Annotated in this window: 38 protein-coding genes and 6 pseudogenes; 20 read left to right on the forward strand and 24 right to left on the reverse strand. The window is 45.1% G+C overall.

All coding sequences use genetic code 11. From position 1 onward, the window contains the following. Nucleotides 1-270, forward strand: a pseudogene (locus QTN95_RS12695) (hypothetical protein); the annotation flags it as partial. Between the two features lie 217 nt (nucleotides 271-487). On the opposite strand, the gene QTN95_RS12700 reads toward QTN95_RS12695, so the two are convergent. The 9 genes and pseudogenes from QTN95_RS12700 to QTN95_RS12740 all read right to left on the reverse strand — a co-directional run bounded on the left by QTN95_RS12700 (nucleotide 488) and on the right by QTN95_RS12740 (nucleotide 9,328). Further along, nucleotides 488-2,122 (reverse strand): FGGY-family carbohydrate kinase, encoded by a 1,635-nt coding sequence (locus QTN95_RS12700; RefSeq protein ID WP_331417716.1) that lies wholly within the window; start codon nucleotides 2,120-2,122, stop codon nucleotides 488-490. 11 nt (nucleotides 2,123-2,133) lie between these two features. Then, the gene (locus QTN95_RS12705; protein ID WP_331417717.1) at nucleotides 2,134-3,093 is read right to left on the reverse strand and encodes an ABC transporter permease; all 960 of its coding nucleotides are present in this window, start codon (nucleotides 3,091-3,093) and stop codon (nucleotides 2,134-2,136) included. Between the two features lie 3 nt (nucleotides 3,094-3,096). Next, nucleotides 3,097-4,095, reverse strand: coding sequence for an ABC transporter permease (locus tag QTN95_RS12710; protein WP_331417718.1), 999 nt, complete (start codon nucleotides 4,093-4,095; stop codon nucleotides 3,097-3,099). Beyond that, entirely contained in the window at nucleotides 4,088-5,581 is a 1,494-nt protein-coding gene (locus tag QTN95_RS12715) for a sugar ABC transporter ATP-binding protein (protein ID WP_331417719.1), read from the reverse strand. Before QTN95_RS12715 ends, QTN95_RS12710 begins: the two co-directional genes overlap by 8 nt. Nucleotides 5,582-5,643: 62 nt before the next feature. Then, entirely contained in the window at nucleotides 5,644-6,618 is a 975-nt protein-coding gene (locus QTN95_RS12720) for a substrate-binding domain-containing protein (protein ID WP_331417720.1), read from the reverse strand. A gap of 603 nt (nucleotides 6,619-7,221) precedes the next feature. Further along, nucleotides 7,222-7,362 (reverse strand): annotated as a pseudogene (locus QTN95_RS12725) (cytosolic protein); the annotation flags it as partial. Between the two features lie 39 nt (nucleotides 7,363-7,401). Then, on the reverse strand, nucleotides 7,402-7,710 hold the full coding sequence (locus tag QTN95_RS12730) for a c-type cytochrome (RefSeq protein WP_331417721.1): 309 nt from the start codon (nucleotides 7,708-7,710) through the stop codon (nucleotides 7,402-7,404). A gap of 74 nt (nucleotides 7,711-7,784) precedes the next feature. After that, nucleotides 7,785-8,792, reverse strand: a complete 1,008-nt coding sequence (gene ltaE, locus QTN95_RS12735; protein ID WP_138972642.1) for a low-specificity L-threonine aldolase — start codon at nucleotides 8,790-8,792, stop codon at nucleotides 7,785-7,787. An 11-nt stretch (nucleotides 8,793-8,803) separates the two neighbouring features. Beyond that, on the reverse strand, nucleotides 8,804-9,328 hold the full coding sequence (locus tag QTN95_RS12740; RefSeq protein WP_331417722.1) for an NUDIX hydrolase: 525 nt from the start codon (nucleotides 9,326-9,328) through the stop codon (nucleotides 8,804-8,806). A 275-nt stretch (nucleotides 9,329-9,603) separates the two neighbouring features. On the opposite strand from QTN95_RS12740, the gene QTN95_RS12745 reads away from it, so the two are divergent. Continuing rightward, the gene (locus QTN95_RS12745; protein WP_331417723.1) at nucleotides 9,604-11,268 is read left to right on the forward strand and encodes an ATPase RavA domain-containing protein; all 1,665 of its coding nucleotides are present in this window, start codon (nucleotides 9,604-9,606) and stop codon (nucleotides 11,266-11,268) included. 9 nt (nucleotides 11,269-11,277) lie between these two features. Next, on the forward strand, nucleotides 11,278-12,723 hold the full coding sequence (viaA, locus tag QTN95_RS12750; RefSeq protein WP_331417724.1) for an ATPase RavA stimulator ViaA: 1,446 nt from the start codon (nucleotides 11,278-11,280) through the stop codon (nucleotides 12,721-12,723). A gap of 33 nt (nucleotides 12,724-12,756) precedes the next feature. On the opposite strand, the gene emrD is transcribed toward viaA, so the two are convergent. The 3 genes from emrD to QTN95_RS12765 all read right to left on the reverse strand — a co-directional run bounded on the left by emrD (nucleotide 12,757) and on the right by QTN95_RS12765 (nucleotide 15,504). Beyond that, the gene (gene emrD / locus QTN95_RS12755) at nucleotides 12,757-13,962 is read right to left on the reverse strand and encodes a multidrug efflux MFS transporter EmrD (RefSeq protein WP_138972638.1); all 1,206 of its coding nucleotides are present in this window, start codon (nucleotides 13,960-13,962) and stop codon (nucleotides 12,757-12,759) included. A gap of 210 nt (nucleotides 13,963-14,172) precedes the next feature. Continuing rightward, entirely contained in the window at nucleotides 14,173-14,481 is a 309-nt protein-coding gene (locus tag QTN95_RS12760) for a cysteine-rich CWC family protein (RefSeq protein WP_331417725.1), read from the reverse strand. Between the two features lie 90 nt (nucleotides 14,482-14,571). Next, nucleotides 14,572-15,504, reverse strand: coding sequence for a DMT family transporter (locus QTN95_RS12765; protein WP_331417741.1), 933 nt, complete (start codon nucleotides 15,502-15,504; stop codon nucleotides 14,572-14,574). A gap of 146 nt (nucleotides 15,505-15,650) precedes the next feature. Here QTN95_RS12765 and QTN95_RS12770 point away from each other — a divergent pair, with 146 nt between their 5' ends. Next, nucleotides 15,651-16,106 (forward strand): Lrp/AsnC family transcriptional regulator, encoded by a 456-nt coding sequence (locus tag QTN95_RS12770; RefSeq protein WP_331417742.1) that lies wholly within the window; start codon nucleotides 15,651-15,653, stop codon nucleotides 16,104-16,106. Here the strand turns inward: QTN95_RS12770 and QTN95_RS12775 are convergent. Then, complete coding sequence (locus QTN95_RS12775) at nucleotides 16,099-16,275, reverse strand: hypothetical protein (RefSeq protein ID WP_331417726.1); 177 nt, start codon at nucleotides 16,273-16,275, stop codon at nucleotides 16,099-16,101. The genes QTN95_RS12770 and QTN95_RS12775 overlap by 8 nt on opposite strands. 90 nt (nucleotides 16,276-16,365) lie before the next feature. Continuing rightward, a complete protein-coding gene (locus QTN95_RS12780) occupies nucleotides 16,366-16,842 on the reverse strand; it encodes a MarR family winged helix-turn-helix transcriptional regulator (protein WP_138972636.1) in 477 nt (158 codons plus the stop codon). Nucleotides 16,843-17,208: 366 nt separating this feature from the next. Here QTN95_RS12780 and QTN95_RS12785 point away from each other — a divergent pair, with 366 nt between their 5' ends. After that, nucleotides 17,209-18,780: a BCCT family transporter gene (locus tag QTN95_RS12785; protein WP_331417727.1), complete on the forward strand. Its 1,572-nt coding sequence runs from the start codon at nucleotides 17,209-17,211 to the stop codon at nucleotides 18,778-18,780. A 250-nt stretch (nucleotides 18,781-19,030) separates the two neighbouring features. After that, nucleotides 19,031-19,444 (forward strand): GFA family protein, encoded by a 414-nt coding sequence (locus QTN95_RS12790; RefSeq protein ID WP_331417728.1) that lies wholly within the window; start codon nucleotides 19,031-19,033, stop codon nucleotides 19,442-19,444. Between the two features lie 83 nt (nucleotides 19,445-19,527). Here QTN95_RS12790 and QTN95_RS12795 read toward each other — a convergent pair whose 3' ends face one another. Next, complete coding sequence (locus tag QTN95_RS12795) at nucleotides 19,528-19,956, reverse strand: DUF3010 family protein (RefSeq protein ID WP_138972633.1); 429 nt, start codon at nucleotides 19,954-19,956, stop codon at nucleotides 19,528-19,530. A 182-nt stretch (nucleotides 19,957-20,138) separates the two neighbouring features. Here QTN95_RS12795 and QTN95_RS12800 point away from each other — a divergent pair, with 182 nt between their 5' ends. From QTN95_RS12800 to QTN95_RS12815, 4 genes and pseudogenes are all read left to right on the forward strand, one after another. Then, nucleotides 20,139-20,969, forward strand: coding sequence for a DUF6279 family lipoprotein (locus QTN95_RS12800; RefSeq protein WP_331417729.1), 831 nt, complete (start codon nucleotides 20,139-20,141; stop codon nucleotides 20,967-20,969). Between the two features lie 87 nt (nucleotides 20,970-21,056). After that, nucleotides 21,057-21,821, forward strand: a complete 765-nt coding sequence (locus QTN95_RS12805) for a sulfite exporter TauE/SafE family protein (RefSeq protein ID WP_138972631.1) — start codon at nucleotides 21,057-21,059, stop codon at nucleotides 21,819-21,821. Between the two features lie 152 nt (nucleotides 21,822-21,973). Then, nucleotides 21,974-22,162, forward strand: a pseudogene (locus QTN95_RS12810) (hypothetical protein); the annotation flags it as partial. Between the two features lie 155 nt (nucleotides 22,163-22,317). Beyond that, nucleotides 22,318-22,560: a hypothetical protein gene (locus QTN95_RS12815; protein ID WP_138972629.1), complete on the forward strand. Its 243-nt coding sequence runs from the start codon at nucleotides 22,318-22,320 to the stop codon at nucleotides 22,558-22,560. A 425-nt stretch (nucleotides 22,561-22,985) separates the two neighbouring features. Here the strand turns inward: QTN95_RS12815 and gnd are convergent, their stop codons facing one another. The 4 genes from gnd to QTN95_RS12835 all read right to left on the reverse strand — a co-directional run bounded on the left by gnd (nucleotide 22,986) and on the right by QTN95_RS12835 (nucleotide 29,931). Continuing rightward, nucleotides 22,986-24,434, reverse strand: a complete 1,449-nt coding sequence (gnd, locus tag QTN95_RS12820) for a decarboxylating NADP(+)-dependent phosphogluconate dehydrogenase (RefSeq protein ID WP_138972627.1) — start codon at nucleotides 24,432-24,434, stop codon at nucleotides 22,986-22,988. Nucleotides 24,435-24,468: 34 nt separating this feature from the next. Further along, a complete protein-coding gene (gene pgl, locus QTN95_RS12825) occupies nucleotides 24,469-25,185 on the reverse strand; it encodes a 6-phosphogluconolactonase (RefSeq protein WP_331417730.1) in 717 nt (238 codons plus the stop codon). Beyond that, nucleotides 25,182-26,684, reverse strand: a complete 1,503-nt coding sequence (zwf, locus tag QTN95_RS12830; protein WP_331417743.1) for a glucose-6-phosphate dehydrogenase — start codon at nucleotides 26,682-26,684, stop codon at nucleotides 25,182-25,184. Before zwf ends, pgl begins: the two co-directional genes overlap by 4 nt. Before the next feature lie 370 nt (nucleotides 26,685-27,054). Beyond that, the gene (locus tag QTN95_RS12835; protein ID WP_331417731.1) at nucleotides 27,055-29,931 is read right to left on the reverse strand and encodes an HD domain-containing phosphohydrolase; all 2,877 of its coding nucleotides are present in this window, start codon (nucleotides 29,929-29,931) and stop codon (nucleotides 27,055-27,057) included. A 307-nt stretch (nucleotides 29,932-30,238) separates the two neighbouring features. On the opposite strand from QTN95_RS12835, the gene QTN95_RS12840 reads away from it, so the two are divergent. From QTN95_RS12840 to QTN95_RS12850, 3 genes and pseudogenes are all read left to right on the forward strand, one after another. After that, nucleotides 30,239-30,622 carry a cytochrome b562 gene (locus QTN95_RS12840; protein ID WP_138972624.1) on the forward strand — a complete coding sequence of 128 codons (384 nt, stop codon included), beginning with the start codon at nucleotides 30,239-30,241 and terminating at the stop codon, nucleotides 30,620-30,622. 120 nt (nucleotides 30,623-30,742) lie between these two features. After that, nucleotides 30,743-31,117: a hypothetical protein gene (locus QTN95_RS12845; RefSeq protein WP_331417732.1), complete on the forward strand. Its 375-nt coding sequence runs from the start codon at nucleotides 30,743-30,745 to the stop codon at nucleotides 31,115-31,117. A 144-nt stretch (nucleotides 31,118-31,261) separates the two neighbouring features. Further along, nucleotides 31,262-31,564 (forward strand): annotated as a pseudogene (locus QTN95_RS12850) (PepSY domain-containing protein); the annotation flags it as partial. 291 nt (nucleotides 31,565-31,855) lie between these two features. Here QTN95_RS12850 and QTN95_RS12855 read toward each other — a convergent pair. Then, nucleotides 31,856-32,770 (reverse strand): LysR family transcriptional regulator, encoded by a 915-nt coding sequence (locus QTN95_RS12855; protein ID WP_138972621.1) that lies wholly within the window; start codon nucleotides 32,768-32,770, stop codon nucleotides 31,856-31,858. 233 nt (nucleotides 32,771-33,003) lie between these two features. Between QTN95_RS12855 and QTN95_RS12860 the strand changes: the two genes are divergently transcribed. Beyond that, nucleotides 33,004-34,200, forward strand: a complete 1,197-nt coding sequence (locus QTN95_RS12860; RefSeq protein WP_331417733.1) for a glycine C-acetyltransferase — start codon at nucleotides 33,004-33,006, stop codon at nucleotides 34,198-34,200. Next, nucleotides 34,200-35,231 carry an L-threonine 3-dehydrogenase gene (gene tdh / locus QTN95_RS12865; RefSeq protein WP_331417734.1) on the forward strand — a complete coding sequence of 344 codons (1,032 nt, stop codon included), beginning with the start codon at nucleotides 34,200-34,202 and terminating at the stop codon, nucleotides 35,229-35,231. The genes QTN95_RS12860 and tdh overlap by 1 nt, the downstream gene beginning before the upstream one ends. A 142-nt stretch (nucleotides 35,232-35,373) precedes the next feature. Here tdh and pyk read toward each other — a convergent pair whose 3' ends face one another. Further along, on the reverse strand, nucleotides 35,374-36,828 hold the full coding sequence (gene pyk / locus QTN95_RS12870) for a pyruvate kinase (RefSeq protein ID WP_331417735.1): 1,455 nt from the start codon (nucleotides 36,826-36,828) through the stop codon (nucleotides 35,374-35,376). Between the two features lie 173 nt (nucleotides 36,829-37,001). Then, nucleotides 37,002-38,381: an MFS transporter gene (locus QTN95_RS12875; RefSeq protein ID WP_138972617.1), complete on the reverse strand. Its 1,380-nt coding sequence runs from the start codon at nucleotides 38,379-38,381 to the stop codon at nucleotides 37,002-37,004. 68 nt (nucleotides 38,382-38,449) lie between these two features. Between QTN95_RS12875 and QTN95_RS12880 the strand changes: the two genes are divergently transcribed. From QTN95_RS12880 to QTN95_RS12895, 4 genes are all read left to right on the forward strand, one after another. After that, nucleotides 38,450-38,638 (forward strand): hypothetical protein, encoded by a 189-nt coding sequence (locus tag QTN95_RS12880; RefSeq protein WP_331417736.1) that lies wholly within the window; start codon nucleotides 38,450-38,452, stop codon nucleotides 38,636-38,638. Between the two features lie 127 nt (nucleotides 38,639-38,765). Next, complete coding sequence (locus QTN95_RS12885; protein WP_443088870.1) at nucleotides 38,766-39,968, forward strand: ABC transporter substrate-binding protein; 1,203 nt, start codon at nucleotides 38,766-38,768, stop codon at nucleotides 39,966-39,968. After that, the gene (locus tag QTN95_RS12890; protein ID WP_331417738.1) at nucleotides 39,965-42,325 is read left to right on the forward strand and encodes an ATP-binding protein; all 2,361 of its coding nucleotides are present in this window, start codon (nucleotides 39,965-39,967) and stop codon (nucleotides 42,323-42,325) included. Before QTN95_RS12885 ends, QTN95_RS12890 begins: the two co-directional genes overlap by 4 nt. Next, nucleotides 42,312-43,574, forward strand: coding sequence for a sigma-54-dependent transcriptional regulator (locus QTN95_RS12895; protein ID WP_331417739.1), 1,263 nt, complete (start codon nucleotides 42,312-42,314; stop codon nucleotides 43,572-43,574). Before QTN95_RS12890 ends, QTN95_RS12895 begins: the two co-directional genes overlap by 14 nt. 122 nt (nucleotides 43,575-43,696) lie before the next feature. On the opposite strand, the gene QTN95_RS12900 is transcribed toward QTN95_RS12895, so the two are convergent. Together QTN95_RS12900 and QTN95_RS12905 are read right to left on the reverse strand one after the other, a co-directional pair. After that, nucleotides 43,697-44,026 (reverse strand): ATPase, encoded by a 330-nt coding sequence (locus tag QTN95_RS12900; protein WP_331417740.1) that lies wholly within the window; start codon nucleotides 44,024-44,026, stop codon nucleotides 43,697-43,699. A gap of 15 nt (nucleotides 44,027-44,041) precedes the next feature. Beyond that, nucleotides 44,042-44,707, reverse strand: a pseudogene (locus QTN95_RS12905) (proprotein convertase P-domain-containing protein); the annotation flags it as partial. On the opposite strand from QTN95_RS12905, the pseudogene QTN95_RS12910 reads away from it, so the two are divergent. Then, nucleotides 44,697-44,843 (forward strand): annotated as a pseudogene (locus tag QTN95_RS12910) (transposase domain-containing protein); the annotation flags it as partial. The pseudogenes QTN95_RS12905 and QTN95_RS12910 sit on opposite strands and share 11 nt — an antisense overlap.

Genomic DNA, 44,843 nt, shown 5'->3' on the forward strand with positions numbered 1-44,843 from the left:
CCAACCGTTGATAAGTCTTATGTGCTTATAGATGATCGCAGTGTCGTGTTTAATCTAACTCATGACTCAGTGCTGTCATTTGGAAGCCCTAATCGAGAAACATTAGACTATATAGGGACTGTTTTTATTTCGACGCTTGATCAAAAAACAGCGTTACTTTCTCATCTACAGTCGGCTTTCCCTGAAATTGAAATAGTCGAAATAAAAAAGCTGAATGATAAGTATAAGCACCCGATTTATCAGCAAGATGAAGAGAGTGCTACAGAGTAACTTTCTCGCTTTCTCACAGAGTGATTAAATTTGCGTGGCAGCACGGACGATACCATTACAGTGTTAGTTAGCATGCCGTTTAACTGGCGAGCATCAAAGCATCAAAGCATCAACAACTAAATCATTTATCTAAGGGGTGCGTGAGCCAATGTGATGGTATCGCTTATCTGTACCCAGAAGTAGAAAACCCAAGGTGGTGAGCCTTGGGTTTGGTGTTTTAAAACGCTTCCATTAGACGTTTGTATTGAACATCGTCCTCATACATTTTGTGGAAAATTTTGTACTTAGCATCATAAAAGTGTTTTATTTTCTCTGTCTGAGGCATCACGCTTTTGCTTATCCGACTCATCGCATTCATTGCATCTGGAATATCACTGTAGAACCCTGCGGCAACGGAGCCCAACATTGCAGAGCCAAGAAGTACGGCTTCACTCTCTTCTGGTAGTAGGATCATACAGCCAGTCGCGTTAGCATGTTCTTGTAGAAAGACACTGTTTTTCGTACCACCGCCACAGGCCATAATGGTATCGATGTCATAGCCTGAGTCGTTCATCACTTCGATAATATGGCGTGTGCCGAGGGCGATGCCTTGAATGGTTGCAAGGTACTGAAATGCCATATCATCTAGCGTTTTTGACATTTTTAGTCCGGTGATTGTGCCAGTTAAATGAGCATTCGCTCTCGGTGAGCGGTTGCCATGGAAGTAAGGTAGAACATGAATGTCTTTTGTCAAAAATGCGATGTCTTCTTTGTTACCAGCAAGTTCCAATAAGCGATCGTTTAATAGCTGATAAACGGTTTTGCCTTGTTTATCGGCTAGCTCCTTAGTGTTTTTGTACAGTGGGTGAGATGTGATGATATGGTCGATCAAAGCACCTGTGGCTGATTGCCCGCCTTCGTTGAGCCAGTAACCCGGGATCATTGCACTGTAGTACGCTCCCCAAATGCCATCAATGAATCGAGCCGCCTTTGATGCAGCCATATGGCAAGACGAGGTTCCGCCGATCAGAGCGAGACGTTTGTTAAAGTCGGCTTTCTCACCCGTCATTCCAGAGGCACCAAGAACACCAATACCACCCGCATGGGCGTCAATAATGGATGTGCCCACGGCGGTTCCAGGGGTTAAACCTAAGTCATCGGCGGCGTGTACAGTTAGACCGTCACCGACAGGTTGGCCCATAGGAAGAATTCTGTCACCAATGGTTTGTGCATTGTCTTCCAGTAGGTCTTCTAAACCAATTAGTTCGAAAAAGCCTCGATCCCATTTGTTTTCATGGCCAAGGTATGTCCATTTACATACGGTTGAGCAAAGGGATCGACTAGCATCGAATGTTGCTTTCCAAGTTAAAAAGTCGGGTAGGTCGAAGAAGTAACCTGCTTTTGCCCATGTATTTGGCATGTTTTGCTTGAGCCAAAGCAGCTTAGGTGTTTGCATCTCTGGTGAGATACGGTTGCCCACATAAGCCAATACAGGATGCTGAGTTTTGTTGATCCGATCGGCTTGAGCAATGGCGCGGTGATCCATCCACATTACGACGTTTTGTTCGCTTCGCCCAGTAGGACTCACCGTGAGCGGCTGGCCGCTTTTATCCAGCACGACTAATGAACAAGTCGCATCGAAACCGATGCCTTTGACTTGGATAGGGTCGATGTTGGCTTGGGATACCGCATCTTTAACCGCAAGACACACACATTGCCAGATGTCATCGGAAGATTGCTCAACGAAGTTAGCTTGAGGTTTGAACATCATGGTGTCGCGTTTGGCTTCACCCACTTTACGACCTTGTGCGTTAAAGACACCCGCACGCGCGCTGCCACTGCCTACATCAACGCCGATAAAATAAATACTCATATACTACTCCGTTAAGCCTTATTTTTTTGTAAGAAGATAAATAAGATCAAGATGCCGCCCCATAGCGCCATAGTGAGATAGCTGCTCACTCCCAGCAAATTAAAGCCACTTTCTAATGTTTGTAATACGATAAGTGCAAGACCAATTCCGATAATGCGTCCAAAGCCACCATCTGGGTTAATTCCCCCGAGTACTGAAGCGAGAATTGCCGTCAGAAGATAGGATTCTCCGTAGCCAGCCTTTGCAGAGTTGAATTTTGCCATCATTACAATGGCTGCGACCCAGCAAAGCACAGAAGAGATGACATAAACGTACAAGGTTGCTTTTTGTGTGTTGATACCGGAGAAACGGGTGGCTTTTTCATTGGACCCCATCAGGTAGATAGTTCGACCTAAACTGGTGTGCTCCAATAGTGCCCATAAGCCAATTGCAAAACCTACAAACAAGATCAGCGGCATAGGTACGCCAAAGATTGAGCCGTTGCCGAGTACCAAAAGGGTTTTAGGGAAACCTGAGATAACACTACCGCCAGAGATTAACACGTTCAGACCATTAATCAGGGTCATTGTCCCTAAGGTTGCGAGTATTGGTGAAACGCCAACGTACGCGATCAATGCACCGTTGAGCAAGCCGATGACTGTAGCGGTAATCAGGCCTGCGAGAAGCGCCAAGACAAGCATTGCTGAGCTATCAGGCGCTTGCGTAATGATGCTTGCCATTATTAATCCACACGCGTTGGTTGTTGCAATGATCGACAGGTTGATACCGCCCGTCAGCATGCACACAGCCATTGCCAGTGCGAGTAAACCGAGCAGTGGCATTTGCGATGACATCGATTGTAAGTTATCAATGGAGAAGAACGCTTGCCCACTTGAGAATGCCATAACGGCGAGGATGCCAGCTAAGATCACCAGTAAGTAACGAATGTTCTTGTCTGTCGGCAGCTTTAAACTATTTAGCACTTGTTCCATGGTTTATGCCTCTTGTAGTGCTTGTTTTTTCTCATTGATTGCCGTCATACTGATGCTGCAAACAATGATTAAGCCAGTTACGACCGTGTGCCAATATGAAGGTACACCAAGTAACGTCAGACCGTTCTTAGCAACGGCGAGCAATATCACCCCAAGTACAACGCCAAACAGCGTACCTTTGCCTCCTGTCATACTTGTGCCACCAAGTACAACCGCAGCTAGTACCGTAAGCTCAAACCCCATAAGAGAGTTTGGAGCGACTGATTGGGTTATTTGGGTTTGAACCACAGAAGCAATGCCTGCAAGTGCTCCCATGTAGCCATAAACGAACAGATTAATACCAAATAGGTTAATACCAATACGACTCGCCGCGTCTGCGTTACCGCCGACCGCGTAAATCTGACGCCCCAAGCGTGTCTTAGACATCAGGAATGAGGTGAGGGCAATCATTGCTACTAAGGTTAAGATTGGCAGTGATAAGCCGTAGTCATAGCCGTCGCTACCGGTAAATGTGAATAGCTCAATACCATCCATAAACCAGTCAGGAAAACCGTACAACCATTCGCCGTTACTAAAGTAAATCAGTAAGCCAAAGAACACGTTCAATGTTGAAATGGTAATGATGATCGCTGGCACCTTGAGTTTGTAGACCAGCGTAGCGTTGATCATACCAAGCAACACACCCACGACGGTTGCAATAGCAAACGCAATCATGAAGTTACCACCAATCGTCAAAATGTATGTCGCGGTGATGTACTGTGCAATCGCAGCACTGGCTGGGAATGAGATGTCGATGCCGCCAGCGATAAGTACGACAAACAAACCACAAGCCATGATGCCTAGCAATGCCGAGCTGACGGACATGTCAAAGATGTTTCCAAGAGTGAGGAAATCTTCTGAGGCAAAAGTCAGCACTGCGACAATCAACACAATCATCAATGAGAGGTAGAACTCATGGCGTTTGCTGAATGAAGATAAGCAACAACGAAACTGGTTAAGCATTGACTGCCTCCATGATTTGTTGCTCAGTAGAGTGAGCGGGTTGGAAATCATGAGTAAAACGTCCTTCTTTCATCACAATCACGCGATGACTGTTGTAGAACACTTCGGGGATTTCATCGCTGACCATGATGATTGCCATTCCTTTTGCGGCAAGATCTTTTGCGATGGTGTAGATTGCTTCTTTATTGGCAACGTCGACACCCACGGTCGGAGAGTCAAGGATGAGCACTTCTGGCTCTGCGGCTATCCATTTTGCGATAGAGATACGCTGCGCATTACCACCAGATAAACTGGTTACTGGGAGTTTTGGATCCGCGACTTTGATGGACAATGAAGAAATCAATCTATCGACGAGCTTGTTTGCCTTTAGATGGTCAAGAAAACCTGAGGGCTTCTCAAGTCTGTGCATTACTGAGGCGGTAATGTTGTCTTGAATCGCTTGTTCCATCACCAACCCAGTCGACATGCGGTCTTCAGAGACATAACCGATACCTTGAGAAATCGCGTCACGATTAGATTTGAATGTGGTTGGTTGGCCGTTTATGCGGATAACACCGCTGTCTGGTTGAGTCATGCCGAACAGTGCCATGCACAATTCGGTTCGTCCTGCGCCAAGTAAGCCGGTAATGGAGACGATCTCTCCTGCACGAACTTGAAATGAAATGTCGTCAAACTGGCCACGTTTCGACAGATTTTCTACTTCAAGTTTAACGGCACCTTGCTGGTGGTAATCGGCAAGAGGAGTGAATTCGAATCGTTGTCCGGTCATTAGAAAAGCCAATTCGTCACTGTCTACTTGGTCAGCTTGATAGGTTCCGATGGTGCGGCCATCACGAATGACAGTGATTCGGTCGGAGATCTCCATTACTTCGTCAAGCTTGTGGCTCACAAAAACCACTGTGACGCCTTTGGATTTAAGGTCTGCGACCACGTCGATGAGGTGATTCACTTCGGTGCGAGTGAGTGAGGCGGTTGGCTCATCCATGATCATTAATTTGGCATCAGATGCCATAGCTCGGCAAATGGCGACGAGCTGACATTCGGCAATTGAAAGCTGCTCAACGCGTTTATTCAGTGGTAATTTGACCCCTACTTTTGCCATTGCTTGAGTTGCAATGCTCTGAATACGCCTCTGTTGCACCAGTCCTTTTGTCCATTCTACATGATCCTGAATGGCAATATTCTCTGCGACAGTTAAGTTTGGGAATAGGGATAAGTCTTGGTAGATAACTTGAATGCCGTGTTCAATTGATTGTTGTGGGGTGAGTCGAGAATAGTGTTTGCCCGCTAATGTGATCTCAGCGCCTTTCTCTGGTGCGTGAACGCCAGATATCACTTTAAATAATGTGCTTTTCCCACAGCCATTTTTGCCGGCTAGGCAGTGCACCTCACCTTGATTGAATGTTAGGTTTATCCCATCCAATGCCTTGACGGAACCAAAGTGCTTGGATACTTGCTTGAGGGTAATAAAAGGAGTTCCAGACATGATCATTTCCAATAAGGTTGGGCGGCGTTGCACCGCCCAATTTAAAACAGAGTTTGTTTAGCTTAGAAACCAAGCTGACGTGCGTTGGTTTTATCCACTTCTAGAATCTTGTTAAACTTGATCACGCGGTTTTGCGCATCGATTTCTGCATCGCCTAGGCCTTGGACATTGACCCCTTGAGATACGTCTTTGCCTTCGAGCATTTGTTTAGCAACGGCAACCAAGGCGTAGCCCGCATCTGCAGGGTTCCACAAGAAGCCTTTATCAATCTCGCCACGAGCTAAGTACGGAGCAGCTTGGCTTGGCATCATAATACCGACGACGCTGATTTTGTCTTTTGCGCGTTTCTTCTTAATGGCTTCACCTGCACCGATGCCACCTAATGAACCGTAAGAAACGATGCCAGCCATATCTGGGTGTGCTTTCATCAGGTCATTCGTTGCGGCATAAGATTGATCGATGCTTTCAGCAACTGGCATACGGCTAGTGACTTCATACATTTCTGGGTAGGTTTTCTTTTGGTAATCGATAGCTAGATTTGCCCAGTTGTTATGCAGTGGCACCGTTAATGAGCCAACATAAACCGCGTAACCACCTTGCTTGTTCATATTTTTTGCAAGCTCATCCATGGTTGCTTTCGCGTAGGCTTGGTTATCAATCGTTTCGATATCCCAATCCGCACCATGTCCATCTGGTGACTCATGGGTTAACACGATAATCCCTTTCTCACGAGCTTTTTTAAATACTGGTTCCAATACAGTTACATCATTCGGAACCACAGTAATTGCATCAACGCCTTTGGCAATTAAGTCTTCAATAATTTTAACTTGTTGCGCTGGATCTGGAGTGGAAGGACCAAGCTGGCGAGCTGTCACGCCGAAATCCGTAGCTGCTTGCTCGATCCCTTTGTTCATTTGGTTAAACCAAGGAATGCCAGACACTTTAACTACATTTACGATTTCATAATCTTTAGCTTGAACGCCAGTAGCAGCAAGGGCTAGCGTTACAGCTGCCGCTTTCAGTAAGACCTTTTTCATCTTCATCAATCCTTTATTTGTTATGTGTAGGGTGAGTTGAACCGATGAGATGATCTTAAGGTGTATTTCAATAGAAGATTGAGCACCAGAGATTGAATTGTGATTTACACACGTTAATGAAAAATTTTCTAGCAAATTATGTTAAATAATTGTGATTATGGAAGTGTGACGTAATTTAGGGATCAGTTGTTATCATTGTGGTTATCAAAAATATAACAATTAGATCATTTTGTTTACGCACGTGTTGGATTTTGAAAATGAGGGCAGATGGTGATGAGCAGAAAAGGCTCTTAATGAGAGATTAATTGATAAATGGGGGGATTTAATCACAATAAATAGCAACTTGATAATTTGTTACATGGCTTGTGAGTGATATTTATCATCTGCGCTCATGAAAAGAATAAGAAAGAACGCAGGCGGTTTGTAATTATATAACGAATACTAGTGCGTAGTTTACAAGCGGCTACCGACGTAGACCGTTCGACATCACCATGGCAGTGAGCAGCACCGCAATGAAGATGGGCTAAAGTGGTACAAGATGGAAAAGAGCGTGTCTTTTTGCTCGGGATGTTAATTCTTCGATTTCAATCTACTGAAAATTTTTTATCTGATTCGAATAATGAAAGTTTGCTCGTCATCCACAAAAGCCACATAGCCGCCGTGATAAATCAACACTCGACCACGACCTTCAACTAAGCAGGCAAGCTGTGGATACAAATCTTCCTCGTTATTTGGGCTTTGAAATCCGTCGTGGAGCCAAAGGCTTTGTTCTATTTGCCGACGTTAGTTTTGACTGGAGAAGTAAGCGGCAATGTCTTTTAGATCTTGATCATTAAGGCGCGAAAGCTGACCTTTCATCATTTCTGCCAGTGGTCCAGTCCGATTACCTTGCTGATAATCTTTCATAGATTGGTATAGATACTGAGCGTTTTGACCATTGATGTTAGGGTAAGACGGCTTAACCGCTTTCCCTGTTTGACCATGACAAAAGACGCAGCTTGGCGCTTTGATTTTGCCCAGTTCTGGGTCGCCGAATAACTCAGCTTGAGAGAAGGGTGACAATAACAGTAGAAGTAAGAAGACTCTTGCCATCAGTTGAGCTCGGTAAACAATGATGGTGCTAGAATAAAGCTTCCCCTAAGGGGAAGCTCAAGAGTTTGAAGTCATTATTGGCTGTACTGTGCCAGTTTTGCTAGCAAAGTATCAATATCTTCGCCTGTGACATCTTTATGAGTGACGAAGCGGATTGGATTTCCTGGTGAGACTGTGATGCCATCGTCTGCCAGTTTTGCCGCGATCTGTTTGATATCAATGTTCTCATCGAGTTTGGCAAACACAATATTCGTTTCTACCAACTCTGGTTTAACATGATAACCATCGATCTTGCTTAGGCCTTCAGCAAGACGTTTAGCGTTGGCATGATCTAACTTGAGTTGTTCAACTTGCTCAGTTAATGCGAGTTTGCCGGCCGCTGCCAAAATACCGGCCTGACGCATACCGCCACCGACCATTTTACGTAAGCGACGAGCTCGGGCGATAAATTCGCTGCTGCCTAGCAGCAAAGAGCCAATCGGTGCTGCGAGTCCCTTTGACAAGCAGATAGTCATGGAATCAAAGTATTGGGCAATCTCTTTAACATCGATATCCAGTGCGACTGCTGCGTTGTAAACACGCGCACCGTCAAGATGAAGCATTAAACCGTGGTGATTAACAAACTCTCGCGCTTGTGCCAAATAGCTAAGCGGTAGCACTTTGCCATTAATGGTGTTTTCGAGGCTGAGTAATTTAGTTCGGGCAAAGTGTGAGTCATCCGGTTTGATCGCTGCTGCTAGCTTTGCAAAATCGAGCGTCCCGTCTGGGTTGTTTTCAATCGGCTGAGGTTGAATTGAGCCAAGTACTGCGGCACCTCCAGCTTCGTACTTATAGTTGTGCGCTTGCTGACCACATAAATATTCGTCACCGCGTTGACAGTGAGCCATTAAGCCAAGTAGATTCGCCTGAGTACCCGATGTGGTAAATAGTGCGGCTTCGAAACCGTGTCGCTGCGCAGCCCATTGCTCCAACTCATTAACGGTTGGGTCATCACCATAAACATCATCACCGACAAGCGCTTCACTCATCGCTTTGCGCATTGCTTCGGTTGGTTTGGTTACGGTATCAGAACGAAAATCCATAAATTAATCTCCTAAATATATCCACATAGCTTGGCTTTGCTTAAACACGCGATCGTTTTAGCATCGGTGATTTCGCCTTGAATGATTTTTTGTTCGAGTTGTTCTATCGATAGCGAGATAACGTCGATAACCTCATCTTCGTCGCACTGGTAACGTTGCGTATGGCTCAGATCTTTCGCGACGAATAGGTATTGAATTTCATCACAGAAACCCGCGAGAGGTGTTACCTGTCCTAGAGATATCATGCTTTTTGCGCTGTAACCAGTCTCTTCTTCAAGTTCTCTGTGGGCACAAGCCTCGACGGGTTCGCCACTCTCTAGCGTTCCAGCGGGTAACTCCAGAAGCCATTTTTTCAATGAAGGTCGGTACTGATTGATAACAATGATCTGTCCATCGTTATCGATCGGGAGAATCACAGTCGCTCCAGGATGAGAAATGGTGGTGTGGGTGATGTTTTTGCCATTGGGAAGCGTCAGATTTTCTTCAATCAAAGAAATGCTTTTCCACGAATGGATAGTTTTGGTTTGATTTTCCATTGAATCGCTTTATTCGTCCATAGCTCTAGACTGGCCTACATTACAGCTTCGGCTTGCAGAGATAAAGATCAATTCCATTCCTAGTTGCTGAGTAGGTTATGCAGAACAGTGATTAAACTATCAAAAGTGCAAACATTGATTTCTAGGCGTTACGTAAAAACCGCTTCTGCTATAAAGATCCGTCCAATCAAAAAAAATGCACTTGTAACAAAATGATAACAAATGTATAAAATTATACATACAAGGTTTCAAGGTGTCCCTAGGAGAGCACGAAAATGATTAGCCCAAATCGAGTGTCTCACTCACAAAAAGCATTGCTCTCTGAACGGATCAGTAAATTGGCTCAAGCGCTTTCTGATGGTGTGTATGAAAGAGAAGAAACCATCAAGCTCTGTTTGCTAGCAGCGCTAGCGGGTGAAAGTGTTTTCTTACTTGGCCCTCCGGGTATTGCCAAGAGTCTGATTGCGAAACGTCTTATTCAAGCCTTTGACAACTCTTCTTATTTTGAATACTTAATGACCAGATTTTCGACGCCTGAAGAGGTGTTTGGCCCACTTAGTATTCAGGAACTCAAAGACAACGGTCGTTATCTACGTCTAACTGAGGGCTATTTGCCGACAGCGCAAGTGGTGTTTCTTGACGAAATCTGGAAAGCAGGCCCAGCAATTCTTAACACGCTACTTACGGTGGTTAACGAAAAAACGTTTAAAAATGGCAGCGATATCCATCGAGTACCAATGCGTTTGTTGGTGTCAGCCTCCAATGAACTACCGGATGAAGATAGTGGGCTAGAAGCGCTATATGACCGAATGCTAGTACGAGTGTTCGTCAATCGCATTCAGAACAAGAATAACTTTAAGTCGATGTTAACGGTTGGTACACCACAAGAAGCCGCTATTCCGGAAGGTCTTGCGATTACCGATGAAGAGTATCATCAGTGGCAGTCCGAACTGGATAAACTTGAATTGTCAGATGAGGTGTTCGAAAAACTTTTCGAACTGAAAACGATGCTAGAGAATGCGGCGACCTCTACAATGGGAGGCGATGTTGCCGATACCGATATGTATGTCTCAGACCGACGCTGGAAGAAGGCGGTAAAACTCCTTAAAGCGAGTGCTTATTTCAACGGTCGTGATTCAATTAATCCTCTTGATTTACTCCTGCTGCAAGATTGTTTGTGGAACAGTCCTGAATCACGTGATGTTGTGCGTAATGTCATTAAGCAGTTTGCTCTTAATCACGCGTTTGACCAACAGGAAGTCGAGCAACAAATCACCCTGTGTCGCGAAGAGCTTGGCGATATTCAAGAAGCGCTGGAGTCACAATTTGGCATAACACTGAGTACAGAAACAACAACGGGTCTGATTAAGAAGCAGATTCACAGCTACGATATTTCAAATGTCAAGAGCTACAAAGTTGGCAGCGCATTTGATTTGGTCAAGTTGGTTTTACTCCAAAGCAATATGTCGGTTTCCGAATCGGAGAAGGGCGACAGCCGTTGGGTGTACGTGCCTAAGAATGAGTTAGAGCGAGTGATTAAAGATGGTCAGGGTGATGTCTATGGCTATGTTAATCAGAACACCAATATGTGTCGTCTGCGCTTCGACCTCGATGCGGCGAATAATCTTGTTATCAAAGATATTGCTAATCGCGCTGTGTTGGTCTCTGTCGTAACCAACAAGGGGCTAGATGAGTCACTTTATCAAGAGTGGTTAACTAAGTCAGAGCAGGCGATGTCACAGCTAGAAAATGCTGAACATCACCTACGCAAAGTTCGCTCTAACTTCCATGGTGCGTTACCACACGGCTTTATTGATCAAGAACTACCACGAGTAATGGAGGCGAGCTTGCAGAACCTTCAACAAGTATTGGAGTCGACCAAGTCTGAATGTGAACGTACGGTTTTCCGTTTTAAAAACTTAAACCAGTTTTTCTCATAAGGAGCCGATATGTTAGGTGCCGACGGATTAAACTTAGCTCTGGCCATCGCCGACTCGGGAATTATCGATTCTGCGGTGAACGATCTCATTGCTCGTTCACAAGTGATGGTGATGGCAGAGAATCGCGGTGTGAAAAGCTCGGTTAAAAATCACCTGCTTAAATGGCGTGGCAGCGTGAAGAAACGCATCACTAAAGTGTGTGAAACAGAACGTTTTCAGCAAGAACTGGCGTTGTATCAGGAAGTGATTCATTGGGATGAAACACAGTTCTTTGAAGAGATTCCTCAAGTGATCACAAAGCTAGAATGGCATTCCGCGTTCTATCTAAAAGCCCGCCGTTTAATGGAAAAAAATAAGGGTCTCAACAACCCTATGTTTCCCCATTACTTTTGTGATCAATGGTACCAAAGCCTTTCCGATGCTTTGCGCCAGGCTCAGTTAAATGAGCTTGAAGTCAGCAAAGAGAAAGTCCTCAAAGACCTCTATCAGCGCATGGAAACCATGAAAAACATGGATAAAGTGACGGAAGAGGGGGACGAAGGCAGTGTGGGTCGATTGTGGGATATGGCGTCCGCGAAGCTAAGTAAATCTGACTTGACAGTGATGAAGCGTCATGCGGAATTTCTGAAAAAGAACAAAGGCTTGCAAGAAATTGCTGAGCAGCTTGGTCGAATGGCTGGGCAAGTTGATGATCCAGAGCTACAGCGCGCACCAGCAGAAGAGTTGCAAATGGTCGAAGAGAAATCCGACGAAGCAACAGATGATATTGTCGGCATTCACCAGAGTGACGATCTCAACAAACTACTGCCTAATGAAACCATGTTTCTTGCCTATCCAGAGTTGGAAGTGGTGTTCTACAAACATTTAGTCGATAAGCGATTGATGAACTACCGCATGCAGGGCAAATCAAGAGCCCTGCGCAAGATCCGAGCACAACAACCAGACCACAAGCAAGTTGATGTTGAAAAAGGGCCATTCATCGTTTGTGTTGATGCGTCTGGTTCAATGAGTGGCTTTCCAGAGCAGTGTGCAAAGGCGATGGCCTATGCCTTGATGCAAATTGCCTTGGCTGAAGACCGCGAATGTTACGTGATTCTGTTTTCTACTGAGCAGATAACCTATGAGTTGACGAAGCAAGATGGTCTGCGCGAAGCGAGTGATTTTCTTACTTACAGCTTTCACGGTGGTACGGACTTGGAACCTGTGCTGATGAAGTCGATCGATTTGATGTGCGGCGACAAATATCGCAATGCTGACATGGTGGTTATTTCTGACTTTATCGCACCTAAGCAGTCAGATGAGATGGTGCAACAAGTCGAGAAGCTTAAAGCGCGTAAAAATCGATTCCACGCGATCAGCTTATCAAAGTATGGCAACCCTCAGTTGATGTCGATGTTTGACCACACGTGGGCTTATCATCCGAATCTCGTCGGTCGCTTGATGAAAAAATGGTAGATAAAAAAGGAGCGCGATGCGCTCCTTATTACTTTAGATCGCCAGTGGCATTTCGTTAGAGGGATCGTGCTTACGGTAAACACGAATCAGACCGAGCAAAGCGACAATTGACATGACCAACATCAGTGCGCCGAGCGGCATCTGGTCCGGTGCAGGAATCATAGATGCACCAAGGGTTGCCAATCCCGCGCCCAAGTTTTGCATTCCACCGAGTACCGCACCACCTGTTCCAGCATGATAAGGCAAAGGTGATAGCGCACCTGTCGTTGCTGCTGGGAATAATATGCCAGCGCCTAAAAAGTAGATGGTCGCACCGCCAATGAGCGTTAAGGCACTTGTTTGACCTAGTAATCCAGGTAACAGAACCACGAGTGAGCCAGCCATAATAGCGACCAGTCCGACACTCAAAGCGTGTTTTTCATTTTTTCTCGTCGCGATAAAGCTTGATAACGCAGCACCAACCAAGTAACCCGGAATCGGTAAGACAAACAGTAGGCTGACAGTCGTTGCTGGCAATTTCAATACGCCACCCAGCAAGACACCCGCGGCAGCTTCAAAGATAGCAATACCTGAAAATGTTGCGACTAAGCAGAGCAGATAACCTTGAAAACGGCGATCTGACAATACATAACGATAGCTACTGGTGACTTTCTCATAACGACGTTTTTCACGAGGCAGGGTCTCGATAAAGCTTGTCAGCATTGTAATCACAACAGCAATACCAAATAGCGCTAAGAACATGTAGCTTGAACGCCACCCGAATGATTCGGTGAGATAGCCACCCAAAACCGGAGCAATAAGAGGTGAAAAGATCACGCACATGCTAATCAAGCTATTCACCTTGTGCAGCTCGCTGCCATCAAACAGATCGCGAGTTAGCGTGCGAGACATAGCACCACCACAACCGATGCCTAGGCCTTGGATAAAGCTACCGGCTAGGAACCAATCGTAGTCGTGGGCAAAGAGCGCCACAAGTGTGCCTGCGATATAGATCAGCAGTCCTGCAACGATGATTGGTTTGCGCCCCAGACGGTCTGATAGCGGTCCATATACGAACTGCGAGAAACCGTAAGGGATCAGATAGCAGGCCATTACTGCTTGAAGTGCAGATGGACTAACTAAAAACTCATTTGCCATATGGCCAATAGATGGCACGTACATGGTTTGAGTCATTTGACCTACAGCAGTCAGAATAGCAATTAGAAAGGTTAACTTAATTACTTGAGCAGAGGCGGACATTTCTACAACACCTAAAATCAACGCGAAAAACATTAGCCTTGCAGTAGCAAAGCTAATAACTAAAACAAACAAAGGGGATTATCAGGCGCGAGATATTAAGGGGGCTTTCAGTTTCTATCAATTAAAAAGTGTGAACTGACGCAAGATAAAAATTTAATATTTGGATTAGAAAATCTAATTCAAAATTATTATATGCTGGTGGATGAGTAATTATGCGATGGGCAGACTAGATAGGCATTTGCGACATAGGCAGAGGTCATTATTATCCAGTTTAGAGGTATCGCGTTTTTCGATAGCAAAGCACCAGCAAGTCGCTTTACCCTGACTGATATCGCATTGGGCTGCTTGGTTGCATGAAGGACAAGTATGGCTGGAGTTTTCACCACTGAGATTCGCCAGGGTCTCATCCCTGTCTTGATCACTCAAATGTCGCCAGTTCACTACTTCATCTATCGTACGGTAGCAGCCGCTACATATACCTTCGTTATTCTTACACGCAGCGATACACGGAGTTTTCACGTTATTTCCATCTTGTTGGTGACAAATCTAAGTTGGGACTATACCGAGTTCTGCCGCTAACATCAAAGCTGTGCTACATCGTGTATCTCGTTACGCCTTACTTTTAAAAGAGGGAGGCTGATACTGCATTGACGTATCTTTCTTCATCAGAATGTTGCTCGCAATCAGGCTGCCAACACAAATCAGAGACAAGGCTATCCAACCCAACGGAGTAGGTTGCTCCGCAAAAATAGGTATGGCGAGCAAGGTCGCAACAGCGGGGGTCGCAGCGCCAAATGCTGCGGTTCTCTCGGCTCCAAGGACAGAGATCGCGTGGAGATAAGTAAACGCGGCGATGATGCCCGCACCGACACCTTGAAGCATAAAGTGGCCGCTGAGTTGTTCCCACGGCCACTCGCTAAAGGCGTGGCTGTAGAGGTAGCTATCGATAGCACCACTCGCCATTAGGAGAAATAACGAGAGGTTAGACATCAGTGCAATGAGCCCTGAAGCCGCCAACGGATTGAGATTGGAGACGCGCGCACAAATGGTGAACATCGCCCACATGACACTACCAATCAAAAACAGCATATGCCCCTGAAGCAAATTAGGATCTGCTTGGCTAAGACTCTGGGTTAGAAAAGTTCCAATACCAATTACCACCAAGGTCAAACCAACAATTCGATGACGACTTAATGGCTGCTTAAACAGGATGACGGCAATAGCGGATACAAACAATGGTAAGGTACCGGGAACTAGGGCGCTGCCATCCGATACTGGAGCCAATGTCATTCCGGTACCCGCTACAAGTAAATAGGGGAGACCACTGCCAATAAACATGCCGATCAGATAGCGTTTGGGCACCGCCATGATCTGTTGTCTCGCTTTGTAAACAATAGGAAGTAGGATCACACAAGGGATCAAAAAACGGGTCAGTGCAATATCCGCTGTCAGTAGCTCAGAATGAGCCCCACTGCGTAATGAAAGAAAAAATCCTGACCAGAGTAAAAGTGTGGCAACCATTGCCAGATATCCAGAAACCATATCCATATGTGACCTTGAAAGTAGTTGTTAACATTATGGAATGTATATCGAGGTGAAATCTGGCAATATTGACTGATGATTTAAAGAATTTTGACTGATTCAGTTAAAATTGTGCCAATATTTAATGGAAATATGCGTGAATGACGATGGACAGAATTGATAAACACATTTTGCGACTTTTACAGCAAGACGCTCGTCAGGCGACAGCGGAAATTGCAGATAAGGTGGGGCTGTCTGCTTCACCATGTGCTCGCCGAATCAAAAGATTGGAGGAGCAGGGTATCATTGCCAATTATCGCGCCACACTCAACAAGGATTTGATTGGCGTCGGTATGACCGTATTTGTTGAAGTGAGCCTTAACAACCACCAAGCCGCTAGCATCGACGACTTTGAACATGCAATTCAAGAAATGGATGAGGTCATCAGTTGCCATGTCGTGTCGGGAGCGTATGACTATCTGTTAGAAGTTGTCAGTCATGATTTAGCGGGCTATGAGTCCTTTACTCGTAAACTTCAACGCTTGGAGAACGTTAAAGATATTCATACCCACTTAGCCATCAGGCAGGTCAAAGGCGGGAGCGAACTGCCTATTTTTAAGTGACAGCGTTAACTCGCATTGCCTCGTTGACGTTTTCCGTCGGCACACTGTTTTTGATAACTAGTGGTACAAAAGTTACAAGCGTGATGACGGCGATAATCTTCAGTACTTGCTTTTGCTTAGTGAGATCGAGAATCGCCTCGTCGTTCAAATTTGGTAATGTCTTGCCCATAACCATTACACCTTTATGACCGCTTTAGATGTTTATTGTTTAACTTTAAACGTAATCATAAAGATAAATGAAAGCAAATATCTTGGTTGGTTAATCTGGTTTGGTGATGCTACCGAGTTCTAGAACGGGAGCTACATCAATATCTTCTGCGTTCATCATTGATGAAATTCGCTGTACAGAGGAAAGCAACAGTGATTGCTCCCACTCTTCTAGTTTCTGAAATTTAGTGATGAAACTTTGCTGCAGCGGAGTCGGTGCATTGTCCAGCACGTTCTTGCCTTGGTCAGTCAGATGGGCATGGACTTTCCGTTTATCTTTACTATTACGCACACGCTGCACCAGTCCATTGCGCTCCAGCCGGTCAAGAATGGTGGTGGCCGTTGCTTGGCTCATGTTGGTATGGTCAGACAACTGACGAATAGTGACATCGCCTAACTCTTGAATCGAACGCATAAGTATTAATTGCGGTCCGGTTAAACCTGACTCTTTGCTCAGTTTTTTAGAGTGTAAATCTATCGCTCGAATGATCTGGCGAATGGAAATTAGGACTTCTTCGTGCTTCTCCAATGCGCTTCCTCACTGGTTCGATAAAAGAAGGGAAAATACATCAAATGTCACTCTAGATAAAGCCTCCAGTCTCACAAATCAGCATGACCACCATTCCATCATCAGTAAACTATTTCATTTAAATTGTTTAGTGCACAAAGTGTTTTTCCTTGCCGATATTTTATCTTTGTGAGTAAATAACGACCACTCAAATGTCATTTTGATAAAAATTGCTCATTTATTAGCATATTGCTGGATTGAAACGATGAAAAATGTACAATAATGAGAATTGTATCCAGTTGCAGAATGATGAAATTGTTTTTAACTCTAACTATTTTGTTAATTGGGCAACGGTTACTCATTAAAGAATAGATGCAGAGAGGAAGAATGACTAAAGGCATAGATAAGTACAGTATTGACAGTACCGACTATACAATCGGTCAGGATAACGTGCAGAAATGGGGATTTGACGTTCACAATTCAGTCTTTGGATGGAGTGCGAGTCTAATTGCCCTGTTTTTGATTGCCGTGTTGGTCATGGATGCGGAATCAGCCAAGGCGACACTGGATGGCATCAAGTGGCAGATCATTGGCAACTTTGATTGGCTGTTTATCTGGTCCGGGAACATCTTCGTGATTTTTTGTTTAGCTTTGATCGTATCGCCGCTAGGTAAAATTCGCTTAGGTGGCAACGAGGCTACAGCAGACTACTCATACCTGTCTTGGCTATCGATGTTATTTGCCGCCGGTATGGGTATCGGTCTCATGTTTTGGAGCGTTGCGGAACCAGTCGCTTATTTTACAGGTTGGTATGAAACGCCATTGGGTGTTGAAGCGAATTCGCCTGAAGCCGCTAAGCTTGCCTTGGGCGCAACTATGTTCCACTGGGGGCTTCACCCATGGGCAATCTACGGTGTTGTTGCATTATCGCTGGCTTTTTTCGCTTATAACAAAGGGCTACCACTTTCCATTCGTTCGATTTTCTATCCGTTACTTGGCGATAGAGCGTGGGGTTGGGCAGGTCATGTTGTCGATATCTTAGCGGTACTCGCAACCTTGTTTGGTCTAGCGACATCTTTGGGGCTGGGAGCACAGCAAGCAGCAAGTGGTATTCACCACGTGTTTGGCATTGAGTCAGGTTTAGGCTTGCAGGTAGTTGTGATCACGGTTGTGACCTTGTTGGCTGTCGTCTCTGTTGTACGTGGTATCGACGGTGGAGTGAAGGTCATCAGTAATATCAACATGCTTGTTGCCTTCCTATTACTCATTTTAGTGGCCCTTATCGGCTATGCGATTGTTGCAGGGAATATTGGCACGACATTTATGTCGTACGTGGAGAATATCATTCCATTAAGTAATCCACATGGACGAGAAGACGAAGCTTGGTTTCAGGGGTGGACAGTATTCTACTGGGCTTGGTGGATCTCATGGTCGCCATTTGTAGGTATGTTTATTGCGCGTGTTTCTAAAGGACGTACAGTTCGTGAGTTCATCACAGCAGTCTTGCTTGTCCCGACAGCGGTGACGCTACTGTGGATGTCGACCTTTGGCGGTATGGCAATAGATCAGGTCATCAACAATGTGGGTGATCTTGGTAGCGAGGGTCTGACGGACGTGTCTCTGGCCATGTTCCAAATGTTTGATGTGTTGCCGTACGGTTCAATTCTATCTGTGATTGCCATCATTCTGGTTTTGGTGTTCTTTATTACCTCTTCAGATTCTGGCTCGTTAGTGATTGATAGCATCACGGCTGGTGGTAAGGTTGATGCGCCTGTCATTCAGCGCGTCTTTTGGGCCTTTATGGAAGGAGCGATTGCTGTCGCACTATTATGGATTGGTGGCTCTGAAGCGGTTCAGGCATTACAGGCAGGGGCGATCTCTACGGCGCTACCGTTTACGATAGTTCTTCTGTTGATGTGTGTAAGCTTACTCATGGGTATGCGTACTGAACGTCAATAAGTGATAAAACGGCATAAAAACAGAAAAGGGACGCTTGCGTCCCTTTTCTGTTTTATACGCAATTTAGGCAATCTCATCTTTGCCACTGTTCTCTTGGTAGAGCTCAGATTTACACTGTTAATTATTCTCTGGTCTACGCGTCACACATACTGGTATTTGAGCGATAACCCCGTTACTGTGGCTGATAATTGTACAATCAAAGGCAAAGTGCCTTGTTTGTAAACGCCGTGAAGTCAGGGAGGAATAAGGAATGAGTTATCTAGTGGAAGGTACGTGTCAGTGCGGTCAGGTGAGTTACCAATTGCACCAGCCACCTAAGATGGTATTAGCATGTCATTGTCGAGAATGCCAAAAACTTGCGACGGCTCCTTTTAGTGTGACTGCCATTGTTGCGACCCAAGATATTGAATTTAAAGGCGAGCTAAAGGAGTGGCAGCGAATGGCAGAGAGCGGCAACAAAAATTATGCGAAGTTTTGTGCTCAATGTGGGAATCGGGTCTATCACTTCAACCCAGATGATCCATCGACAATAAAGCTTAAATTGAAATCAAGCAGCGATTCGGATCATCATGTGTTTGAACCGACAGCGCACGTCTGGGTCAGTGAAAAACAGGATTGGTATGAGATTCCGCAAGGCGTTAAGTGTTTCGACAAACAGCCATAGCGCGGTGTGATTGGTTGAATGCCGGTTTAGCAAAAATGAAAACGCCCAAGCAGAATGCTTGGGCTTAATTATATCTGATTCACTTAACCACGCATCATTGCGCAAGCGTATGCCGTCATGAATGCCGGTTCTTGGTATTGTTTAAGACCCGTATCCTTAAACTGGATACCGAGTGGGTTTCGCTTCAGGCTCTCTTTGATGTCAGTTGGAGAAACAACTTTCACTTCCACATCATCAATAAGCTGGATTGCTGCTTCTAATTTGAAACCAACGGCACCACCAGCAAATTTGCCTTTTGTTTGACGTTGGCGAATGACAACTTTTTCAATTTTGTAGTCTTGAATTAGCTTAGCAAATGAGAACTGGAATTTCTTCACTTCTTGCGTGTCGTTAGCATTGCCTATGCTTAGCTTTGCTACGCGGCAGTCTGGCAAGTGGACTACGCTGTCGGCATGTGAAAGAAGGCAGATTACTGCGTCGTTACCTTGAAGTTCTACACCACAAATTTTCATGTTATTACCTGATCGTTTCTGAGCTGGCTATTATATCCGGCATCGGTAACATATCGACTATTTTATTTAGCAATAATTGAGATAGGGTTGCCCACTCAGTGATAAATTGTCGCAGACACAAAGGAAGATTGTGTCTATGGTAATAATAATGGTTCTAGCAGTGCGTTGCGTAGGAAGAAGCAATGAAAAAACTCGCATTACTATTGGTAATTTGTTTGTCCCTAATTGGTTGTAGCTCTAAGTTTGTCTACAACAACATGGATTGGTTGTTGCTGGAGTATTTAGATGACTATGTTGAGTTAAACGATGAACAGGAAGAGCTAGTGAGTCAGAAGGTGGCAGTTCTTAGTGAATGGCACCGACGTGAAGAAATCCCCAATTATATCGAGCATCTTGATGAGCTCATCGAGATAGAACCGAGCACATTTACACAGCAACAACTCGAACAGCAAGAGATAAAGTTTCACAACCATTCTCAGCGTCTTGTGACGAGAGTTGCACCCGAACTGTATTCTGTTGCGCGTGAGTTGTCTGACAGTCAAGTCGGACAGCTTATGGACAGTATTCGTGTTCGTCATACCAAATACAAAAAAAAATACCAGCCACTGAGTGAACCAGAAGTAAAACAACGTTACCGAGAGCGAATAGAAGAGAATCTCGAAACATGGATAGGTGATCTCACCGACCAACAGCAAAGCTTGCTCGATGAATGGGTGGCAGCGCTTTACGTCACATCACATGACTGGATTGATTATCAGACCAAGATGCGCATAGAGATGAACGCATTACTGACCAATCGACTTGATATCAACAAGTTTCAACCAGAGTTTCACAAGCTAATGTTCAATCCTGATAGCTTCTATGCGCCAGAGTTGGAACAGAAAATCGACCACAATAAACAGATCGCGAATCAGTACTTGGTCAAAGTCATCAACACCATGACCACAAAGCAGACTCAATACTACCGAGATGAGTTACGGGACTGGAAAGCAATCGCGTTAGATATTCAGTAGCTTGAGCACAAAATTTACTCATCTCTATTTGTTCAATGGAAAGAGCAGGTTAGAGTAGTTAACCCCTAATAAAAACTCATAACCAAAATGGAATGGATTCTACTATTTGGCGCTGGTGTTCTGGGCGGTATACTTAACAGCATTGCGGGCGGTGGAAGCTTTATCACGTTTCCTGCACTCATGTTTGTTGGTGTACCTCCTGTGATTGCTAATGCGACCAATACCTTCGCGGCATGCGCAGGTTATATCAGCGGTACCTACGGATTTCGTCAGGACATCGCTCAGTCGGCTAGTGCATTGAAATCAATGATCTTCTTCAGTCTCCTTGGCGGTGCCATTGGAGCTTACTTGCTTCTGAGTGTGTCTGAGCAGCAGTTTTTGGTCGCCATACCATGGCTGCTATTGTTTGCTACCTTGCTATTTGTTTTTGGCAATAAAATCAGTCATTGGGTCAGTCAAGCGGCGAGAACGGCGTCGCTGAGTCCGATATGGGCGGTGATCTCCATTACGTTGTTATTGATTCTGGTTTCCGCATATGGGGGATTCTTCAATGCTGGGTTGGGCGTTATCGTCCTCAGCTACTTAGTCTTGGCCGGACATAACGATATCAACCAGATGAACGGCCTGAAGTTGCTTATCTCTTCATGTGTTTCAATCATTGCCATTGTCGTGTTCGTTCTTGATGGCGCAATTGATTGGCCTAGAGGCTTTGCTGTGATGTTAGGAACGCTTTCGGGGGGCTATGTTGCCGCTCGTGTATCGCGAAAAGTGGAGCAGGTTTACGTGAAAGGGTTTGTCGCCTTGTCGAGCATAGTGATGACCGTCTATTTCTTTGTTGATGTCTATTGGTAACGCGTCGACTAACTCATTGCGCAGTGTCACATACCGAGTTATTTTGAGTTTGATTTAGGCTTATTTAGCTTACATTACGGCATAATGAATTGGTCAAAACATGGCCGATTAATGTTGTAGCCATGTCCCTTTGTTGATACTTAGGAGGCGTTATGAACAGAAAATTAGGCAGAGTAATGTCAAGCAGTCGCATGATTACCTTCATCGCATTTCTTGCCGCGACGTTTGCATGGATCCTGAGCATGCCAGCTCTTTTTACCGTGTCGGTGATCGCACTGATTGCCAGTTTTGCTCTCTATGTCACCGATAAGTTCAAAGGAAACGATAAACAGAAGAGCGCCATTAGGCGCTCTTCTGTTTCCATTTTGGAAAGGATGTCTTTCCCAAGTTCATTAACCATTTGTAATACAATACTTGTAGGAGATAAATAAAAGGAGGTTACTCACTTTGCCTTACACAAAGCCAGCACTGTACTGGCCTAGAGGATAAAACATATATGCTCACACACTACTCACCCATCGCCTTTGAAAAAACACCGCTAATTGATGAAAGAGATCTGTTTATTGCGTCTAATGTTCAGTCGTTGGAAGATTTCTTAAAAACGGAGTTGTCCGGAGGTCGGCATATCTATTGCTCTTTCTCTCAATCACACCTCGATTGGAGTGTAATAAGGAACATCAAACATCGCGAGATAAAAAGCATCGGCTTTGTCGATGGTCAAACTTTAGTTCGTCGATAAACGGTTTGATACGACTTATATCTACACTACCTCTCAACGCTGAGAGGTATGGCTCTTTTTACCTTATCCGATTTTCCACGTATTCTCTTCTTCTCAATCCTTAGCTATTGCGCCAATCTTTGCAATTTGCCGTGTACGGTTATCAAATTAGAGACGCTTGACAGGATATATTTTAAATCGATAGTTTATCGATAAATATCGTTAATTAGTTTGCAATAGTTAATTAATAAAAACCAATAATATGCCTAATAAAGCAATATTCTATTTTCTTTCATTTTTATTTGCGCATATGGCATTTTGATAAGTGATTGTTTTGCTTTAATTATAGTAGTGAATTATTGAGTAATGATGAATTCGCTGGATGAACCGATAATAAAAAAGCCGATTTGATTACCAAATCGGCTTTGCGGCAAATTTAACTTAGATTACACATCGTAAGTTGTAGAGGCTGTATCGCCGCCTGTACCAGTCCAGTTAGTGTGGAAGAACTCACCACGTGGACGGTCAATGCGTTCGTAGGTGTGAGCACCGAAGTAGTCACGCTGCGCTTGCAGAAGGTTAGCTGGCAGGCGAGCTGTCGTATAACCGTCTAGGAAAGAGAGTGCTGAGATGGTACAAGGCATTGGGATACCTGCTTCCAATGATTTTGCTGCAACTTTACGCCAAGCGCTTAGGCTATTTTGTAGAATGCCTTTGAAGTAATCGTCTGAACCTAGGAACGCGATGTCAGGGTTCGCTTCATACGCATCACGGATGTTACCTAGGAAAGCTGAACGGATGATACAACCGCCACGCCACATTAGCGCTACGTTACCGTAATTTAACTCCCAGCCGTTCTCGTTTGACGCTTCACGCATTAGCATAAAGCCTTGAGCGTAAGAGATGATCTTAGACGCAAGTAGAGCTTGGCGAAGTGCATCAACCCACTCTTGCTTATCCCCTTCTACTGGTGTGATAGTTTTGCCGAATAAAGATTCTGCTTCAACACGCTGATCTTTTAGCGCAGATAGGCAGCGAGAGAAAACGGATTCAGAGATTAGCGTCAGTGGAATGCCTAGGTCTAGTGCGTTGATACCCGTCCATTTACCGGTACCTTTTTGACCAGCAGTGTCTAGGATCTTCTCTACTAGAGGCTCACCGTCTTCGTCTTTGTAGCCTAGGATATCAGCCGTGATTTCTACTAGGTAGCTATCCAATTCGGTTTTGTTCCACTCAGCGAATACCGCTTGCATCTCGTCAGCAGACATACCTAAGCCATCTTTCATGAACTGGTACGCTTCAGTGATAAGCTGCATGTCGCCGTATTCGATACCGTTGTGAACCATTTTAACGAAGTGGCCAGCACCGTCGTTACCAACCCAGTCACAACAAGGCTCGCCCGCGTCAGTTTTAGCAGAGATGCTTTGGAAGATAGGTTTTACCGCTTCCCATGCTTCAGGAGAACCACCCGGCATGATCGAAGGTCCAAAACGAGCACCTTCTTCACCACCAGAAACACCTGTACCGATAAAGTGAATGCCTTTCTCACGTAGTGCAGCAACACGGCGGTTAGTGTCTGGGTAGTTGGTGTTACCACCATCAATGATGATGTCACCTTTCTCAAGAAGTGGTGCTAGCGCTTCGATAAATGTATCTACAACTTCACCTGCACGTACCATGAGCATCACTTTACGCGGTGTTTCTAGTTTCTCAACTAGCTCTTCTAGTGAATAAGCACCAATGATGTTAGTACCTTTAGCTGGGCCTTCTAGGAACTCGTCTACTTTCGCAGCAGTACGGTTGTGAGCAACCACTTTGAAACCATGGTCGTTCATGTTTAGGATAAGGTTTTGACCCATTACTGCTAGGCCAATTACACCGATATCACCTTTCATTTTTTCTCTCCAATTTTCTATTTACGCGCTCGCATTACGCGATTTTTGCTGCTGCGTCTGAATCTAAGTACCATTCCGTTAGACCAGTTTTTGACTGGATTTTTGCTGCTGGATAAGGCAGCTCATTCGCCGGAGTAGTATGAATTTCGTTTACAATGTCAACTTTGCCTGCACCAAGTACGAGGTAGCTGATGCGTTTCGCTGTTTCCAACACTTTTGCGGTTTTTGAAACGCGAATTTGTCCTGACTCAGGGTGAGAGGCAAGCACAGATAAGTTCTCATCCTGGTAATTTGTTTGATTTGGGAACAGGGATGCAGTGTGACCATCTGCCCCAACGCCGAGTAGAATCCAGTCAAACACAGGAGTGCCATTTTCACATGGGATCACGGTAGCCATTTCTTCAGCAAAGCGTTTTGCTTCAACGGCTGGCTCATCTTCGCCGCGAATACGGTGGATGTTTTCGTGAGGAAGATTGACTTGGCTAAACAGTAAGGCGTTGGCCTCGCCATAGTTGCTTTCTACATCGTCTGGTGCGACACAGCGCTCATCACCCCACCAGAAGTGCAGGTTGTTCCATTGAATGGATGTCGCATAAGTGTCACTTGCCAATAGTTTAAATAGCATCTTCGGCGTGCTACCGCCAGAGAGTGAAATATGGACAGGTCGGCCAAGTTCGCTATAGGCTTTCATGTCGTCAGCTAAGCTTGCCACCACTTGTTCAGCGGTTGGAAAAATCTTGTGATTAATCATAGTTCACAGTAATCCGTGTCAGTTAAGTTTTTACAAGGGAAGCGCCATGCACGATTGTCACGTTGCAGTAAGTCATCAGACTCTTTTGGTCCCCATGTACCACAAGCGTAACCAAATAGAGCTTGTGGGTCTTGTTTGAAGTCTAGAATCGGTTGAACGTATTTCCAGCACGCTTCGACCGCATCGCTACGAGCAAACAGCGTCGCATCACCGTTTAGTGCATCAAGCAGTAAACGCTCATAGGCCGTCAGCATTTGCGTTTCTTGCAGAGAAGCATAATGGAAGTTCATTTTCACTTCTTTGGCATGGAAACCCGCGCCTGGTTCTTTTAAACCAAAGCTCATTTGGATGCCTTCGTCTGGCTGAATACGAATGATCAGTTTGTTTTCTGGCGCATTTTGACCAAACACTGGATGCGGTGTCTGTTTGAAATGAATAACCACTTCCGTGACACGTGTTGGGAGGCGTTTACCTGTGCGGACATAGAAAGGCACGCCATTCCAACGCCAGTTGTTGATGTACGCTTTCAGGCCAACGTAAGTCTCAGTGCGCGAATCTTCGGCAACACCTGGCTCATTACGGTAGCTTGGTAAAAATTCACCACGTACATCCGATTCAGTGTACTGACCAAGAACGAGGTTGTTACGTAGATCGTCTTCTTCAAGCGGTTTTAGACACTGAAGAACTTTAACCACTTCATCACGCATTGAGTTTGCATTGATTTGTGCTGGTGGTTCCATACCGACCATAGCAAGGACTTGCAGCAAGTGGTTTTGGAACATATCACGAACAGCGCCCGAGCCGTCGTAGTAGCCACCACGCTCTTCCACGCCGAGGAATTCCGCGCCGGTGATTTCAACATAGTCGATGAAGTTGCGATTCCACAATGGTTCAAACATTGCGTTAGAGAAGCGGAATACCAATAAGTTCTGTACTGTTTCTTTACCTAGGTAATGGTCAATACGGTAGATTTGGTGCTCTTGGAAGTGCTCATGAATTTCTTTATCGAGTTTACGCGCAGAAGCCAGATCATAGCCAAACGGTTTTTCGATGATTAGGCGTTTCCAACCGTCATCTTCATTGTTCAAACCGTGTGCAGCAAGGCTGGCTGGAATGATGCTGTATAGGCTTGGTGGTGTTGCTAGGTAGAATAGCGTATTGCGTTGCTCGAACTGATAATGGTCTGCCAATTGGTTGAGACGCAACGACAGTTTAGAGTAATCAGAAGTATCCGAGGTGTTGATCGCTTGGTAATGCAGATGGTTGATAAAAGCATCTAATGTTGCTGGCTCAGTTTTCTCCATTTCCTGAAGAGAACGTTTTAACTTTTCACGGTATGACTCATCGCTGTATTCCGTACGACTTACGCCGAGGATAGCGAAGTTCTCAGGCAGCTGTTTGTTTGAGTAAAGGTGATATAAAGCAGGGATCAACTTACGATACGTTAAGTCGCCCGAAGCACCAAAAATAACGATGCTGCTGTTTTCTGGTATTACCATCATCTTTCCCTTAGAAACGAGGTAGTTAGCATGTGCCTAGGAGGTTGGCATTTAAGTAGACCAACCCTATCAACGACACCTCAAATTATAAAACTGGTCTTGCCTATTAAACTGATAGGCAAAAGCCAATAAAGCGTGCCAATTCTTTCATTTGTCAGCGGGGCTGACGCCAAAAAACGGAGCTCAATGCTCAGATGGCAGCGTATTGTCTATGACTCTTTGATATACATCAACCTTTGAGAGGGCAATCGATTAAATATTGACTCATTGGTGAGCTAACTTGTTGAAAGTTATAGTTAGAGTATGATTTTGCGTTTTGAGATAAAAATGATGTATTTACTCTAATTTGATTCGCAAATTGGGGGAGTCGTTAGAAATGGGATTTTAGGAAGCTTTTCACTCTTTTGATATGCGCTCCACGGTCAATCTCGCCCAACTGATTTGGTGATAAAAACATCTCTGCGTACTGCTGATCGATGTGTTGTTCAAGAAAAATCAGATATAGCTTAGGATCAATGTGTCCCGTTGTTGCCATCTCCGTCATGATTTCTACAGATTCAGATAGAGTTTTGGCTTTTTTGTACGGCCTATTGCTTGAAGTCAGAGCTTCAAAGACATCGGCAATCGCCATAACACGTGCGGGAATGGATAGTTGTTCTTGGAATAAACCTTTTGGATAACCTTTGCCATCCATTCGCTCATGATGTCCTCCTGCGATTTCAGGAATATTTTTGAGATGGTTCGGGTAGGGAAGACGATTGAGCATCATGATGGTCTGAATGATATGGTCATTGATAATAAAGCGCTCTTCATCGTTCAGGGTCCCTCGCTGGATGGAGAGGTTATAGAGTTCGCCACGATTGTACTTGTAATCGCTGGGTACCAATACAAACTCCTCTTGCCAAACATCCTGTGGTTTAGCGTTACTCTGCCACTCAATGAGATGCACTTGTTTGTCGGCGAGGATTGACTCTTCAACGGGTAAATCGCTAGGTTTTCCGGCACGTTGTTTTTCTATCCATGACACACCAGCTTGGTCATCTAACGTTCGTGTCCATTTATAGGTACTGATTTTCTTCAAGCGTTCTAGAGCATCCTGACTCATGTTTTCACCACCGATATTACATTCAGCAATGAAGTAAAAGTCATCATCGAGTTGCTGTTGTTTACGGGTCAACGTTTCTTTCAACTGCTTGTCGTCTCCCCCTGCAGATAGCGCTTTCCAATAGTCGATTTCAGCTTGCGCTTTGAGCAATTCAAAACGCATCCGGACTTCGTGGATCCTATCGTATATAGTTTCCAATTTCGTCGCTTTGTCTATTACGTATTCTGGCGTGGTGACTTTACCGCAATCATGCAGCCAAGAGGCGAGATGCAACTCTTCCCATTGCTGTTTCGACATCTTAAACAGCGGAAAATAGCTGTTATCTTGCTCGGTTGCCTTAACCAGCATTTCAGTCAGTTTAGGGATACGCTGACAGTGACTACCCGTGTAAGGCGATTTGGTATCAATGGCAGAAGCAATCAGCTCAACAAACGCGGTGAGCATCTCTTTTTGTTGCTCGATACGGTCGATGTTCTCTTTTGCCAATGCGCCAAAGCTGAGCAGTTCTTTGAGGAATGCGTGTTTATCTGATTGCTCAGGTGTGATGGCTCGTTCATAACCAAGTAGCAGTACACCGATCAGTTCATGAGTCCGATTGTGGAGTGGGAATAGGTAAATGTCGGAGTTATAGAGGATTTCTCTGTACTTCGCCAGTACGTTATCTTCGCGGTTGAGATGGACAATATCGCCTTTTGCTAAGTCGGTGCTGACCCAAGGTGTGGATTGGATCAACTGATTGATATCGATTTTGAACGGAATAATGGCTTGGTTTGCTGACGGTAGCAGCGAGTTTGCTTTGTCATCGCGAGTAAAGAGAACGATAGTTTCTGCCTTGGTGACTAAAAAACTTTGATGGGCGATCGTTTTAGCGAGTACTGCGAAATCTTGATTGCTGGCGGTATCTCGAAGCAGCATGAGTAAATCATAGAGTGTATGCTCCATCAACTCGATAGATTGAGTGAGGTTGGCCACTTCTTTGATGACACTTTTGGTGTAACGAGTCTTTTTAAAATCAAAACGGGCGATGTTGTCGGTCTGCCTCACTAATGCCTGAAGCGGGTTAGCCAAACGTTGTACCACTAACCAAACGACAACAAAGCTCATCAGCAACATTGCGACCGCGACTCGAACTTGCTTATCTCGCATTGACAGCAATGAAGAGAGCAAATCATCTTGAGGTGTCGCTTCAGCGAGTAACAAACGGGTTTTGTTGTTTAAGCTAACTGGCGTTAACGTCACTGACCAATTCTGGTCATCGTGCTCAAGCGTTTCGTAAATAATTTGGCTCGAACTACGGTTGATGACGGTTCTAAATACGCTGTCTTTGAGTAAATCAACACTGGGGCGGCCGTCGTCACTCTGTTCTATGCCAATATTGTGATGGGCCAATATGTTGAATTTATTGTCAAATAGAGTCAGCTTGGTATTTTCCGAATGTCCCATTCGGCTGATTTGTTCAGACAGCGAAGTTAAGGTGAAATCTGCTCCAACGACACTCTGACCATCCGGCGAACGACGCGATAGTGTAACTCCGTTGGTCTTCAGGAAGTAAAAAAAATATGGCTCAGTGAGTCGTATTTCGCCATCTAGGTCTGCATTGGAGAACCACGGACGAGTGCGTGGATCAAACTTATTGTCATTGCTTTGGCGCTGTCCAACATTGCGGAAACTGCCATCAAGGAAGGTAAAACGATTGAGACCAGACGGATTGGTCGTGTTGATCATCAGCGCGGCTTTGTCTGGTGCATCAAATCGTTCTCGGTCGCCATTGGTTCTAAGGGCGCGAATCAGTGTGAGGTCACCAGAATCGTTAGCATAGAAAAGTGCGACGACTCCTGGGTTGCGTTGAAAAATCAAATGGAGGGAGGCGAGGAAAAGTTGATGTTTTTCAGGTGCCTGATGGTCATCAATTGATCTACTCATCGCCATAAAATCGAGAGTGGTAAGAATCGGCCCCGCTTTGACCTGGAACGTTGATTCCAGCTGTCGAGCGTTTTCACTGCTGAGTTCTTTCGCACTTCCGGTTAACAAATCCTGAGCATGTCGGTAACTGATGGCAATAAGAACCGAGCCCACTAATGTCGTGAGAACCAGAAATAGAGTAGTGATATGAATACTTAGGGAGTAACGACGCTTTCTCATGATCTGTCCAGTAGCAAGTACATTCTAAGTATTGAACAAACTGGCGATGATGCAAAAAAAACTACTTCATATTGATGTTTTTATTTACTATTGAAAGCCTTTAGGAGTGGGTTTCGGTGGACTTAAACAGGGGAGAGTTGATAGGCTAATGTCGTTGTTGAACTGGGTGATCGGCAGTTTTTAGACTTCTTGGCGTTACGTGGTCGTGAGGTTAAACCGTTATAAGTTGATACAAATTTACGATCATGTGTGCGGAATAAATTCAGTACACTTTGTCCTCATTTCCCCGAAATAAAGAATAAATACAATGAAAAAACTGGTTCCTGTATTCGCCTTAGTTATGTCAGCTCAAGTGTTTGCGAGTGATTTCGATTTGAAAGCGACCATGAAACAGATGAAAGTCGAGTTCAAACAGGCCGCTCAGGCAGAGGAAATCACCCAAATGAAATCCGCAGTTGCTAATCTCTCGGAGTTAATCGATCAGTCGAAACGGGGTGAATACCCGCCAGAGAAAACCGATCTTTACCTTGAAGGCTTTAATAAGCTTTCTGTTGCGTTGGACTCTATTGAGGCGAAATTAGAGGCTGGTAACTTAGAAGCGGCCAAAGCGGAGTTAAAACGCGTCGACGATTTACGTGTTGAGTATCATGATAAGCGTAATCCAAGCATCTGGAGCAAGCTATTTGGCTAAAAGGCTCAAGGCCATACTGTAAGGGTAAAAAACCATGATCAATGTTAGGTTTTTTATCGTAGGTCACTGAGTTTGTTAGCAGAAGGTTATATATTTGCGCTCTAACAATTGAGAGTGACAATGATCAGAGCGTCTTATTTTAAGCGAAGCATGTTAATCGCAAGTGCCCTTAGCTGGGTGCTTGTGGCATTGATGCCTGTTATAAACGCCCATGGTGCCAATGCCGGGGTGTGGGCGACGCTCTGTACTATCAATGGTTTTGAGCTGGTTCAAGTTGAAGAAGGTACGGTAGAAACCCAACACAGCAAACCTTGTCCATTTAGTCACTTTTCCAGTTTTCATCAGGATTCTCTTCCAACCCCCCAACACGCACGAAGATCGACATTAGCGACGATGGAATCGTACACTTATTTGGCTCTAAGTGAACGTTTTCAATTTGCTATCCCACGCGCTCCGCCCACGGTTCTTTTTTCCAACTTTATCGATATCTCATAATAATTAGGCTTAAAGCCACTAAGTAAAGTTAATGCTCAGCGATTAGCCTCGACATGATTCGAGGTGCGATGCTGTGCATCTTAAAAAGGAAAATATAATGCTGGGTAGTCAGTTTGAGACTCAACCTAAGGAACACGCACGCTCATCAAAAAGTCAGCAATCCATCGAAAAGAAAACGCTAAAGCACGCTATTTCCTCGCTTGGCGTTGGCACTTCTATGTTGGCTTATTCGTTATCCCGTTTATGTTAATGCTAAGTCTCAGCGGTATAGTGATGCTGTTTGATGATGAGATTGAACATTTTCGTTACGGCGAAATTTTAACGGTTACTCCACAAGAGACGGTTCAATCTGTGTCGAAGCAGATGCAAGCCGTTATTGCTCAATATCCCAAAGCCAGAGTGACGCAGTTTATCGCGGCTTCAGAAGCGACGGTCGCCAATCGGTTCAGACTCACGCCAGTTTCAATCACGGGTGCGATGATGTGGTGGCTACGACGTCCAAGTAAACAGAACAAGTTGCGAGTGCCAGCGCGTTTTGAACAAGAAGGTATTTGGAAGGTGGGGCTGGTGTCCGTTGTGGTGATCAGTCTCTGTTTCCCATTGGCAGGGGTAACGATTATCGCGACCTTGTTGTTTGATGCATTTGTCGTCAGCAGAAGTACCAGACTGTGCGAATACTTAGCGTGTTAGTCGCGATGAGTTGATGGATACCGCTCTGAGGCTCTCCTCAGGGCGGTATTATTTTTGACTCAGTTGCTCGGTCATATAGTCGATGAATCCACGTAAACGAGCGGGCATGTACTTGGTTTGTGGGTACTGAATTGCTATTGCCCCGTGGTAGTTGCTTTTGATTGTCCAGTCTGGCAAGACTGGAACGACTTGGTTTTGCGCAATCGCATCGGCGATAACAAAGTCATGGAAGATGCCGATACCAAGTGCATTCTTAACCCCTGTCAATCGCATTTGTGAGTGGTTAACTGCGTAGCGTCCGCTAACGGGTACTGAGTGGTACTCGTCTTCTTTAAAAAAGTCCCAGATATGGTCACGGTCGGTTTCTGCTAGGTACAAACAGTCATGTTTTACCAGCTCTGTTGGGTGGGTTGGCATCCCTCGCTGTTCGACATATTCAGGGCTTGCACACAGCACTAAGTTAGTTTTACTCACTTCTCTCAATACCAAATTCTCATCTGGCTTATCGGTGAGTTTGAAAGCGACATCAATTCCATCGCGGATCAAATCTATTTCGCCATCCGCAGCGCGGAGTTTGAGCTGAATGTGCGGGTATTGCTTGAGAAAAGGCACAACGTGAGGCTGAAGCACCGAGTTTAAGAACGCTTCGGGTGCTGCAACGGTCAACGCCCCCGACATTTCTTGATGATCTGAAGTCGAAAGTTCAACGGCTTGCTTGGCGGCGTTAACCATGACCATTGCCTGATCATAAACCTGTTGACCTGAGCGGGTAATGATCAGCTTGCGCGTCGTGCGTTCAAACAGTTTCACCGATAGAGAGGTCTCCAATCGAGTCACCAGTTTACTTAGCGCTGAAGGCGTCACCTCAAGCTGTTTCGCCGCAGCGGTAAAGCTTCCTTCGTCAACGATTAAAATAAAACTCGCTAAGTCAGGGAGTAGGGCGATCAGTTTGGTGTTTTTCATAGTGGAGTGCATTAATGGCAATGATGGGGGAGTTTAGCGTGATCCTGAGCGACGGTCATCACAAAAGCGTCCAATTTGTGCCTCAAATTCAATAATGTTTTTCCGCTCAACGGGATAATGGAAACAACGTGCTTGAATTACACTTAAGACAGCAGATTTTAGTCTTTAGCAATGCGCTCAAGGCAATCGATACGCGATATGCTAACAATATAATAACTAGGAAGGAATTTGAAATGTCTTCTGCATTCTACCAACAGATCCAACAGCAAATTGAAGAAGTAAAGGCGGAAGGCCTTTATAAATCAGAGCGTGTGATCACTTCGCAACAGGCCGCTGCGGTGAAAATCTCAACCGGCGAAGAAGTGCTTAACTTCTGTGCGAACAACTACCTTGGCCTTGCAAATCACCCTGCTCTAATCGAAGCAGGTAAAGAGGGTATGGACGTTCACGGCTTTGGTATGGCATCTGTGCGTTTTATCTGTGGTACTCAAGACATCCATAAAGAACTTGAACAAAAGCTTTCTAAGTTCTTGGGTAAAGAAGACACCATCCTATACACCTCTTGTTTCGATGCGAACGCTGGTCTGTTCGAAACGATTCTAGGTGCAGAAGACGCTATCATTTCTGATGCGCTAAACCACGCCTCAATCATTGATGGTGTTCGCTTATGTAAAGCTATGCGTTTCCGTTACTCAAACAACAATATGGAAGAGCTAGAGCAGCAACTAATCGCAGCAAAAGAAGCTGGCGCTCGTCACATCCTGATTGTGACTGACGGCGTTTTTTCAATGGATGGTGTGGTGGCTAATCTTCCTGCCATCTGTGACCTTGCTGAAAAGTACGGCGCACTGACAATGGTTGATGATTCTCACGCTGTAGGCTTTATGGGCAAAACGGGTGCAGGCACTCACGAATACCACAATGTGGTAGATCGCATCGACATCATCACAGGCACACTGGGTAAAGCGATGGGCGGCGCTTCAGGCGGTTACACTTCTGGTAAAGCTGAAGTGATCGACTGGCTACGTCAGCGTTCACGTCCATACCTATTCTCTAACTCTGTTGCACCAGCAATCGTCAACGCTTCTATCCGCGTTCTTGACCTGCTTGAAGAGAGTGGTGATCTACGCGAACGCCTATGGCAAAACGCCGCACACTTCCGTGCACGTATGGAAGCGGCTGGTTTCACTATGGGTGGTGCAGACCACGCAATTATCCCAATCATGTTAGGCGATGCCAAAGTAGCTGCCGAGTTTGCAGAGCGCGCTTTAGAGAAAGGCATCTACGTGATCGGTTTCTCTTTCCCTGTAGTACCAAAAGGTCAGGCACGTATTCGTACACAAATGTCAGCAGCACACTCTCGTGAGCAGCTAGATCGCGCTATCGATGCGTTTATCGAAGTGGGTCGTGACATGGAGATCATCAAATAATGAAAATCAAAGCACTATCAAAACTAAAGCCTGAACAAGGCATCTGGATGACTGAGGTCGACAAGCCTGAACTTGGTCATAACGATCTTCTGATCCGTATTAAGAAAACCGCTATCTGTGGCACTGACGTTCACATCTACAACTGGGATGAGTGGTCACAAAAAACCATTCCGGTTCCTATGGTTGTAGGTCATGAATATGTTGGTGAAGTGGTTGGCATTGGTCAAGAAGTCCGTGGCTTCGAAATCGGTGACCGCGTATCTGGTGAAGGCCATATTACTTGTGGTCACTGCCGTAACTGTCGTGGTGGACGTACTCATCTATGTCGTAACACAACGGGTGTTGGTGTTAACCGCACAGGTGCGTTCTCTGAGTACCTAGTGATTCCAGCATTTAACGCATTCAAAATCCCTGAAGGGATTTCTGATGACCTTGCGTCAATCTTTGACCCATTTGGCAACGCGGTACATACAGCACTGTCTTTCGACCTAGTTGGTGAAGACGTACTGATCACCGGCGCAGGCCCTATCGGTATTATGGCAGCAGCGGTTGCTAAGCACGTAGGTGCTCGTCATGTAGTGATCACGGACGTAAACGAATACCGCCTTGATCTTGCTCGTAAGATGGGTGTGACTCGCGCTGTTAACGTTGCAGAGCAAAAGCTTGAGGACGTGATGGCTGAACTTGGTATGACAGAAGGCTTCGATGTTGGCCTTGAAATGTCTGGTGTACCTTCAGCGTTCAACTCAATGCTACAAACAATGAACCACGGTGGTCGTATTGCCCTATTAGGTATTCCACCATCAGATATGGGTATTGACTGGAACCAAGTTATCTTTAAAGGTCTTGTTATTAAAGGTATCTACGGACGGGAAATGTTCGAAACGTGGTACAAGATGGCTTCATTGATTCAGTCAGGCCTAGATCTCACGCCAATCATCACTCATCACTTCAAAGTTGATGACTTCCAAGCAGGCTTCAACGCTATGCGTAGCGGGCTTTCTGGCAAAGTAATCCTTGATTGGGAATAACCCAATAAACTAAGAATAGCGCTCCGATTGGGGCGCTTTTTGTTTCCATGAAAAAAGACCTACCGCAAGGGTAGGCCAAATCCCTAAGTTTCCCTGTGGAGCAAGGAGTGGGTGTGACTAATGTTTATGGAGAATTCAATAATTAAGCTGCAATGGCTTCTTTAGTTGGAATAGGAATCAGACGGCTAATGTTGACATCGCCCGTGTTTTCAACGGACTCAAAACGAGAAATTAACAGTGATTGCAGTTGGTGATCTTTGATCGGCTTTGCAAGGATTTCCAAAACCGATGCTGTGGCATCGGATTCGTCTATCGAAGCAAATACAGGTTGAACACCACGTAAGATAGATAGACGAGAAAGTAACTTTTCATTGTCGCTTAGTGCCCAAATCATCGCTTGGCTATGACAACGTGACATAAGCAGTGGGGTTTCACCACTGTTGGTGAATACCGCTACGCCTAAGTTTTGTTGTGATTTGGCCGCGAACAAAACAGAAGAAACAGCGAAGCTCTTACTACTATTGCTACAGAGCTGTTGGACCTTGTCCCAGCAACTGTTTGAGCATTCAATTTCTTGTTCAACACCACGTGCAATTCGAGCCATCGCTTTTACGGTTTCAACCGGATAGGCACCTGTCGCGGACTCGGCGGACAGCATAATCGCATCGGTTCCATCGATAACAGCGTTCGCCACATCCATCACTTCTGCTCGTGTTGGTAGAGGATTATCAATCATAGATTCCATCATTTGAGTCGCAGTGATTACGGGTTTTCCAAAATGTTTCGCACGGCTGATAAGTGCTTTTTGAACAATAGGTAAGCGAGCATCTCCAATTTCGACGCCAAGATCGCCACGAGCGACCATAATGATGTCAGAAGCGATGATCACGTCATCCATGGTCTGCTGATTTTCGACAATTTCAGCACGTTCAACCTTAGCGACAATTTGTGCATTGCAGCCTGTGGCGCGAGCGATTTCTCGAGCATAGTGGAGGTCGTCCGCATTACGTGGAAAGGATACGGCTAAAAAGTCAGCGTCAATGATCGCGGCTGTCTCGATATCTTGTTTATCTTTGTCAGTTAAAGCAGGGGCAGAAAGCCCACCGCCTAATAAGTTGATCCCCTTGCGGTTGGATAGGATTCCACTGTTTAGTACTTTGGTTTTTGCAACCGTGCCAGTTTCGTCAATATGGACAACTTCGAGCTGAATGCGCCCATCGTCAAGCAGAAGTATATTTCCAACAGAGAGATCTTTAATTAACTGAGGGTAATCAAGGCCTACTCGCAGCTCGTCACCCGCTTGTGAATCTAGCGTGCTATCTAGGGCAAATATTGCGCCTTGTTCAAGTCGGACTGCTCCATTCTTAAATCCAGAAATGCGGATTTTAGGTCCTTGCAAGTCAACCAGAATGCCAATGTGCTTTCCAAGTTTTCGTGCTGTGTTGCGCACATTGGCTGCGGCCGCGATATGGTCTGTGGGATTGCCATGTGAAAAGTTTAACCTAACCACATTAACGCCAGCGAGAATCATCTCTTCTAGCACAGTGGCACTTTGGCTCGCGGGGCCGAGTGTCGCGACGATTTTAGTTTTATTCATAACCTTACCTTTAACAACATAACCGAAAATGGACAATCAAAAGGGGGGCGGCTGGTGGTCGACATTCGTTTGATGGGGAAGGGGGTACTATCTCTAGGAGCCAGATAAGTACGTCACCTCAAGTCAATGTCAATCGCCAGCCAAAGGGGGAGTGAACTCCCCCAAGTTCGTTGTTAGTTGGCAACGTTAGCTTTTAATTTAGGCTGAGTTTCCTCGTCGATATCAACGACTTTCTTCGCGTTCCAAACAGTTAACGCAAGCAGAAGTGACAGCACACCTGCCGCTAGCCAGAAATATTGAGCTTGAGAGAAGTCGTACTTAGAAACACCGTCGATTTCTGTGATGGTAATGAGCTTTGCAGAAATAATTTCTTGAGCAGATGCCGCCATGTAAGAGAACAATCCAATGAAGCCTTTTACCGCACCAACAGCGTTCTTTGGCATCAGGTCACAAGCTGTGAGGCCAGCAAGGAATACGACCAGACCACCGATAGCGAAACCGATCAGGCCTAGGGCTACCGCATCAACCATGCGGTTATCGGGGCCAAAGAACATTAGACACATACCCGCGATATTTGCCAATCCGTATAGTAGCGTCGGGATATGACGGTTAGCGTTAAAGATTTTATCCGATACGATGCCTGATAAAATTGCCCCTGCTAGACCAGCGATAGGGTAGGTAGACATTGCAAAACCGGCGTCAATCAACGAATAACCTTTTACCTCTTGCAGATACAGTACTGCCCAAGAAGACATCGCATAACGAGAGACGTACATTGCCGCACACGCCGCAGCGATAAGCCATACAACGGGTTGTTTTAATACAAATAGCTGAGCACGACGTGTTTCTTTAGGATCATTTTTCTTCTTGATTTCTGGTTCTTCATCAAAAGCCGTCGCAGCATCTGGTAAACCGTAAGTTTGTGGGCGGTCTTTAAGGATAAAGAACATACATAGTGCTGCTACGATTGCTGCGATACCTGCGCCGATGAAGCCAGCGCGCCAGCCAAGGTAGCTCACGAGTGTAGCGGTTAGGATCCAAGTAATGCCTTCGCCTATGTTACGCGAGCCACCCCATATTGAGTAACGCGAGCCACGTTGTTTAGGCGAGAACCATTGGAACAGAGATACACATGAAGGTGCTGAGCCTACCGATTGGAACCAGCCGTTTAAACCCCAAAGCAGAACAAAGAAGAAACCAGCGGTATTCAAGCCCATGATGACGGCTGTCGCGCCTGACAATAGTAGTGAGAACGACATAAAGCGGCCAATGTTGGCATAGTCAGAAAGGAAGCCGTTCGAAAACTTACCTATTGCGTAGGTGAAGAAAAAGGCTGAACCCATAATACCGAGTTCTTCAATGGTGACGATGCCCGCATCTAGCATAGGTTTCTTTACGACGCCTAAACTCATACGAACTACGTAGAAAACAGCGTAACCAAATACCAAACCAAGGAATACTTGCCATTGGAAGCTCTTAAAGCGGGATTGCATAGCCTCTTTAGAGCTATCGGACAAAGGTAAGTCCGGGCGTGTTTTAAAGAAATTGAACATAAATGTTTCACTCCGAATATGTGTGACGATTAACGAGTTGTCGTCGGCATGATGCAGAAGGAGGTGAATTGGCTCAAAAGGCTACTTTTGAGGCAAAAATGACTCAAACTAAAGATTGGCGAGGGTTAAAAGAGACACTTTTGACCATTTTGTTGGTAATGAAGTTGATAGAATTACCGCTATTGAGAGATTTAATTGCGTCAGCAGTGACCCATTCAACTGGGGATGAATTTAGTGGTTGGTTTGTCACTTTTTGAATTGACGCACATTTCTAGGGGATTTTGTGAAGTGGGATTAGCAAAAGTGTTTATAAGGCGATTGGCAAAGATAGGGCTGGGCGTGTTGTGGTTCAGCCCATATGCATTGGCAAATCAAGATCAATTGGTGGTACTCACTACGTTTTCGAGCGAGCCAATCGCGAAGTTAATGTCGGAATATAAACAAAGGAATCCCAAGGTAGATATAAAGCTGATTCACAGAAGAACACAGTCAGCGATTCAACTACTAAACAAAAGTTACATGCAAGATGTCGATGTCGTACTTAGTTCATCGCCATTTTTAATGGAGGAACTTTTTAAGCGTAACCAGTTAGCAAGCGTGTCTTATAGTAATGAAATGCCCGAGTGGTTGGTGCCTTTTGTCTTGCCTAAGCGAAATAAAGTAGTCAGCGTGGGCTACTCTGGTGCAGGGCTAGTGTGGAACAACGACTACCTAAAAGCTAACCAGCTAAAAATCCCAAATCAATTTATAGATTTAGTTGCGTTTGAGTACTTTGGTCACATTACGATGAGTACGCCAAGTCGTTCGGGGACGACACAAATGATGATAGAAAGTATTTTAGCCAAACATGGGTGGTTAAAAGGTTGGGCAATCATTTTAAATGTTGGAGCCAACCTTGGTACTGTTTCCTCTCGCAGCTTTGGTGTCGCTGACTATGTAGCTAAAGGACAATTTGGCGTTGGACCAACCATCGATAGTTATGCGTTAGTGTTACCAAAACAGTTTCAGCATGTTGGCTTTGGATACGATTCAGATTTTACGCTAATGCCAACCTATATTGGGGTGCTAAAAAACTCAGGAGAAAATGAATCAACCCAAAGCTTTATTACGCTGCTCCTATCCAAACGTGTCCAAGATAGTATGGTCAACAGTGACTTTGCCAAGCACTCGATTAAAGATGATTCGTTGTATAGCGAGAAGAATCCGCCTCTTAATTTGGAAAAACTAATGAAAAGAGAAAAGCTGGTTAATATCATTTTCGATGAAGCGATAACTAAGCGTCTACCAGAGTTACAGGATCTTTGGCACAGCATTGCAGAGCTTGAGTCAATCACTGCGTCGAACCCTGAATTGAGTACGAGAGTCTCTCACTTAAAACAGCAACTTTTCCTAATCCCGATGACAGAGGAAGAAGTCCGTTCGATCGCGAACTCCATTGCTGAACAAGATGCTTCAAATCAAGCGTCAAGCGGATTGGAACAAGCAGTATTGGCAGAGTTTGGTTATCGTTTCGGGGTTAAGTTTGAGGATAATTTGCTTCAGGTGGCAGATACCCTGAAAGCCATCCAAGTAGAGTTATCGCTATGACTAAGTGGAGTACGATTGGCGCAAAGTTGATTTTGGCCTTTGCTGGTTCAACGCTTTTACTGATGGTAGTGAGTATTGTTGCATGGCTAACGTGGAACCAACTCGATGAGCAAGTGAGTGAATTGCTCGACAATAGTGTGCCGAAATACAATACCAGTTACTTACTAGAAAGCCGAAGTAGTGAGATACGCTATCGAGTTCAACTGCTGCCTCGTCTAAATAACAAAGTTGAGCTGAACAGACAAATCGCAGAACTCTCTGAGCAGCTTGAAGCCATCAATCTTACTCTGAATCGCATAGGTTCTGGGGATATGTCAAACGACGAAACTCAAATGCTTTCTGAGCGTTACCGAGTTCTTGATGAAACATTAGAACAGTACAGTGCGCTCGTGCTTCAGCGGATTGAACAAAGTCGCAGAGTGAATAAATTAGAAGAGCAGATCAACTGGATTCATCAAGATATTCGTTCTGAACTCACACCGATACGTCAAGAGTTGCATTGGTTGATCCGACGTGATGAAACGGGCGAAGAGCGTAATATCGCCTTGGATCAATTACGAGCGATTCAGCATGTATTAGATCTGGAGTCGAATGTCTTCGCTATGACCAGTGAAGTTATTCAGGCGCAGCAACTTGGTGAGGTCCACAATGCGACCAAGGTAATCCAATACAAATTGGATGATTTGGTGAGCAATAGTGCCGCCATTTATGTCCTACCTTCAACCATAGCGTACCAGCAGTTAATTCAAGAGTTAGCGACATTACTTGCCCCGCAAGGTGTTTTCTACCATCAAGTGTTAGATAAGGTAGCGTTAAACCAACGTATTGATCTGTTAAAGGTCAATATTGACCAACAGCTAAGTGATATTCATCAGCAGATTGGTTTGATTGTACAAGAGGCCGATGACAGCTTTATCAATGTACAAGCGCAAACGACGAGTCTTGTCTCCTATGGGAACCATGTTCTTATCGTTTGTTTCAGTGTATCGATAGTGATGTCGCTGTTCCTCACTTACTATTTTATTAATCGCCGCATCGTGGCTCGTCTAACGGCATTAAGTTCGAGTATTGATGCGATAACAAAAGGCGATTTAAGTCATCCTATTCAAGTTGATGGGGCTGATGAGATTGGTCGCCTGAGTGAAAAACTCATTGAGTATGGCGTCAGCGTCAAAGAGATTCAGCGTACCAATGCGATGAGTCTGATCAACAACACCTCTGCGAGTTTATTGACCTGTGACTTAGCGGGATATGTCGAGTCTGCCAATCTCAGCGCGCGCAGGCTACTGGCGTTTCAGGGAGAGGTGGAAAAGAAGTTGATTTGGGATTCGTTCGAAAATCGCAGTCAACGTGTCTTAGCCGCAGTGTTCCAACGTAATGGAGCATTATTTAGAGATGGGCATGATGAGATTACCCTATGTGTTGTAGATGAGCAGACCTGCTATCTACATTTCGACTTCCATCTGTTTTCACATGGTCAGTTCAACAAAGTGATAGTTACGATCACTGATATTACCCAGCAAGAATTGAATACTAGGGAGCTAGAGCAACGTGTCGCGGATAAAACATCAGATTTAAGAGAGAAAAATCATCGCTTGTTAGAGGAAATCGTTGAGCGCGAGCGGACGGAACGGCACCTAAAGCAAACACAAGGTGAGTTGATACAAGCAGCAAAAATGGCAGTGGTAGGGCAAACCATGACCAGTATGGCGCATGAGCTAAATCAGCCGCTCAATGCAATGTCTACTTATTTGTATAGTGCTAAAATTTCATCGCAAGCAGGTAATTTTGCAGGTGTCAATCAGTCACTTGGTTACATCGAAGGCTTGGCTATGCGGATGGGGAAAATCATATCCAGCCTACGGAGCTTTGCGAAAAAGTCAGACGATGACCAACCAGCGGCAACGCAAAATCTTAAAGATATCGCAGACCAAGCGATGACCATCGTGATTGCCAAAGCAAGAAGACAAATGGTCGAAATTGATAACCAATTGACCTCAGACCTTACCGTGCATGGGAACGCTCTCGCCATAGAACAGGTACTCGTCAATCTGTTGGTGAATAGCTGTGATGCTATTGATGAGCAGAATGGAGAGAAGCGAAAAATCACTATTCGTGCGGTTTACGAGACTCAGACACATCATGCTATCGGAATATTTGATAGTGGTAACGGGTTTGATTTTAGCATCATTGATAAACTCTTTACGCCCTTCACAACGACCAAAGAAGTGGGTTTGGGGCTTGGGCTAAACATAAGCAAATCTCTGATGGAAAAACACTCTGGGCAGATATATTTAGCGTCCAACTTAGATAAAGGCGCGTTAGTTATTTTGGAATTGCTACATGCAAAATCTTAATTACTCGATCCTATTAGTGGACGACGACCAAGATGTTTTGGATTCCTATAAGCATCTGATGGATATCGCTGGACTTTCAGCGAAGCCACTCCTTGACCCTACATTGACGACACCGTTTCTCACCCCTGATTGGGCGGGGGTCGTGTTGTTGGATATGTACATGCCCCAGATTCATGGGCTGGAGTTACTAGAGAAAATTAAACAAATTGATGAACGTATTCCGGTCATTGTGATTACTGGGCATGGCGATATCCCAATGGCGGTGGATGCCGTCAAAAAAGGGGCGTGCGAGTTCATTGAGAAGCCGATTAATCCTGCGGCACTACTGGAAATGGTCAAAGAGCATTTAGATTTACGGCGCAGCTTTATTGAACAAAAACATGCGATGGTCGCCACGATTGATAAGTCTTTAGTGGGGAGCTCGGCGCAATTGGAGCAAATCCGTCTCCTTATTTCCCAGTTTGCCTTACTCAAGAATCATGTTGTTATTTGGGGAGAATCTGGAACTGGCAGGCACCTTGCTGCACATCTATTGCACTCAATGTCAGAGAAAGGGGATGCCTTTGAAGTCATTCAAGCAAAGCCGGATATGATGGAAAGTGAATTGGCTCAACAGCTGTCTGAGTTTAAAAAAGGAACTCTGATGCTGGATAGTGCGGAGTTACTTTCGGAAGAGTGCCAACGGTTTCTGGCTCAAAGGCTGATCGCCAACGAAAGAGAGGGTAGGCCTTTACGTGTGATCGCTGTTTTAGGCTGCGATCCAGAAACACTCATCGCTAAACAGCAGTTAATTCCCGAGCTCTATTACGTGCTCAATCAGGGGGTGATAGAAATGCCAGCTTTGCGACAGCGTCCAGACGATATAGCGGTGTTATTTCATCACTATCTCAAAAAGAGCTGTAAGACATTGGGTAAACTGCTCCCTAAAGTGGAGTCGAACTATTTGTCGATACTCAGAGGTCATACTTGGCCTGGAAATGTCCGTGAATTACGAAATATAGCTGAGCTATATGCGGTAGGGATCATTAAATTAACGGGTAAAGAAAAACTCTATACCCAAGCTGAAACGCAGTTACCGCTTGATGAATTGATGGATGATTTTGAAAAAGGTGTAATTGAAGATGCGCTGTTTTTGCATTCGGGGCGAGTGAGTGAGGCCGCTGATTACCTGCAAGTTCCGCGGAAAAAACTCTATTTAAGGATGAAAAAACACGCGATCGACAAAGACAAATTTAAAAGTCGGTCATAGACATTTACACCGCTCACTGGAAGCTTTAATACCGTGAGAGAGCATGGTTACGAAGAGAGTGGTTTTGTTCGTGACTTAGGCGTGGAAAAGTAGCAAAGGCGAACGGATGTTCGCCTTTGTCATTACTGAGCCAACAGTTTTCTTATCGGCTCGGGTTCGGTGTATTCAATCGAAGATCTCAGCATCAGTTTTTCAACTTGTTTGGACTCTCCTTCAACAACCAATACGTGGTCTTCAGGTAGCTCATCAACAATGTTTAGACCAGATAGAGTGATAGCCTTACGAGCTTCGGGGCCTTTACCAGAAAAATATTTAACGAAATATCTTGTTGGCGCTTGTTCTATAGCCTCTTGTTTGTTTCCGGGGAAAGGGAAACCTTGGCTATTGGCGAGTACCGAGCCTGTGATCCCCATCATCAACAGTATTGAACATGTTATGAGTCTATTTACCATAGTGACTTGAATTCCTTATGGAAAAGTCAGTGACCAGCGATTAATTTTACCGACATCTCGTCTCGCGCTATCAACAGCTTTTAGCTGCCAATCACCTTTTGACTCAAAGCCAGTAAAGTCAACTTGATAGCTGTTCTGGATGTTATTTGAACTGCCACCTGTGTTGTCATGCAGGATGACTTGACCACCTTCTGGTGAGATTAATGTGACTTTGAGATCACCGATGTAGGTGTGACTGATATCAATCGCTACAGTGATGATACCAGCGTCGCTGTCAATGAGACCGTAGCCTGTTCGATTATCGCGTCCTGCAACATCAATATCGGTAGCTGTCTTGGTTAGCACGCTACGTATTTGAGCCGCAGTACAAGTAGGGTAGTAACTCCAGACTAAACCAGCGACACCGGTGACATGCGGAGTTGACATTGAAGTTCCGTTGTAATACTCGTAGTCCTCTCCAAGCGTTGTTGACACTGAGATTTCCTGACCTGCGTATACGAGAAGCTGTTGGCCAAATTCTCGGTCAACCGTGACCGACAGGATACGCGCGGTATCGTTTGTGTCGACAAGGAAAGGGTTTTGTAGTCCAGGTAAGTCGCTATTGCTGTAAACAATACTCGCTCTAGCACCTGCATCGGAACAAGCTTGAACGGCATCTATTTCTGGATAGCTACCTGCTGAGTTGGTCGTTTGGCTACTAGTCGGTATTGGTTTGTATCGTGACAGACCCATTACTGATGTTCTAGATAAGTTGGACCTGAAATTATCTAACTCTTTAGGTGAATCCATAGCCCCAAGTGCTATTCCTCAAGCCAGA

Source organism: Vibrio sp. M260112, from assembly GCF_036533775.1.
Taxonomy (GTDB): domain Bacteria; phylum Pseudomonadota; class Gammaproteobacteria; order Enterobacterales; family Vibrionaceae; genus Vibrio.

What these genes read in the sequence shown, in the direction of transcription:
- QTN95_RS12835 (WP_331417731.1), bottom strand. Translation starts at nt 29,931, where the DNA reads ATGAGAAAGCGTCGTTACTCCCTAAGTATTCATATCACTACTCTATTT.
- QTN95_RS12860 (WP_331417733.1), top strand. Translation starts at nt 33,004, where the DNA reads ATGTCTTCTGCATTCTACCAACAGATCCAACAGCAAATTGAAGAAGTA.
- gnd (WP_138972627.1), bottom strand. Translation starts at nt 24,434, where the DNA reads ATGAAAGGTGATATCGGTGTAATTGGCCTAGCAGTAATGGGTCAAAAC.
- QTN95_RS12730 (WP_331417721.1), bottom strand. Translation starts at nt 7,710, where the DNA reads ATGGCAAGAGTCTTCTTACTTCTACTGTTATTGTCACCCTTCTCTCAA.
- QTN95_RS12805 (WP_138972631.1), top strand. Translation starts at nt 21,057, where the DNA reads ATGGAATGGATTCTACTATTTGGCGCTGGTGTTCTGGGCGGTATACTT.
- QTN95_RS12740 (WP_331417722.1), bottom strand. Translation starts at nt 9,328, where the DNA reads ATGGAAAATCAAACCAAAACTATCCATTCGTGGAAAAGCATTTCTTTG.
- zwf (WP_331417743.1), bottom strand. Translation starts at nt 26,684, where the DNA reads ATGGTAATACCAGAAAACAGCAGCATCGTTATTTTTGGTGCTTCGGGC.
- QTN95_RS12710 (WP_331417718.1), bottom strand. Translation starts at nt 4,095, where the DNA reads ATGCTTAACCAGTTTCGTTGTTGCTTATCTTCATTCAGCAAACGCCAT.
- pgl (WP_331417730.1), bottom strand. Translation starts at nt 25,185, where the DNA reads ATGATTAATCACAAGATTTTTCCAACCGCTGAACAAGTGGTGGCAAGC.
- QTN95_RS12770 (WP_331417742.1), top strand. Translation starts at nt 15,651, where the DNA reads ATGGACAGAATTGATAAACACATTTTGCGACTTTTACAGCAAGACGCT.
- QTN95_RS12745 (WP_331417723.1), top strand. Translation starts at nt 9,604, where the DNA reads ATGATTAGCCCAAATCGAGTGTCTCACTCACAAAAAGCATTGCTCTCT.
- QTN95_RS12790 (WP_331417728.1), top strand. Translation starts at nt 19,031, where the DNA reads ATGAGTTATCTAGTGGAAGGTACGTGTCAGTGCGGTCAGGTGAGTTAC.
- QTN95_RS12775 (WP_331417726.1), bottom strand. Translation starts at nt 16,275, where the DNA reads ATGGGCAAGACATTACCAAATTTGAACGACGAGGCGATTCTCGATCTC.
- QTN95_RS12895 (WP_331417739.1), top strand. Translation starts at nt 42,312, where the DNA reads ATGCAAAATCTTAATTACTCGATCCTATTAGTGGACGACGACCAAGAT.
- tdh (WP_331417734.1), top strand. Translation starts at nt 34,200, where the DNA reads ATGAAAATCAAAGCACTATCAAAACTAAAGCCTGAACAAGGCATCTGG.
- QTN95_RS12795 (WP_138972633.1), bottom strand. Translation starts at nt 19,956, where the DNA reads ATGAAAATTTGTGGTGTAGAACTTCAAGGTAACGACGCAGTAATCTGC.
- QTN95_RS12900 (WP_331417740.1), bottom strand. Translation starts at nt 44,026, where the DNA reads ATGGTAAATAGACTCATAACATGTTCAATACTGTTGATGATGGGGATC.
- QTN95_RS12715 (WP_331417719.1), bottom strand. Translation starts at nt 5,581, where the DNA reads ATGTCTGGAACTCCTTTTATTACCCTCAAGCAAGTATCCAAGCACTTT.
- QTN95_RS12845 (WP_331417732.1), top strand. Translation starts at nt 30,743, where the DNA reads ATGATCAGAGCGTCTTATTTTAAGCGAAGCATGTTAATCGCAAGTGCC.
- QTN95_RS12700 (WP_331417716.1), bottom strand. Translation starts at nt 2,122, where the DNA reads ATGAGTATTTATTTTATCGGCGTTGATGTAGGCAGTGGCAGCGCGCGT.
- QTN95_RS12765 (WP_331417741.1), bottom strand. Translation starts at nt 15,504, where the DNA reads ATGGTTTCTGGATATCTGGCAATGGTTGCCACACTTTTACTCTGGTCA.
- QTN95_RS12800 (WP_331417729.1), top strand. Translation starts at nt 20,139, where the DNA reads ATGAAAAAACTCGCATTACTATTGGTAATTTGTTTGTCCCTAATTGGT.
- QTN95_RS12705 (WP_331417717.1), bottom strand. Translation starts at nt 3,093, where the DNA reads ATGGAACAAGTGCTAAATAGTTTAAAGCTGCCGACAGACAAGAACATT.
- QTN95_RS12815 (WP_138972629.1), top strand. Translation starts at nt 22,318, where the DNA reads ATGCTCACACACTACTCACCCATCGCCTTTGAAAAAACACCGCTAATT.
- viaA (WP_331417724.1), top strand. Translation starts at nt 11,278, where the DNA reads ATGTTAGGTGCCGACGGATTAAACTTAGCTCTGGCCATCGCCGACTCG.
- QTN95_RS12855 (WP_138972621.1), bottom strand. Translation starts at nt 32,770, where the DNA reads ATGAAAAACACCAAACTGATCGCCCTACTCCCTGACTTAGCGAGTTTT.
- emrD (WP_138972638.1), bottom strand. Translation starts at nt 13,962, where the DNA reads ATGTCCGCCTCTGCTCAAGTAATTAAGTTAACCTTTCTAATTGCTATT.
- QTN95_RS12875 (WP_138972617.1), bottom strand. Translation starts at nt 38,381, where the DNA reads ATGTTCAATTTCTTTAAAACACGCCCGGACTTACCTTTGTCCGATAGC.
- QTN95_RS12785 (WP_331417727.1), top strand. Translation starts at nt 17,209, where the DNA reads ATGACTAAAGGCATAGATAAGTACAGTATTGACAGTACCGACTATACA.
- QTN95_RS12720 (WP_331417720.1), bottom strand. Translation starts at nt 6,618, where the DNA reads ATGAAAAAGGTCTTACTGAAAGCGGCAGCTGTAACGCTAGCCCTTGCT.
- QTN95_RS12890 (WP_331417738.1), top strand. Translation starts at nt 39,965, where the DNA reads ATGACTAAGTGGAGTACGATTGGCGCAAAGTTGATTTTGGCCTTTGCT.
- pyk (WP_331417735.1), bottom strand. Translation starts at nt 36,828, where the DNA reads ATGAATAAAACTAAAATCGTCGCGACACTCGGCCCCGCGAGCCAAAGT.
- QTN95_RS12840 (WP_138972624.1), top strand. Translation starts at nt 30,239, where the DNA reads ATGAAAAAACTGGTTCCTGTATTCGCCTTAGTTATGTCAGCTCAAGTG.
- ltaE (WP_138972642.1), bottom strand. Translation starts at nt 8,792, where the DNA reads ATGGATTTTCGTTCTGATACCGTAACCAAACCAACCGAAGCAATGCGC.